Origin of the sequence: Micromonospora sp. KC207 (assembly GCF_004348615.1) — a bacterium.
Classification (GTDB): domain Bacteria; phylum Actinomycetota; class Actinomycetes; order Mycobacteriales; family Micromonosporaceae; genus Micromonospora.
The window spans coordinates 1-41,412 of the sequence record NZ_SMKJ01000017.1 but is presented as its reverse complement, the minus strand read 5'-3'; the positions used below and the strand labels follow the sequence as shown (position 1 = coordinate 41,412).

At 70.6% G+C, this 41,412-nt stretch carries 36 protein-coding genes, 2 tRNA genes and 2 pseudogenes; 23 read left to right on the top strand and 17 right to left on the bottom strand.

From position 1 onward, the window contains the following. A pseudogene (locus E1258_RS35660) lies at positions 1 to 100 on the top strand (DUF3499 domain-containing protein); the annotation flags it as partial. A 17-nt stretch (positions 101 to 117) separates the two neighbouring features. Here E1258_RS35660 and E1258_RS33045 read toward each other — a convergent pair. The 3 genes from E1258_RS33045 to E1258_RS03965 form a co-directional block, all read right to left on the bottom strand. After that, positions 118 to 399 carry a hypothetical protein gene (locus E1258_RS33045; protein WP_165949624.1) on the bottom strand — a complete coding sequence of 94 codons (282 nt, stop codon included), beginning with the start codon at positions 397 to 399 and terminating at the stop codon, positions 118 to 120. Continuing rightward, entirely contained in the window at positions 384 to 1,730 is a 1,347-nt protein-coding gene (locus E1258_RS03970; protein ID WP_132396912.1) for an aspartate aminotransferase family protein, read from the bottom strand. The genes E1258_RS33045 and E1258_RS03970 overlap by 16 nt, the downstream gene beginning before the upstream one ends. A 549-nt stretch (positions 1,731 to 2,279) precedes the next feature. Continuing rightward, positions 2,280 to 2,792, bottom strand: a complete 513-nt coding sequence (locus E1258_RS03965; RefSeq protein WP_036377554.1) for an Lrp/AsnC family transcriptional regulator — start codon at positions 2,790 to 2,792, stop codon at positions 2,280 to 2,282. Positions 2,793 to 3,002: 210 nt separating this feature from the next. On the opposite strand from E1258_RS03965, the gene E1258_RS03960 reads away from it, so the two are divergent. Genes E1258_RS03960 through speB form a run of 7 tightly spaced genes read left to right on the top strand, consistent with a single transcriptional unit; the run spans position 3,003 to position 10,797 of the window. Then, positions 3,003 to 4,187: a spermidine/putrescine ABC transporter substrate-binding protein gene (locus E1258_RS03960; protein ID WP_132396910.1), complete on the top strand. Its 1,185-nt coding sequence runs from the start codon at positions 3,003 to 3,005 to the stop codon at positions 4,185 to 4,187. A gap of 4 nt (positions 4,188 to 4,191) precedes the next feature. Continuing rightward, positions 4,192 to 5,358 carry an ABC transporter ATP-binding protein gene (locus tag E1258_RS03955; protein WP_132396908.1) on the top strand — a complete coding sequence of 389 codons (1,167 nt, stop codon included), beginning with the start codon at positions 4,192 to 4,194 and terminating at the stop codon, positions 5,356 to 5,358. Further along, positions 5,355 to 6,269 (top strand): ABC transporter permease, encoded by a 915-nt coding sequence (locus E1258_RS03950; protein WP_132396906.1) that lies wholly within the window; start codon positions 5,355 to 5,357, stop codon positions 6,267 to 6,269. The genes E1258_RS03955 and E1258_RS03950 overlap by 4 nt, the downstream gene beginning before the upstream one ends. Then, positions 6,266 to 7,108 (top strand): ABC transporter permease, encoded by an 843-nt coding sequence (locus E1258_RS03945; RefSeq protein ID WP_132396904.1) that lies wholly within the window; start codon positions 6,266 to 6,268, stop codon positions 7,106 to 7,108. The genes E1258_RS03950 and E1258_RS03945 overlap by 4 nt, the downstream gene beginning before the upstream one ends. Beyond that, complete coding sequence (locus tag E1258_RS03940; RefSeq protein WP_132396902.1) at positions 7,105 to 8,526, top strand: FAD-binding oxidoreductase; 1,422 nt, start codon at positions 7,105 to 7,107, stop codon at positions 8,524 to 8,526. Before E1258_RS03945 ends, E1258_RS03940 begins: the two co-directional genes overlap by 4 nt. After that, complete coding sequence (locus E1258_RS03935) at positions 8,526 to 9,728, top strand: saccharopine dehydrogenase family protein (protein WP_132396900.1); 1,203 nt, start codon at positions 8,526 to 8,528, stop codon at positions 9,726 to 9,728. Before E1258_RS03940 ends, E1258_RS03935 begins: the two co-directional genes overlap by 1 nt. Before the next feature lie 55 nt (positions 9,729 to 9,783). Further along, positions 9,784 to 10,797, top strand: coding sequence for an agmatinase (gene speB / locus E1258_RS03930; RefSeq protein ID WP_132396898.1), 1,014 nt, complete (start codon positions 9,784 to 9,786; stop codon positions 10,795 to 10,797). A 72-nt stretch (positions 10,798 to 10,869) separates the two neighbouring features. On the opposite strand, the gene gabT is transcribed toward speB, so the two are convergent. Further along, positions 10,870 to 12,201: a 4-aminobutyrate--2-oxoglutarate transaminase gene (gabT, locus tag E1258_RS03925; RefSeq protein ID WP_165949628.1), complete on the bottom strand. Its 1,332-nt coding sequence runs from the start codon at positions 12,199 to 12,201 to the stop codon at positions 10,870 to 10,872. 3 nt (positions 12,202 to 12,204) lie between these two features. After that, entirely contained in the window at positions 12,205 to 13,641 is a 1,437-nt protein-coding gene (locus tag E1258_RS03920) for a gamma-aminobutyraldehyde dehydrogenase (protein WP_132396896.1), read from the bottom strand. Positions 13,642 to 13,784: 143 nt separating this feature from the next. On the opposite strand from E1258_RS03920, the gene E1258_RS03915 reads away from it, so the two are divergent. After that, positions 13,785 to 15,224 (top strand): aldehyde dehydrogenase family protein, encoded by a 1,440-nt coding sequence (locus tag E1258_RS03915; protein WP_132396894.1) that lies wholly within the window; start codon positions 13,785 to 13,787, stop codon positions 15,222 to 15,224. A 16-nt stretch (positions 15,225 to 15,240) separates the two neighbouring features. Here the strand turns inward: E1258_RS03915 and E1258_RS03910 are convergent, their stop codons facing one another. Further along, complete coding sequence (locus E1258_RS03910; RefSeq protein ID WP_132396892.1) at positions 15,241 to 16,470, bottom strand: SUKH-3 domain-containing protein; 1,230 nt, start codon at positions 16,468 to 16,470, stop codon at positions 15,241 to 15,243. 79 nt (positions 16,471 to 16,549) lie between these two features. Here E1258_RS03910 and E1258_RS03905 point away from each other — a divergent pair, with 79 nt between their 5' ends. From E1258_RS03905 to E1258_RS03890, 4 genes are all read left to right on the top strand, one after another. Further along, positions 16,550 to 16,972, top strand: a complete 423-nt coding sequence (locus tag E1258_RS03905; RefSeq protein WP_132396890.1) for a YbaB/EbfC family nucleoid-associated protein — start codon at positions 16,550 to 16,552, stop codon at positions 16,970 to 16,972. Beyond that, the gene (locus tag E1258_RS03900; RefSeq protein ID WP_132396888.1) at positions 16,969 to 17,313 is read left to right on the top strand and encodes a hypothetical protein; all 345 of its coding nucleotides are present in this window, start codon (positions 16,969 to 16,971) and stop codon (positions 17,311 to 17,313) included. Before E1258_RS03905 ends, E1258_RS03900 begins: the two co-directional genes overlap by 4 nt. Positions 17,314 to 17,330: 17 nt before the next feature. Next, positions 17,331 to 20,471 carry a toxin glutamine deamidase domain-containing protein gene (locus tag E1258_RS03895; protein ID WP_132396886.1) on the top strand — a complete coding sequence of 1,047 codons (3,141 nt, stop codon included), beginning with the start codon at positions 17,331 to 17,333 and terminating at the stop codon, positions 20,469 to 20,471. Between the two features lie 577 nt (positions 20,472 to 21,048). Then, positions 21,049 to 21,121, top strand: a tRNA-His gene (locus E1258_RS03890). Between the two features lie 59 nt (positions 21,122 to 21,180). Here the strand turns inward: E1258_RS03890 and E1258_RS03885 are convergent. Together E1258_RS03885 and E1258_RS03880 are read right to left on the bottom strand one after the other, a co-directional pair. Continuing rightward, positions 21,181 to 22,476 (bottom strand): Ig-like domain-containing protein, encoded by a 1,296-nt coding sequence (locus E1258_RS03885; protein WP_132396884.1) that lies wholly within the window; start codon positions 22,474 to 22,476, stop codon positions 21,181 to 21,183. 202 nt (positions 22,477 to 22,678) lie between these two features. Further along, the gene (locus E1258_RS03880; protein ID WP_132396882.1) at positions 22,679 to 23,944 is read right to left on the bottom strand and encodes an Ig-like domain-containing protein; all 1,266 of its coding nucleotides are present in this window, start codon (positions 23,942 to 23,944) and stop codon (positions 22,679 to 22,681) included. 186 nt (positions 23,945 to 24,130) lie between these two features. Here E1258_RS03880 and E1258_RS03875 point away from each other — a divergent pair. From E1258_RS03875 to E1258_RS03865, 3 genes are all read left to right on the top strand, one after another. Further along, positions 24,131 to 24,206 (top strand) — tRNA-Lys (locus tag E1258_RS03875). A 165-nt stretch (positions 24,207 to 24,371) separates the two neighbouring features. Further along, positions 24,372 to 25,052 (top strand): HAD family phosphatase, encoded by a 681-nt coding sequence (locus E1258_RS03870; protein ID WP_132396880.1) that lies wholly within the window; start codon positions 24,372 to 24,374, stop codon positions 25,050 to 25,052. Between the two features lie 34 nt (positions 25,053 to 25,086). Continuing rightward, positions 25,087 to 26,112: a tryptophan--tRNA ligase gene (locus E1258_RS03865; protein WP_243715160.1), complete on the top strand. Its 1,026-nt coding sequence runs from the start codon at positions 25,087 to 25,089 to the stop codon at positions 26,110 to 26,112. Between the two features lie 14 nt (positions 26,113 to 26,126). On the opposite strand, the gene E1258_RS03860 is transcribed toward E1258_RS03865, so the two are convergent. From E1258_RS03860 to amcA, 8 genes are all read right to left on the bottom strand, one after another. Further along, entirely contained in the window at positions 26,127 to 27,146 is a 1,020-nt protein-coding gene (locus E1258_RS03860; RefSeq protein WP_132396878.1) for an FAD-binding oxidoreductase, read from the bottom strand. Next, positions 27,139 to 27,456, bottom strand: a complete 318-nt coding sequence (locus E1258_RS03855; protein WP_132396876.1) for a hypothetical protein — start codon at positions 27,454 to 27,456, stop codon at positions 27,139 to 27,141. Before E1258_RS03855 ends, E1258_RS03860 begins: the two co-directional genes overlap by 8 nt. A 117-nt stretch (positions 27,457 to 27,573) precedes the next feature. Further along, entirely contained in the window at positions 27,574 to 28,668 is a 1,095-nt protein-coding gene (locus E1258_RS03850) for an IS630 family transposase (protein WP_132396874.1), read from the bottom strand. 25 nt (positions 28,669 to 28,693) lie between these two features. Further along, positions 28,694 to 28,960, bottom strand: coding sequence for a hypothetical protein (locus tag E1258_RS33820; RefSeq protein WP_132396872.1), 267 nt, complete (start codon positions 28,958 to 28,960; stop codon positions 28,694 to 28,696). A gap of 227 nt (positions 28,961 to 29,187) precedes the next feature. After that, positions 29,188 to 30,171: a hypothetical protein gene (locus tag E1258_RS03840; RefSeq protein WP_132396870.1), complete on the bottom strand. Its 984-nt coding sequence runs from the start codon at positions 30,169 to 30,171 to the stop codon at positions 29,188 to 29,190. A 23-nt stretch (positions 30,172 to 30,194) separates the two neighbouring features. Then, positions 30,195 to 31,040, bottom strand: a complete 846-nt coding sequence (locus E1258_RS03835; RefSeq protein WP_207919386.1) for a hypothetical protein — start codon at positions 31,038 to 31,040, stop codon at positions 30,195 to 30,197. A 164-nt stretch (positions 31,041 to 31,204) separates the two neighbouring features. After that, a complete protein-coding gene (locus tag E1258_RS35350) occupies positions 31,205 to 31,396 on the bottom strand; it encodes an NAD-dependent epimerase/dehydratase family protein (protein WP_207919384.1) in 192 nt (63 codons plus the stop codon). After that, the gene (gene amcA / locus E1258_RS35655) at positions 31,396 to 31,575 is read right to left on the bottom strand and encodes a multiple cyclophane-containing RiPP AmcA (RefSeq protein WP_371688562.1); all 180 of its coding nucleotides are present in this window, start codon (positions 31,573 to 31,575) and stop codon (positions 31,396 to 31,398) included. Before amcA ends, E1258_RS35350 begins: the two co-directional genes overlap by 1 nt. Positions 31,576 to 32,062: 487 nt before the next feature. On the opposite strand from amcA, the gene E1258_RS03830 reads away from it, so the two are divergent. Next, positions 32,063 to 33,397: a helix-turn-helix transcriptional regulator gene (locus E1258_RS03830; protein ID WP_132396866.1), complete on the top strand. Its 1,335-nt coding sequence runs from the start codon at positions 32,063 to 32,065 to the stop codon at positions 33,395 to 33,397. Here E1258_RS03830 and E1258_RS03825 read toward each other — a convergent pair. Continuing rightward, entirely contained in the window at positions 33,394 to 34,050 is a 657-nt protein-coding gene (locus E1258_RS03825; protein ID WP_132396864.1) for an HAD family hydrolase, read from the bottom strand. The two genes, E1258_RS03830 and E1258_RS03825, sit on opposite strands and share 4 nt — an antisense overlap. A gap of 94 nt (positions 34,051 to 34,144) precedes the next feature. Between E1258_RS03825 and E1258_RS34330 the strand changes: the two are divergent. From E1258_RS34330 to E1258_RS03795, 6 genes and pseudogenes are all read left to right on the top strand, one after another. Beyond that, a pseudogene (locus E1258_RS34330) lies at positions 34,145 to 34,318 on the top strand (gfo/Idh/MocA family oxidoreductase); the annotation flags it as partial. Positions 34,319 to 35,417: 1,099 nt separating this feature from the next. Beyond that, positions 35,418 to 36,302: a replication-relaxation family protein gene (locus E1258_RS03815; protein ID WP_132396862.1), complete on the top strand. Its 885-nt coding sequence runs from the start codon at positions 35,418 to 35,420 to the stop codon at positions 36,300 to 36,302. Positions 36,303 to 36,683: 381 nt separating this feature from the next. Continuing rightward, on the top strand, positions 36,684 to 37,586 hold the full coding sequence (locus tag E1258_RS03810; RefSeq protein WP_132396860.1) for a DUF2637 domain-containing protein: 903 nt from the start codon (positions 36,684 to 36,686) through the stop codon (positions 37,584 to 37,586). Beyond that, complete coding sequence (locus tag E1258_RS03805; protein WP_132396858.1) at positions 37,583 to 37,993, top strand: AlpA family transcriptional regulator; 411 nt, start codon at positions 37,583 to 37,585, stop codon at positions 37,991 to 37,993. Before E1258_RS03810 ends, E1258_RS03805 begins: the two co-directional genes overlap by 4 nt. After that, a complete protein-coding gene (locus E1258_RS03800; RefSeq protein WP_132396856.1) occupies positions 37,990 to 39,462 on the top strand; it encodes a site-specific integrase in 1,473 nt (490 codons plus the stop codon). The genes E1258_RS03805 and E1258_RS03800 overlap by 4 nt, the downstream gene beginning before the upstream one ends. A gap of 559 nt (positions 39,463 to 40,021) precedes the next feature. Further along, on the top strand, positions 40,022 to 41,404 hold the full coding sequence (locus E1258_RS03795) for an IS1380 family transposase (RefSeq protein ID WP_132396854.1): 1,383 nt from the start codon (positions 40,022 to 40,024) through the stop codon (positions 41,402 to 41,404). Positions 41,405 to 41,412 lie beyond the last annotated feature (8 nt).

Here is a 41,412-nt window from a genome sequence, read left to right as displayed (position 1 = left end):
GCCCCGCCCTCCGGGCGACGAGCAGAGCGGCGGCCCGCAGCACCAGAACCCGCAGACTGGCCGCCGTGGCCACCTGCGGGTGATTCCCCCGAACCACTGACCGCCGGGGCCCACCGATCACCGCAGGCGGTCAGTGGCCCAGGAGGCGGTCAAACAGCGCGGCCCGCCGGGCCGGCCGGCCCGTGCGCAGCTCCGCTCCGCCCGGTCGGAGGAGAGCATGACCCGCAGGCCCGCGTTGACGGCCAGCCAGCGCAGCGGCTCCGGCTCCCAGCGCGCGTCCCCGCCCAGGGGCGGGCGGGGCGCCAACGACTCGCCCACCGTGGACAGCCAGTACGACAGCTCCTGGTAGCGCATGCGGCGGCCCGGGTTCGCGTCGGCTCGGCCTACAGCCGCGCCCACGCCTCGGTGAGCACCGCGCGCAGGATCTGCTCCATCTCGTCGAACTGCTGCTGCTCGGCGATCAGCGGCGGGGCGAGCTGCACGACGGGGTCGCCCCGGTCGTCGGCCCGGCAGTACAGCCCGGCGGAGAACAGCGCGGTGGAGAGGAACCCGCGCAGCAGCCGCTCCGACTCGGCCCCGTCGAACGTCGCCCGGGTCGCCTTGTCCTTCACCAGCTCGATGCCGTAGAAGTACCCGTCGCCGCGCACGTCGCCGACGATCGGCAGGTCGTGCAGCTTCTCCAGGGTGGCGCGGAAGGCGTCCTCGTTGGCCCGGACGTGCCCGATCAGGTCCTCCCGGGCGAACACCTCCAGGTTGGCCAGCGCCACGGCGCAGGAGACCGGATGACCGCCGAAGGTCACCCCGTGGGCGAACATGCCGGTCTCGGTGAGGAACGGCTCCATCAGCCGGTCGCTGGCGATCATCGCGCCGAGCGGGGCGTACCCGGAGGTGATGCCCTTCGCGGTGGTGATGATGTCCGGGCGGTAGCCGTACCGGACGGCGCCGAAGTACTCGCCGAGCCGGCCCCACGAGCAGATCACCTCGTCGGAGACGAGCAGCACGTCGTACGCGTCGCAGATCTCGCGGACCCGCTCGATGTACCCGGGCGGCGGCGGGAAGCAGCCGCCGGAATTCTGCACCGGCTCCAGGAAGACCGCCGCGACGGTGTCCGGCCCCTCCCGCTCGATTGCCCGTCGGATCTCCTCGGCCGCCCACCGGCCGAACGCCTCGGGCGAGTCGCCGTGCTCCGGGGCCCGGTAGTAGTTGGTGTTCGGCACCTTCACCGCCCCGGGCACCAGCGGCTCGAAGTCGGTCTTGATGCCGGGCAGCCCGGTGATCGACAGCGCGCCCATCGACGTGCCGTGGTACGCGAGGTGCCGGCTGACGACCTTGTGCTTGTTGGGCTTGCCGGTCCGCTTGAAGTACGCCCGGGCCAGCTTCCACGCCGCCTCGACGGCCTCGGAACCGCCGGTGGTGAAGAAGACCCGGTTCAGGTCGGCGGGGGCCAACGAGGCGATCTTCTCAGCCAGCTCCACGGCCTTCGGGTGGGCGTACGACCACAGCGGGAAGTAAGCCAGCTCGCCGGCCTGCTTCGCGGCGGCCTCGGCCAGCTCGGTGCGCCCGTGGCCCGCGTTGACGACGAAGAGCCCGGCCAGCCCGTCCAGGTAGCGCCGGCCCCGCGAGTCCCACACGTACGCGCCCTCGCCGCGCACGATCGTCGGCACCTCGCCGGCCGAGTAGCTGGCCATCCGGGTGAAGTGCATCCAGAGGTGGTCGGTGGCGTTGGCCATGTCAGCCCCATCGGTTCTCGGGCCGGTCAGGGGTGACACCGGCCGCTCTGCCCACGGTTATCCCACAGCCGAAGGCCGAAAGGCAAGTGGTATCGGTGGCCCTGCGCTCCAGGCGCAACGGAATCAGCGAGGCTGTGGTGGCTCTGGCAACGGAATCCGCATTACGAGAAACGGTCAGGGTTGGCCTCCCGTGGCCCACTCGGGCGAGTCCCGCGCAGGAGGCGAGGTCGAGTGACACCCCTTTGGAGCTGCCCCGTTCGTGCTACCGGGCAGGTGCTCGCGCGGGGCGCGTAGCACCGGCAGGCTCGGCCGTGTCCACCCCGCCCCGCGGTCCTGCTGGCTCGTTGAGGCGGCGGTGCCGTCGGCCCGCTACGGGGTGCGTGCGGTCCTGCCGGCTCGTTGAGGCGGCGGTGGCTGCGCGTCCGTCTGACGGTGGTGCCGCGGGTTCGTTTGGTTGCGGTAGCACAGACGGGGCAGCTCCAAAGGGCGCCCAACGGAGCCTTCCGCCCGGCCCGGTGGCGCGCGTTCGGGCCGGATGCGCGGGCAAACTCAGGCCGTGCCCCAGCTATAGGTCTGCTTGCGCAGCTTGAGGTAGACGAACGCCTCGGTGGCGAGCACCCCGTCGACGGCGCGCAGCCGTTGCAGGATCTCCAGCAGGTGGGCGTCGTTGCGGCACACCACCTCGGCGAGCAGGTCGAACGACCCGGCGGTGATCACCACGTAGTCGACCTCCTCGAACTCGGCGAGCCGGTCGGCCACCGTCTCCAGGTCGCCGTCGGTGCGCAGGCCGATCATGGCCTGCCGGGGGAAGCCGAGCTGGAGCGGGTCGGTGACCGCGACGATCTGCATGACCCCGGCGTCGAGCAGCCGCTGCACCCGCTGGCGCACCGCCGCCTCGGACAGCCCGACCGCCTTGCCGATCGTCGCGTACGGCCGACGGCCGTCCTCCTGGAGCTGCTCGATGATCTGCTTGGCGACGTCGTCCAACAGAACGTGACTGGCTCCTTCGCGCACGGCGACGCGTCGACCCCCGCTGCCGCTCTCCTGCTGCCGGATGGCCATCGTCAGCTCCCCCATGTCCGGTTCTTCTCCGGGATCGTAATGCCCTGGCGCAGTCTGGCGTAATTCGTGGTGCATTGCTATGCCGGCAACGGAATCCCTTGTGAGGCAGGTCAGCGCATGTCAGGATCAGTCGTCCATCGCCTGAAGACCCTCCCGACGTCGGGCCTCCCCCGTCCCGCCCGCCGACGATGACCCTCTAGGAGTCGTCACATGCGAACTCCCCTCCGGCCCCTCACCCGGCGTGGCCTGCTCACCGGCACCCTCGGCTCGGCCGCGATGCTCGCCACGGCAGGCGCGCTCGCCGGCTGCGGCACCAAGGGCGCCGTGCAGACCGAGGCTGGCTGCGTCAGCGAAGACCTCTCCGGCACGGAGAAGAAGCTGGCGTTCTCCAATTGGCCGCAGTACATGGACGTCGACGAGTCCGACGAATCTAAGCGTCCCAGCCTGGATGCGTTCGTCGCCTCCAGCGGCATCCAGGTCACCTACACCGAGGACATCAACGACAACAACGAGTTCTTCGGCAAGGTGCAGAACCAGCTCGCCGCCTGTCAGGGCACCGGGCGGGACATCATCGTGCTCACCGACTGGATGGCCGCCCGGATGATCCGGCTCGGCTGGATCCAGAAGCTCGACCCGGCGAAGATCCCCAACGTGAGGTCGAACCTGCTGCCGTCGCTGCTCAACCGCTCGTTCGACCCGGACAACCGGATCGCCGTCCCGTGGCAGTCCGGGTTGGCCGGCCTCGCCTACAACGGTTCGGTCGCCAAGGAGATCCGCACCGTCGACGAGCTGTTGACCCGGCCCGACCTCAAGGGCAAGGTCACCGCGTTGTCCGAGATGCGCGACACGATGGGCCTGCTGATGCAGTCCAACGGGCACGACCCGGCGAACTTCACCGCCGCCCAGTTCGACGACGCGCTCAACAAGCTCAAGAGGGCCGTCGACTCCGGGCAGATCCGCAAGTTCACCGGCAACGACTACGCCCCCGACCTCGCCAAGGGCGACATCGCGGCGTGCGTCGGCTGGTCCGGCGACGTCATCCAGCTCTCCGGGGAGAACGACAAAATCAAGTTCGTCGCGCCCGACTCCGGCGTGATGCTCTTCAGCGACAACATGATGGTGCCCAACAAGGCCACCCACAAGGCGAACGCCGAAGAGCTGATCAACTACTACTACCAGCCGGCCGTCGCCGCGAAGCTCGCCGCGTACGTCAACTACATCTGCCCCGTCCAGGGCGCGAAGGCCGAGATGGAGAAGATCGACCCGGAGTTGGCCTCCAACCCGCTGATCTTCCCCGACGAGGCCCTGCTGTCGAAGTCCAAGGTGTTCATGGCCCTGGACGAGAAACAGGAGAAGGAGTACGAGGGCAAGTTCCAGCAGGTCATCGGGGCGTGACGGGATGAGCGCGAAGACGACGGGACACGACACCCCGGCCGGCGACCTGCGGCTGGTCAACCTGACCAAGAGGTTCGGCATCTTCACCGCGGTCGACGACCTCGGCCTAACCATTCCGCAGGGCTCCTTCTTCGCCCTGCTCGGCGCGTCCGGCTGCGGCAAGACCACGACCCTGCGCATGATCGCCGGCCTGGAGCAGCCGACGAGCGGGCAGGTGCTCCTCGGCGACCGGGACATCGCCCGGCTGCGCCCGTACAAGCGGCCGGTCAACACCGTGTTCCAGAGCTACGCGCTCTTCCCGCACCTCAACATCTTCGACAACGTCGCGTTCGGGCTGCGGCGGCGCGGCATCCGCTCGGTCGACGACGAGGTCATGCGGATGCTCGCCCTGGTGCAGCTCGACGACTTCGGCCACCGCCGCCCCGCCCAGCTCTCCGGCGGGCAGCAGCAGCGGGTCGCCCTCGCGCGGGCGCTGATCAACCGGCCGCAGGTGTTGCTGCTCGACGAGCCGCTCGGCGCGCTCGACCTGAAGCTGCGCCGGCAGATGCAGATCGAACTCAAGCGCATCCAGACCGAGGTCGGCATCACCTTCGTGCACGTCACCCACGACCAGGAGGAGGCCATGACCATGGCCGACACGGTCGCGGTGATGAACGCCGGGAAGATCGAGCAGCTCGGCGCACCCGGCGACATCTACGAGTACCCGGCCACCGCTTTCGTGGCGAACTTCCTCGGCCAGTCCAACCTGCTCGCCGCCGAGGCCGCCGGACCCGCCGGGTCCGAGGTGCCGGTCACCGCCCATGGCGCGCGCTACTCCGTGCCCGCCGTCCGCGCCCGCGTCGCCACCGGCCCGGTCTACCTCGGGGTACGCCCCGAGAAGCTGCACCTGGTCGACGCCGCCGACCGGGTGCCCGCCGGCCACCAGTACGTGACCGGCACGGTCACCGACGCCTCGTACGTGGGGGTCAGCACCCAGTACCTCGTGCGCACCGGATGGGGCAGCGAACTGTCCGCGTTCGCGGCCAACAGCGGCCTCGGCGGCGGGGTACCCGTCGGCGCATCCGTGGTGGCGCACTGGGACCCCCGGCACGCGTTCCTGCTACCCCGCCAGCCCGGCGCGGACGACAGCACCGCCGGCCTGCTCGACGAGCCGGTGGGTGTGTCCTCGTGACCGCGCTGGCCCACGTGCCCACGCCGACGGGGCAATCGGCGACGCCCCCGCCGCCGCCCCGGGGTGGGCGGCGCCGGCTGCTGCCGTACCTGCTGCTCCTGCCCGGCGCGGCCTGGCTGCTGCTGTTCTTCGCCGTGCCGCTGTTCCAGCTCGCCGCCGCGAGCCTCTACGACCCCAGCGGCTCGCTCTCCAACGGGTACGCGCTGACCTGGGCCTTCGGCAACTACCCCGACGCGTTGCAGGCGTACTGGCCGCAGTTCGGCCGGTCGTTCCTCTACGCCGGGATCGCCCTGGTGCTGGCCCTGCTGATGGGTTACCCGCTGGCGTACGCGATCGCGCAGAAGGCCGGCCGGTGGAAGGGCCTGCTGCTGGTCTGCGTCGTCGCCCCGATGTTCACCAGCTTCCTGGTGCGCACCCTGGCCTGGAAGACGATCCTGTCCGACAACGGCTGGTTGGTCGGGCTGCTGCGCGACGTGCACCTGCTCGGCCCCGACGGCCGGCTGCTCGCCACCCCCGTCGCGGTGGTCCTCGGGCTGACGTACAACTTCCTGCCCTTCCTGGTGCTGCCGCTGTACGCGAGCCTGGAGCGGCTCGACTACCGCCTGCTGGAGGCGGCCGGCGACCTGTACGCGAGCCCGGTGCAGACGTTCCGCCGGGTCACCCTGCCGCTGTCGATGCCCGGCCTGATCGCCGGCACGCTGCTGTTCTTCATCCCGGCCACCGGCGACTACATCAACGCCGAACTGCTCGGCACCCCGAACGAGTACATGGTCGGCAACGTCATCGACTCGGCGTTCCTGGTCCGGCTGGACTACCCGCAGGGGGCGGCCCTGTCGTTCCTGCTGATGGCGGCGATCCTCGCGGTGGTCTTCGTCTACCTGCGCCGGGCCGGCACGGAGGAGGTGCTGTGAGGCTTACCCGCTGGCTCGCCGACCACTGGGTGACGGGCGTCGCCCTGCTCGTCCTCGGCTACCTGTCGCTGCCCATCGCCGTGGTCGCCGCATTGTCGTTCAACCGCCCGTCGAGCCGCCTGTCGTACGACTTCAACGAGTTCACCCTCGACAACTGGCGGCGGCCCTGCGCCACCTCCGACATGTGCGAAGCGGTGGTCCGCAGCGTGCAGATCGGTTTCGTCGCCACCGTCGTCGCCACCGTGCTCGGCACGCTGATGGCGTTCGCGCTGGTCCGGCACCGGTTCACCGGCCGGTCCGGGATCAACCTGCTGATCTTCCTGCCGATGGCCACCCCCGAGCTGGTCATGGGCACCTCGCTGCTGGCCCTGTTCGTCTCCGCCGGGGTGCCGCAGGGCTTCTGGACCGTCGTCATCGCGCACGTCATGTTCTGCGTGTCGTTCGTGGTGGTCACGGTCAAGGCCCGGCTCGCCGGGATGGACCGCCGGCTGGAGGAGGCCGCCGCCGACCTGTACGCCAGCCCGTGGCAGGCGTTCCGCCTGGTCACCCTGCCGCTGGTGCTCCCCGGCATCGTGGCCGCCGCGCTGCTGGCGTTCTCGCTGAGCTTCGACGACTTCATCATCACCAACTTCAACGCCGGCACTACCATCACGTTCCCGATGTACGTCTGGGGCGCCGCCCAGCGGGGCATCCCGCCGCAGGTCAACGTCATCGGCACGGCGATGTTCGCCATCGCGCTGCTGCTCGTCGGCCTCAGCTCGCTGCGCGGCCGGCGGACCCGCCGCGTCGGCCTACCGGCTGCCCCGGCGACCGGCCGACGGGCGAAGAGCCCGTCATGATCCTCCCGCATACCGGCCGGGCGCTCGCCGACGCGGCGCCCGTACCGTACTGGCTCGACCGGCCCGAACGCCCCGACCCGCTGCCCCCGCTGACCGGCGCGCACAGCTCCGACCTGCTGGTCGTCGGCGGCGGGTACGGCGGGCTCTGGGCCGCCCTGCTGGCCAAGCAGGCCGACCCGAGCGCGGACGTGCTGCTCGTCGACGCCGGCACCTGCGGCTGGGCGGCTTCGGGGCGCAACGGCGGGTTCTGCTCCGCCTCGCTCACCCACGGCCTGGCCAACGGCATCGCCCGGTTCCCCGGTGAGGTCGCCGAGCTGGAACGCCTCGGCCGGGAGAACCTGGCCGCCATCGCCGCCACCGTCGACGCGTACGGCATCGACTGCGACTTCGAACGCACCGGCGAGCTGGCCGTGGCCGTGCGCCCGTACCAGCTCGCCGGGCTCGCCGAGGACACGGAGCTGGCTCGCCGGTACGGCCACGACGTGCGGCTGCTCGACCGCGACGAGGTGCGCGCCGAGGTCGACTCGCCGACGTACCTCGGTGGGATGTGGGACCGTGACCGGGTGGCCATGCTCGACCCGGCGAAGCTCGCCTGGGGCCTGCGCCGCGCCTGCCTCGACCTGGGCGTACGCGTCCACGAGCACACCCGGGTCACCGGCCTGCGCGGCGACGCCGCCGCCCTGGCCGCCACCACGGCCGGCGGCGTCGAGCGGGCCCCCGGCGTAGTCCGCGCCCGGCGGGTCGCCCTGGCCACCAACGCGTTCCCGCCGCTGCTGCGCCGGCTGCGCGCCTGGGTCGTGCCCATCTACGACTACGCGCTGATGACCGAGCCGCTGACCGGGGCCCAGCGGGACGCGATCGGCTGGCGCAACCGGCAGGGCCTCGCCGACACCGGCAACCAGTTCCACTACTACCGGATCACCGGCGACGGGCGGATCCTGTTCGGCGGCTACGACGCCGTCTACCACCACGGCAACCGGGTCGCCCCCGAGCTGGAGCAGCGACCGGCAACGTTCACCGCCCTCGCCGAGCACTTCGTCGCCACCTTCCCGCAGCTCGCCGACGTCCGGTTCAGCCACCGCTGGGGTGGCGTCATCGACACCTGCACCCGGTTCTGCCCGTTCTTCGGCACCGCCTACGGCGGCCGGCTCGCCTACGCCGCCGGGTACACCGGCCTCGGCGTCGGGGCCACCCGGTTCGGCGCGCGGGTGATGCTCGACCTGCTGGCCGGCGCAGACACCCCGCTGACCCGGCTCGACCTCGTCCGGGGCCGGCCGCTGCCGTTCCCGCCGGAGCCCGTCCGGGCCGCCGGCATCCACCTCACCCGCTGGTCGCTGGCCCGCGCCGACGCACGCGACGGCCGGCGCGGCCTGTGGCTCCGTACGCTCGATCGTCTTGGTTTGGGGTTCGATTCCTGATGCGTATCCTGCTGGTCGGCGCCGGCGGGGTCGGCTCCGCCGCCGTCGCCATCGCCGCCCGACGAACATTCTTCGACACCATGGTCGTCGCCGACGCCGACGCCGCCCGCGCCGCGCGGGCCGTCGCCGGGCGCGACGACCGGTTCGTCGCCGCGACCGTCGACGCCTCCTGCTCCGACGCCGTCGCCGCGCTGTGCCGCGAGCACCGGATCACCCACGTGCTCAACGCCGTCGACCCGCGCTTCGTCATGCCGATCTTCGACGGCGCGTACGCGGCCGGCAGCGACTACCTCGACATGGCCATGTCCCTGTCCCACCCGCACCCGAAGCGCCCCTACGCCGAGACCGGCGTGAAGCTCGGCGACGAGCAGTTCGCCGTCGCCGAGCGGTGGGCGTCCGCCGGCCGGCTCGCCCTGTGCGGCATCGGCGTCGAACCCGGCCTGTCCGACGTCTTCGCCCGCTACGCCGCCGACGAGCTGTTCGCCGAGATCGACGAGATCGGGGTACGCGACGGCGCGAACCTGACCGTCGAGGGCTACGACTTCGCCCCGTCGTTCTCCATCTGGACCACGATCGAGGAGTGCCTCAACCCGCCCGTGATCTGGGAACGGGACCGGGGCTGGTTCACCACCGAGCCGTTCAGCGAGCCAGAGGTGTTCCACTTCCCGGAGGGCATCGGCCCCATCGAGTGCGTCAACGTCGAGCACGAGGAGGTGCTGCTCATCCCGCGCTGGGTCGACGCGCGGCGGGTCACCTTCAAGTACGGCCTCGGCGAGGAGTTCATCGACGTCCTGCGTACCCTGCACAAGCTCGGCCTGGACTCCACCGAGCCGGTCACCGTGCGGGGCGTGCGGATGTCCCCGCGCGACGTGGTCGCCGCCGCCCTGCCCGACCCGGCCACCCTCGGCGACCGGATGCGGGGCAAGACCTGTGCCGGCACCTGGGTCAAGGGCGTGGCGAAGTCGGGCGGGCCCCGCGAGGTCTACCTGTACCACATCGTCGACAACGCGTGGTCCATGGCCGAGTATGGCCACCAGGCCGTCGTCTGGCAGACCGCCGTCAACCCGATCGTCGCCCTGGAACTGCTCGCCAGCGGAGCGTGGTCCGGTACCGGCGTGATCGGCCCCGAGGCGCTGCCCCCGCGCCCGTTCCTCGACCTGCTCACCGGCTACGGCTCGCCGTGGGGCATGGAGGAACGGTGACCGGCGCCGGCGGACGGGCGCAGCGGGTGGCCGGCCTTCCCCGATCGGCGCGGCGGTGACCCGCTACGGGCCGATGTTCGGCCCCGACGTCACCTTCCTCGGCGTCGACCGCTGCGCGCTGGACGACCCGGCCTCGTACGCCGACGCGGACGTCGTCATCGTCGGCGCCCCGTTCGACGGTGGCACCTCGCACCGGCCGGGCACCCGGTTCGGCCCGTCCGCCATCCGGCAGGCCTGCTACCTGCCGCACGACGGCTCCCGCCCGTCCCTGGCCCTGCGCGTCGACGCGCTGCGCGACCTGCGGGTGTACGACGCGGGCGACGTCGAGATGTTCTCCGGCGACATCGAACGCTCCCTGTCGTCCCTGGAGGCCGCCGTTTTCGCGGTGGCGCGGTCAGGGGCGATCCCGGTCGTCCTCGGCGGCGACCACTCCATCGCCCTGCCCGACGCCACCGGCGTGGCCCGTCACCACGGGCTCGGCCGGGTGTCCCTGGTGCACTTCGACGCCCACGCCGACACCGGGGACGTCGAGTTCGGCTCCCTGCACGGCCACGGCCAGCCGATGCGCCGACTCATCGAGTCCGGGGCGGTACGCGGCGACCGGTTCCTGCAGATCGGCCTGCGCGGCTACTGGCCCGGCCCCGACGTGCTTCAGTGGATGGCCGCGCAGCGGATGCGCTCGTACGAGATGACGGAGCTGGTCGCCCGCGGCCTGGACACCTGCCTGTCCGAGGCGTTCGACATCGCCGTCGACGAGTGCGAGGGCGTATTCCTCTCCGTCGACGTGGACGTCGTCGACCCCGGCATGGCCCCCGGCACCGGCACCCCCGAACCGGGCGGGCTGACCTCCCGGCAACTCCTCGACGCCGTCCGCCGCTGCTGCTACGAGCTGCCCGTCGTCGGCGTGGACGTGGTCGAGGTCGCCCCGCCGTACGACCACGCGGACATCACCGCGTACCTGGGCAGCCGGGTGGTGCTGGAGGCGCTGTCGGCGATCGCCCGCCGCCGCCGCGACGCCGACGGCGGCCCGCCGTGGGACCCCACGCAACCCTTGCTGCACGGCCGCTGACGGGACGGAAGGCCCGCCCCCGTGCATCGACGCACCGGGGCGATCCGACCAACCGTCGCCCGCAGCACCGGCTCAGTCGAAAACGGCGTCGATGATGTCCAGGCCCCGGGCCAGCTCCGCGTCGGAGATGACCAGCGGGGGCAGGAAGCGCAGCACGTTGCCGTACGTGCCGCAGGTCAGGGTGAGCAGGCCGGCGGCGTGGCAGGCCGCCGACACCGCCGCCGCGGCGGCCGGGTCCGGGGCCAGGGAGCCCGGCTGCACCAGCTCCACGGCGAGCATCGCGCCCCGGCCGCGTACCTCGGCGACCCGGGGGTCGCGGGCGGCGATCGCGTGTAGCCGGTCGGTCATCGTCGCGCCGATCCGGCGGGCGGCGGCGGCCAGCTCCAGCTCGTGCATGGTCTCGATCGCGGCGAGCGCCGCCGCGCAGGCGATCGGGTTGCCGCCGTACGTGCCACCGAGGCCGCCCACGTGCACCGCGTCCATCAGCTCGGCCCGGCCCGTCACGGCCGCCAGCGGCAGGCCGCCCGCGATCCCCTTGGCCAGGGTCACCAGGTCCGGCACGACGCCCTCGTGCTCGCAGGCGAACCAGTCCCCGGTGCGGCAGAACCCCGTCTGGATCTCGTCGGCGACGAAGACCGCCCCGGCGGCCGTCGCCCACTCGCGCAGCGCCGGCAGGAACCCCTGCGCCGGTACGACGAAACCGCCCTCGCCCTGGATCGGCTCGATCAGCAGCGCGGCCACGTTGTCCGCACCGACCTGCTTCTCCACCGTCTCGATCGCCCGCGCCGCCGCCTCGGCACCGGACAGGCCCCCATCCCGCAGCGGGTACGACATCGGCACCCGGTACACCTCGCCGGCGAACGGCCCGAACCGGTGCTTGTACGGCATGTTCTTCGCCGTCAGCGCCATCGTGAGGTTGGTCCGCCCGTGGTACGCGTGGTCGAACGCCACCACCGCCGGCCGCCCCGTGGCGTGCCGGGCGATCTTCACGGCGTTCTCCACCGCCTCCGCGCCCGAGTTGAACAGCGCCGAGCGCTTCTCGAAGCCGCCCGGGGTCAGCGCGTTGAGCTGCTCGCACACCGCCACGTACGACTCGTACGGCGCGACCATGAAGCAGGTGTGGGTGAACCGCTCGACCTGCGCCCGCACCGCCTCCACCACACGCGGGGCGGAGTTGCCGACGTTGGTGACCGCGATGCCGGCGGCGAAGTCGATCCACTCCCGCCCGTCGACGTCGGTGATCGTGCCGCCGCCCGCCCGGTCCACGTACGCGCCGATGACGCTGCCGACGCCCCGGGCCACGGCGACGCCCCGCCGCTTGTGCAGCTCCGCCGAACCCGGCACCGCGCCGCTGTTCGTTCGCGGCTGCGGGGCTCGCAGGACCGGCTCACTTTTCGCGCTCACCGGTCAGCCCTCGAAGTTGTGCATGACGTGCTTGATCCGGGTGTAGTCCTCCAGGCTGTAGACCGAGAGGTCCTTGCCGTGCCCGGAGTGCTTGAAGCCGCCGTGCGGCATCTCCGAGACGAACGGGATGTGGGTGTTCACCCAGACGCAGCCGAAGTCCAGCCGGCGGGTCATCCGCATCGCCCGGCCGTGGTCGCGCGTCCAGACCGACGCCGACAGGCCGTAGTCGACGCCGTTGGCCCAGCGCACCGCCTCGTCCTCGTCGGAGAAGCGCTGCACGGTGATGACCGGCCCGAACACCTCCTGCTGGATGACCTCGTCGGCCTGGCGCACACCGCTGACGACCGTGGGGGCGTAGAAGTAGCCTCGCGTCCCCTGTCGGGACCCCCCGGTCAGCACGCTCGCGTGGTCGGGCAGCCGGTCGACGAAGCCGCTGACCCGGGCGAGCTGGTTGGCGTTGTTCAGCGGCCCGTACAGCACGTCGGCGTCGTCCGGCGCGCCGGTCCGGGTGTTGCGGGCCTGCTCGGCCAGCGCCGCCACGAAGTCGTCGTGGATGCCCGGACCCGCCAGCACCCGGGTCGCCGCCGTGCAGTCCTGGCCGGCGTTGAAGTAGCCGCCCATCGCGATCGCCTCGGCCGCCGCCGCCACGTCCGCGTCGTCGAAGATCACCACCGGGGCCTTGCCGCCGAGCTCCAGGTGGGTCCGCTTCAGGTCCGGGGCTGCGGCGGAGGCGACCTCCATGCCCGCCCGGGTCGAGCCCGTGATCGACACGAGCTGCGGGGTCGGGTGCGACACGAGGGCACGACCGGTGTCCCGGTCGCCGCAGACCACGTTGAACACTCCCGGCGGGAAGAACTCGGCGGCGATCTCGGCCAGCAGCAGCGTCGACACCGGTGTGGTGTCCGACGGCTTGAGCACCACCGTGTTGCCCGCGGCGAGTGCGGGGGCGATCTTCCACACCGCCATCATCAGCGGGTAGTTCCACGGGGTGATCTGGGCGCACACGCCGATCGGCTCCCGCCGTACGTACGAGGTGTGGCCCGCCAGGTACTCCCCGGCCGACCGGCCCTCCAGCAGCCGGGCCGCCCCCGCGAAGAAGCGGAACTGGTCCACCGCCGGAGGCAGCTCCTCGGAGGCGGTGAGCTGGCGCGGCTTGCCCGTGTTGCGCACCTCGGCGTCGACCAGCTCGGCCGCCCGCGCCTCCACCGCGTCGGCGAGCTTCAGCAGCGCCCGCTGCCGCTCGCCCGGGGTGGTGTCCCGCCACGTCTCGAACGCGGCGGAGGCCGCCCGCATGGCCGCGTCCACGTCCGCCGGGCCGGAGGCCGGCGCCTGGGCGAAGACCTCACCGGTGCACGGGTCGACCAGGTCGGTGTACCCGCCGTCGGAAGGATCGACGTACTCGCCGTTGACGAAGTTGCGCAACTGCTGCTGGTCGCTCATCAGGTGTCTCCGAGGGATTGCCGGGGGTGCGGACAGCGGAGGTGATCGGAATCTGACTGCCATCTTCGCTACTGAATTCGCGGCAGACAAGGGCTTGAGCGACTGTTTCCGTGCAGGCCGCAGGTCGTCTACGCTGCCGAGGTGTGGAGCCGAGAGCCTTCTTCGTCGCCGGCCGCCCCGCACACGGCGAGGGCGAGCTGACCGTCACCCACCCGTACGACGGTCGGGCGGTGGGGCGTACCACGCTCGCCACGCCCGACCAGGTCGAGGCCGCCGTCGCCGCGGCGGCCCGGGTGGCCGCGCAGGCCGCGGCCCTGCCCGCGCACGCCCGCGCGGCGGCCCTGGACCACGTCTCCCGGCGGCTCGCCGAGCGCGCGGCGGAGGTGGCCGACCTGATCACCGCCGAGAACGGCAAGCCGGTCAAGTGGGCGAAGGCTGAGGTCGGGCGGGCGGTGTCGACGTTCCGCTGGGCGGCCGAGGAGGCCCGGCGCTTCTCCGGCGAGCTGCAACGCCTCGACACCGATCCGGCCGCCACCGGGCGGATCGCGCTGGTCCGCCGGGCGCCGAAGGGGCCCGTGCTGGGGATCGCGCCGTTCAACTTCCCGCTCAACCTGGTCGCGCACAAGGTCGCCCCGGCCGTCGCCGTCGGCGCGCCGATCATCGTGAAGCCGGCCCCCGCCACCCCGCTGTCGGCGCTGCTGCTCGGCGAGATCCTCGCCGAGACCGAGTTGCCCGAAGGCATGTTCTCGGTGCTGCCGCTGCCCAACGAGCGCGCCGCCGAACTGGTCGCCGACGCCAGGCTGCCGGTGGTGTCGTTCACCGGCTCCGGGCCGGTCGGCGCGGCCATCCGCCGGTCCGTGCCCGACAAGCACGTCACCCTGGAACTGGGCGGCAACGCGGCGGCGGTGATCTGCGAGGACTGGAACACCGACGAGGACCTCACCTTCGCCGCGCACCGGATCGCCACCTTCGCCAACTACCAGGCCGGGCAGTCGTGCATCGCCGTGCAGCGGGTGTACGTGCACGAATGGCTCTACGACGCCTTCCTGCCGAGGCTGGTCGCCGCGGTGAAGGCGCTGCGCACCGGCGACCCGGCGGATCCGCTGACCGACGTCGGCCCCCTGGTGTCGGTCGAGGCCGCGCAGCGGGTCGAGGCGTGGGTCGACGAGGCGGTGGTGGCCGGGGCGACGATCGAGGTGGGCGGGCGGCGCGACGGCGCCACCTACCCGCCGACCGTGCTGTCCGGCGTGCCCGCCGATGCCAAGGTGTACGCCGAGGAGGTGTTCGGGCCGGTGCTCGTGGTCGCCCGGGTCGAGAGCGACCCCGCCGCGTTCGCCGCCGTCAACGACTCCGCGTACGGGTTGCAGGCCGGCGTCTTCACCCACCGGCTCGACGTCGCCTTCGCCGCCCACCGGGCCCTCGACGTCGGCGGGGTGATCGTCGGCGACGTGCCGTCGTACCGGGCCGACCAGATGCCGTACGGGGGCGTGAAGGGCAGCGGAGTGGGGCGGGAGGGCCTGCGCAGCGCCATGGACGACTACACCGACCAGAGGGTCCTGGTCCTCACCGGCGTGCGGCTGTAGCGAGTCGAGGGCGGCGTCACCAGGTGCCGTCGTCGCGGACGCGGGAGGGGGCCCGGCCGAGCAGCAGGGTGGTCAGCGCGGCGTCGACGTCGTCGCCGAGGAACCACTCGCCGGCCTGGTCCAGCGCGAAGACCCGACCTCGCTCGTCCACGGCGAGGATGCTCTCCTGGTTCTCCGTCCCGATCGGGAACAGCCGTACGCCGAGCACGGCGGCGAAGTCCGCGAGCGTGTCGGCGTTGTGGGCCACCAGGTGCGGGGTGATGTCGAACCGCGAGATCCACACCTGCTCGCCCGGGCCGCACCGGGCTCCGATCAGGCCGGGGAACCGGGTGATCGCCTCCACCGCCGCGGGGAACGCCACGTGGGAGTGACTGGCCCCGACGACGGCCGTGACGTCCCGGACGGCGGCGGCTGCCATTATCTCGTCCCCGATGTGTGGTGCCCAGCCGGCGGCGACGAGGGCGTGCGCCACCTCGTCGGGGAAGCGGCCCGGTTCGGGTGCCGGAACCGCCTCCGGCACCCAGGGCTGCCGGAAGCCCAGGTCGGACCAGGGGAGCACGTTCATGTGCACCAGGAACCTGATGCACGAGTCACACGGCCGGTCGGCCGGCCCGCCCGCCGGGTCGCCCGGCTCGCGTACCCAGTACAGCTCGAACAGGCTGCCCGCGAACCAGGCCCGCGCCTCGTCGAGGGTCGCCGGGGCCCGCCCCTCGGCGGCGCGCTGGTGGTCGTGTTCGTGCAGGACGTCCGACACCACGATCAGCTCGGCGTGCCGGTCCACCCCCCGGACCAGGTGACCGGGCGGCTGGGTGTCCAGGTATTCCCGGACGAGCCGGTGGTGCCGCAGCACCGCCTCCCCCTTGGCGCCCCACGCGCGGTGCATCCTGCCGGCCACGGTCAGGTGCGCGGCCGTGCCGGGGGTCGGCAGGCGGCGGATCTCGCGGAGCAGTTGGCTCGCCGGGTCGGCGGTGCGCGGCGCGGGCTGGGCCGGCCGGCTGCGCCGGTACATCTCCTGCACGGCCGGGAACGGCAGGCGCGGCCAGGTCGACACCTCGCCGGTCTCCTTGTCCACCACCGTGGTCGGCAGGTCGCCCGGGGGAACCGTGGCCGCCGGGGTCACCGTCGAGGTGATCAGGTAGCCCAGGTCGAACTCCTCGACCAGCGGGGCGCACTCGTGCCCGAGGCGCTGGGAGTCCCGGTGGGCCCAGACGGTGGCGAGCTGTTCGGCCTGCTGACGGTCGATCACCCACCCGAAGTTACCTGACCCCACGAAATCCGTCGCGCCCGGTATGGTCTGCCGTACCGAGGGTGACGGGGAGGTCGCGTTGGCCGAGAGCGTGGACCGGGAGGCCAACCGGGCGCTGCGAGCCCGGTTCGACGAGGTGTACGGGCAGTACCGCCAGCTCCGCTCCGGGTTGGACGAGCTGCGGTCCCGCCTCGCGGAGCTGCGGGTCACCGAACGCTCCGACGACGGCCAGGTGACCGTGGTGGCCGGTGCCCGGGGCGACATCGTCTCGGTGGACCTGACCCCCTCCGCCCTTCACGGCCGCGACGCCAGGGCCCTGAGCCACAAGATCACCTTGACGGTGCACCGGGCCGCCGCCGCCTCGGTCGCCGCCACCCAGGAGCTGGTCGCGGGATACCTCCCGGCCGGGTCGGGGTCGATGGAGTTCCTCCGCACCGGTGACTTCGACACCCTGCTGGGCCGGGCCGACGCCGCCATGCGGGGCGGGGAGGGATCGGCATGACCGACCACCAGCTCTGGTTGGACCCGGGGCGGGCACGGCGCGGTGGTGCCGACCTGGCCTCGGCCGGCGAGGCCGTCACCGCTCGGCGGACCGAGGTGGGCGGCCAGCTCGCGGCGGCCAGCGCTGCCCGGCCCTGGGGGCGCGACGACATCGGCGCGGCGTTCGAGAAGCAGTACCGAGGGTTCGAGGAGACGCTGCTGCGGGCCTGGACGGGCCTCGGCCGAGCTCTCGAAGACCTGGGCGAGGACGTCGTGCGGTCGGTGGACAACACCGTACGGACGGACGCGCAGGGCGCCGGACGACTCGACCGGATCTCCGACCAGCGGCCCGCCGGGCGCTGACGACTCCGAGGATCGCCGTGACCCTGCTGCCGAGCCCGATCCCGCATCCGCTGGACTACTCGCCCTGGGAGCTGCCCGGCTGGGTCTACGAGGCGCTCGACTGGGTGATCGGGGTGGAGTGGCCGGAAGGCGACGAGCGGGCCGTCTGGGACCTCGCCGACCAGTGGTACGGCGTGGCCGAGGCCCTGGCCGGCCCCCGCGCGGACGCGATCGCCGCCGCCGGGGAGGTCCGCAGCGGGTACGGCGGGATCGGGGCGGTCGCGGAGGCGTTCGACGCGGCCTGGCGGCGGGTGGCAGAGGGCGACGAGGCCCCGCTGCCGGTGCTGTTGGCGGTGAGCGGTGACCTCGGCCGGCTCGTCGAGGAGTGCGGCTGCGACATCGAGGGCGCCAAGCTGGAGGTCTGGATCGAGCTGGGCATCCTCGTCGTCGAGCTGCTCTCCCTCGCCGTGGCGGCGGTGCTCACCGCAGGTGCCGCCTCGCCCGCCGCCGGTGCCGCGATCGCCGCCAGCCGGTTCGTCGTGCAGCAGATCTTCAAGAGGCTGATGGCCCAGCTCGCCCGCAAGGCCCTCAAGCAGGGCCTGAAGGAGGCCAGCGAGCGCGCGGCCAAGCGGGTGGCCGAGGGCGGCATGCGCGGCCTCGCCCGGAAGGCGGCGCGCGGCGGGATGGAGGAGGCGGCCGAGGAGTCCGGGATCACGCTCGCCACGCAGGCGTACCAGAACTCGACCGGCCGCCGCGACGGCCTGGACCTGACCGACGCGGGAATGTCCGCGCTCGGTGGCCTGGCGGGTGGGGCGGTGGCGCCGCTGGCCGGCCTCGGGAGGCACGCGACCGGGCGGGCGGCGCGGATCGGCGAGCACTTCGGCCGGGAGATGACCGGCGAGGTCATCGCCGACCAGGCGGCCAACCTCGCCACCGGGCAGGGCCCCGTGTCGCTGGAGGACGCGGCGCGGGCCGCCGCGTCGGGTGCCACCGGGTCGGCCACCGGGCAGACGGACGTCGCGTTGCAGCATCGCCTCGACGGCCGGATGGCCGCCCTCGCGGGGGCGTCCTTCGCCCCGACGGACCTCGGTGCGCTCGCGCCGGGCCCGACCGACGCCGCCCTCGGCCCCGGCGGGGATCATCCCATCGTTCCGGTCCCCCGAGAGGGGGCGGGCCCCACCGCCGTTGCTGCGGCGCTCGGGGCGGGCGGGTCGGAGCCGGGCCCGTCCGCCTCGGCCAGGGTCGAGCTGGGCGGCGACGCGCCGGGGCCGCAGAACCCGCTGCCCTCGGCAGCGCCACGCGAGGCAGCGTTCGTCGTCGCCGTCGATGCCCACGTCGACCAGGTGCCGACCGCGCTGGCCGAGGCGTCCACGCAGCCCGCGCCGCAGGCACCGGCCACGTCCGGCGCGGCCGACGGGTCGGCGCCCGCGCGCGCGGCGGTCAGCCCGACGCTGTCGTCGGTCGCTGCGGCCGAGTTCGCGCAGCCCGACACGCGGGTAGCCGGGCCGGCGCCGCCGTCCGTGGGCGCTGCCGCCGTCGCCGATGGCGTCGCGCCCCACGCGGTGGGCGCGTCGGGAGCCCCGGCGGCACCCCACCCGCCGGCCTCGGCGAGCGGCGTCCTCGCGCCGTCCCCGGTGGTCCCGCCGGCCGCCGGCACGGGCACCGTGGCCACGGGCATGGGCACGGTGGGTACGGCCACGCCGGCGGGTCCGGGCCACGACGGCCCGCTCGCGCCCCCTCCGCCCCGTTCTCCCCGCATGGGGTCGCTGGACCCACGGTGGCACCGCGCACAGCCCGCGGAGCATCCCGTCGTGCCACCGCCGAGGTCGCCCGAGTGGCAGGCCAGGCAGCGGGCCGAGCGCGAGGCGTACGACCGGCGCCGCTATCAGGATCGCTTCCAGCAACAACGCGCGCTGCACGAGGACAACCGGCGATTCCTGCAAGCTCGGAAGCTACGTGGCCGGTATGAGTTCTTCCAACGGCGGGCCAGCGAGTACGCCGCCTACGCGCTGAGTCTGCAACACCAGGGCCAGGGCTACCTCGCGACCTCGTGGCACAGGATGGCGATGGCGGACGAGCAGGCGGCCTACGAGTCGCGGGAACTGGCCGAGGCGGTGCTCGCCGGCACGGTCGCGCCGCAGTTCGTCGAGGTCAGCGATCCCCTCGACTTCTACTCGATCAACACCGACGATCCGTCGCTCGTCGTCGGGGCGGTGCAGACCGACGGCCCCTCGGCGCTGACCGGGGACGACCACCCACCGCCGATCGACCGGTCCCGCCGATACGGGCAGTGGGGCGGCCTCCGGCCCCCGCTGGCGCTGCACCAGTCGGACCTCGAACGGGCGATGCCCCGCAGCCCCGGTGGGCGGGTCCTGCGCACCGCCGACCCCCGCCGGGGCAACTGGTTCAGGCTCGCCAACGACGGCGGGCCGGCCGCCGACCCGACCCGGGGCATCAACTGCCTGGACTGCACCCTCTCGCTGTACGAGACGTGGATGCACGGCCGTCCCCGGGTCTCCGCGCCGCGCACGTTCGACGCGTACGCCGCCGGTGACATCAGCCGGCCGCTCGGCGGCGAGATGGGCGGCCCGGGGCGGGTCGAGGACGCCACCGGCGGACGCTTCCAGCAACTCGTCGACCCCGACGATCGCACTCCCGCCGACGAGAGGTGGCGTGTGGTCAACCGGGGGTTCGGCAACCTTGAGCGGCAGTTGCGAGCCGGCGGTCACGGAAGTTACGCGTTCCTCATCACCACGTACGAGGGCGGAGGGTCGCACGCCTGGGTGGCACTGAACCAGAACGGCAGCGTGCTCTACCTGGACCCGCAGAGCGGGATCGTGTCCGACATGCCGATCTACACGCACAGCGGGTTGCCGGCCCCGCACAACGTGACCGGCATCGACGCCCTGGTCCTCGGTGCGAATGGTGACCCCATGCCGATGGCGGGTCGCGGGCCGGGGAAGTTCAGCCAGCGGGCCGGGGTGGTGGATGAGCAGCAGGCGGAGGATCGGTCGCGGGAGTGGCAGCCCGGCCCCGACGACCCCACGGACGACGAGCTGTACGTCAACCGGATGCACCTGCTCGCAGGCCCAGAACGGACTTCGCGGGGCGACGGAGGCACTCAGCCTCCGGAAGCTGACAGACCTTCGAGATCGCGAGTTTCGCATCAGGAGCTTTGAATCCCTTGAGCGAAAGTCTCTGGGCGAGGCGGCGGCCGACCCTGGGCTGACTGCGGACGATTTTCCTGTCTCCGAGCTTTTGCGTAACCGTCTGGAGCAGCAAGATGTTGACATGCTGCGCGATCTGCAAGGATGAAACTAAGGGTGATCTGGTAGGGAATGTTCATCATGGATCCGGGCGGTGGTCGTGCGCTGATCTGGAACCATCGCATCAAGGCCTGGTCTTATGATCCCGGGTTGACTTTCGATTTCTTGAAGATCATCGGGATGTCGATCGTTACCGAGAGATCGACGAGCCTGAGGCTCGGCAGGTGGCACTCGCGGTGACGGGTGGTGACTTGCCGGGGGAGGTCAGGTGGTGGCGCAGTTCCGAGGGCGTGAACCAGTCGAGTGACCCGGGCCTGTGCGATCACCCGGGCGGCGGCAGGCGCCCCAGAGCATCGCTGCTCCGTAGGGCCAGGGCCACGCGCACTGGGCGGCCCGGTGCTCGTCGCGGGGAACCCGGTGGACGTGGGTGGCGGGGGTATGGCTATTATTAGTCCGCACGCCGCCCGGCCCCGCCGGGGCGGAGCGCATGGTGGCTGTAGCTCAGTTGGCAGAGCACCGGGTTGTGGTCCCGGTTGTCGTGGGTTCAATTCCCATCAGTCACCCGTGCACGAAGGCCCCCTCCGCTCGGAGGGGGCCTTCGGCGTTCCTGATGGGTTCGGGGTCAGGCGGTCGGCTCGGCGCTGGGGGACTCGGCCCCGTCGGCGGGAGTGGCCTCGGCGGCCGGGGAGGCGGCGGCGTCCGGGTCGTACGGGAGGGCGCTGCCCTTGACGTACTCGTCCCAGCTCATGTTCCAGTCGGTCCAGCCGTTGCCGTTGGCGAGCTTACGTTCGGTGCCCTTGACGGTGATCGGGTCGCCGACGCGGGTGTTGTCGAACAGCCAGGCGCCGTTCTTCATCGAGACGTTGACGCAGCCGTGCGAGACATTGACGCTGCCCTGCTGCCCCTCGGACCAGGGAGCGGCGTGGATGAACTCGCCGCCCCAGGTGAGGCGCTGCGCGTAGTCGATCTTCGTGCGGTAGCCCTCCTCGGGGCCCAGCTCCTCGAAGGTGTCGAAGACGGTCTTGCGCAGCTTCTCGATGACCACCATGGTTCCGCTGGACGACGGCGTGCTCTTCTTGCCGAGGCTGACGGGGATGGTCTTGATCACCTTGCCGTCCTTGGTGACGGTCATCAGCTTCGTCCTGTTGTCGACCGTCATGATCACCGCTGGGCCGGTCTTGATGTCGACCGTCAGGTCCGCGCGGCCATACCAGCCGTCGCCGAGTGGGAGGCCCCCGGCCTGCACCCGGTACGAGATGGCGCTGCCGGCCCTCCAGAACTCCTTCGGCCGGTACCGGATCTCGGTGGGGCTGACCCAGTGCCAGATGCCCTCCTGCGCCGGCGTGGAGGTCACCGTCATCCGCCGCTGGACGTCGTCGCGGTAGTCCTCGGGGACGGCCCGGCTGAACTTCACGATGAGCGGCATGCCGACGCCGACGACCTGGTCGTCGCCGAGGAAGCTGCTGATCCGCACCTGCTTGCCGGGCTTGGCCATGGTGGTGAAGGTGCTGGTCGCCTGCGTCGGCTTGCCGTCGTCCCCGGTCGCCGTCACGGTGGCCGTGTAGGTCTCCCCGTACTTCAGGGCGGCCTTGGGCAGCCAGCTTGCGCCATCGGCGGCGAGCGTGCCCTCGACGGGCGCGCCGGCCGAGTCCTTCAGCTCGATCGCGGTGTCCTTCGCGTCCCTGGTGGTGAAGGTGATGCCGGTGGACGCCGGCACGTCCTTGGCGTCGGCCGCAGGCTCGGTGATGGTGGCCGAGGCCTTGGGTGCGCTCTCGCCGCCACCCTGCCAGGCCGACGACTTGCCCCCCTCGCCGTCGGTGCAGGCGGTGGTGAGCGCCAGTACGGCGGCGAGCAGCCCCGCCGCGAACACGCGGCGTCGACCACCGCGCCGGGTCAGCTGGTCCTGGGTTGCGCGCATGAATTCCCTCACTGTCGTGGTACCCCGGTTGTCCATCGTCTCTCAGTGACGCACGGAAACACGTACCCGTTGCGGGGGGTGAAGAGAAACACCCGACCATGATGTCCGAATTCTGCCGAAAATCCGAACTTGGTGAGTGATGTTCGCAAATGACGAGGGCGGGCGCCGGGATTCCGACGCCCGCCCTCGTGCTGGTCGTCTGTCAGGGCAGTGCCGACGCGGAGCCGCCCTCCGGCACCGGCAGTGCGCTGCCCTTGACGAACTCGGACCAGCTCAGGCTCCAGGCCGTCCAGCCGTTGCCGGGGGCAAGCTTGCGCTCGGTCCCCTTGATGGTGACCGGATCGCCGACCCGGGTCTGGGAGTAGAGCCACTTCGCGTGCGCCATCGAGACGTTGACGCAGCCGTGTGAGACGTTCTGCCGCCCCTGCACGTGCTCGGACCAGGGCGCGGCGTGGATGTACTCGCCGCCCCAGGTGAGCCGCTGGGCGAAGTCGATCTCGGTGACGTACCGGTTGGCCGGGTTCGGGTCGTCGCGGGTGTCGAAGACCGTGGACTCCTTCTTCTCCATCACCACCATGGTGCCGCTGGAGGAAGGGGTGCTCTTCTTGCCCAGGCTCACCGGGATCGTGCGGACGAGCTGGCCGTCCTGGTAGACGCTCATCTTCTTGGTGGCATTGTCGACCTTCATCTCGAACGCCCGGCCGATCTTGGCGGTGGCGCTCCGGTCGACGTTGCCGTACTTGCCGTTGCTGAGCGGAACGCCCGCCAGCGCGATCCGTACGCTGATCGTGGTCCCGGGCTTCCAGTATTCCGGCGCCCGGTAGTAGGCCTGCGTGCCGTTGGAGACCCAGTGCCACGCACCGGGCTGCGGCGGGTCGGTGCGGACGAACATCCGCTTCTGCACCGCGGCCCGGTCCTTCTCCGGAATGCCCGGGTGGAACTCGGTGACGACCGGCATGCCGACCCCGTACGTCTTGTCGCTGAACAGGTAGAGCCCGGAGGCGATCAACGACTTCGGCTTGGCCATCGTCGTGAACGTGCTGGTGCCCTGCCGGGTCTCCCCGCCCGCGCCGGCGGCGCTGACGGTGGCCGTGTAGCGCATGCCGTACTTCAGGGGGCTGTTCGGCACCCAGGACGAGCCGTCGGTGCGCCAGCGGCCCTCGACCTTGGTGCCGTCCGCGGCGGTGAGGGTGAGGTCGGTCACCTTGCCGCCTTCGGAGATCTTCGCGGAGATTTCGGTGCTGACCGGCCTGTTCTTCGCCCCGTCGGCCGGGCTGACCTTGAGCGGGTCGGTGCTCACGGCCGGATCGGTCGGCGCCGTTCCTGTAGCGGCGACGCTGCTGCCGACGTCGGGGGCACCGTCGACGAACTCCGCCTTCTTCTGGTCGTCACCGCACCCGGTCAGCGCCAGTGACGCCATCAGGCTCAGGGCGCCTACCAGCGCCCCGGCCCGCGCGAACCTGCCCATTCCCACCCCTGTTCTCGCGTACCTGGCGGACATCGTGCCGCATGACGGCCGTCCGCTACGGCCCGAGCCGGCGATCATGGAAGATTTAGTGGCTTTCGACCGTTAAGGGTGTCCGAAGGGTGGAGCCGAGTATCGGATTGGAACCCCGCTCAGGGGGCGTGCTAGTGTTCTCTCCGTTGCCAACGAGCGCCGCTAGCTCAACTGGCAGAGCAGCGGACTCTTAATCCGCGGGTTCGGGGTTCGAGTCCCTGGCGGCGCACCAACGAGCAAGGCCCTGACCTGGTACTTCTGTGCCGGTCGGGGCCTTTTTCGTGTTCGCTGGCGGTGGCTGGTGGCTCGGTGGGTGCTCGGGAGCCGTTGGACCCTGCCGGCGATGCTGGGACCGGCGGTTACTGGTGCGACGCGGCCTTGAAGGAGGCGATCACCGATGGGCGATCATGGTCGGGTCGATCTCGTCATCTTCGACTGTGACGGGGTGTTGGTGGATAGCGAGCCGATCGTCGGCCGGGTACTCGCCGACCGGATGCGGCAGCTGGGAATCCAGATCACCGACCAGGAGTGCGCCAGTGCGTTCGCCGGGCTCGACCAAGCGGCGGCGGCCCGGCTGATCGCCGATCGCCTTGGCAGCGCTGTGCCTCCCGGTTGGTTCGACGCACTGACGGTCGCGGTTGATGCCGCGCTGCGTGCCGAGGTGGCGCCGGTGCCCGGCATCGTGCCGGTGTTGCAGCAGCTTCGGGTCCCCTTCTGCGTGGCGTCGAACGGGCGGCCCGAGAAGGTCGCTCTGACCCTGGGCGCCTGTGGCCTGGCGGCGTACTTCGAGGGTCGGATCTTCACGGCCGCCGAGGTCGCCCGCGGCAAACCGGCTCCTGACCTGTTTCTGCTGGCCGCGTCCAGGATGGGCGTGCCGCCTGCCCGCTGCGTCGTTGTCGAGGACAGCGAGTCCGGGGTGGCGGCCGCACGTAGCGCAGGAATGCGCGTGCTGCGGTACGCGCCCGATGGCTCCACGCCCGGTCCGGTTCGAGCCTTCAGGAGCATGGCGGAGTTGCCGTCGCTGCTGAGCCTTGGCGACGGCAACAGGAGCATCTCGGTATGCGCCGACAGCCAATGAGGACGGAAGATCGATGGCAGCTCACGGTAATGTCATGCCCATGGGTTCGACGGCGCGAAAGGTATCGCTGACCGGCATCAAGCCGACCGGTGAGCCGCACTTGGGCAACTACATCGGCGCGATCCTGCCGGCGCTGCGGTTGGCCGACAGCTACGAGTCGCTGTATTTCATCGCGGACTATCACGCGCTGACGACGATCCGCGACCGTGAGCTGTTGCAGCACTACACCCGCTCCGTGGCGGCCACCTGGTTGGCGGCCGGACTCGACCCGGATCGCACCACGTTCTACCGCCAGTCGGATGTCCCGGAGATCTTCGAGCTGAACTGGATTCTGGCGTGCATGGCCAGCAAGGGCCTGATGAACCGGGCGCACGCCTACAAGGCGTCGCGTGACCGCAACCGGGAAGCTGGCAAGGAGGATCTTGACGCCGGCGTGAACATGGGCTTGTTCAACTACCCGGTGCTGATGGCGGTCGACATCCTCATCATGGATGCCGATGTGGTGCCCGTCGGTCGCGACCAGGTACAGCATGTCGAGTACGCCGCGGACATCGCTGGCTCTTTCAACGCCGTGTACGGGGACCGGTTCAAGTTCAAGATCCCCGCTGCTGTCATTCCGGATGAGGGGTCGGCGCACACCTTGCCCGGCACCGACGGTCGCAAGATGAGCAAGTCGTACGGCAACACGATCCCTCTGTTCGCGCCAGAGCCCAGCCTGCGGAAACTGATCCGGCGTATCCCGACTGACAGCGTGCCGGTGGAGGAACCGAAGGACCCCGACTCGGCTGCGGTGTTCAAGCTGCTTGAGCGGTTCGGTGCGGTGGACGTGGTCTCCGAGACACGGGCGCGGCTGTCGGCCGGTGGGATGGGCTGGGGAGAGGTGAAGGCACAGCTTGCCGACGCGCTTGTCGCTGAGTTCGCGCCGCTTCGGGAGCGCTACGAGTCGCTGATGGCGCAGGGTAGTGAGCTGGACGATCTGCTTGCCCACGGCGCGGACAAGGCCCGGAAGCAGACCAGGCCGTTGCTGGAGCGGGTGAGAGACGCCATCGGCATCGGATAGCTCGGCCCCGTCCGTCAGATGAGTGCGTCGACCACCCGGTCGGCGCAGTGCCAGGCGGTGGTCCATTTGCCGGGCAGCGCGACAAGCAGGTTCCCAGTGGGTGTCCACCCGTCCGGAGGCTGTCGGAGGTCCACGACAAGGCTGGATGGATCAGCGTGCGCACTGGTCGGCTCGCACACGGTCCCCCAGATCAGGCTGAAGTCCGGGCGGGACTGGTGGAGACGGTGTCGATCGAGCGCTTCCAGTAGTCGGGCACGTTCTTCCGCTGTTGTGCCGTATCCACCCTTCACGCCGGGTAAGCCCACGCGGATGCCCCCACGATCCGGACTGATGGCGAGAAGATCGCCGTCCAGCCAGTAGGTCACGCCCTCTACCGCAAGCCCGGGCTGTCGGCCCCAGGCTATTCGGCGGTTGTGCAGGGTGTGCCGAATTCCGGCGTTGGACAGCAAGGTCGGTGTGCCGGCGCCGGCTGCCAGCACCACCATCCGCGACCGTGGCGCTGGAGACGCGATCGAGACGAGGGTGCTCTTCGGATCGCGACGCAGGACGGCGGTATTCCCCTGCACATCGGGTACGCCGCTGGCCCGGGCCAGATCGACGAGGCCGGCGTTGAGGATCGACATGTTGACGCTGTAGTCCGGGATGCGAAAGGCGGCTGCCGGCGGCGGGAACTTTCCCGCGCCTCGCGGGTCCACCTCCGAGGCGTCGATGCCGATCTGCTTCCAGGCGTCCAGGTAGCGCTGCACGGCATCTGCGGAGTGAAACAGCGCCAGTCCGGTAGCCTCCCCGAACTGTGCGGGCCTGGCCAGGTGGTGCCAGCGGTCCCGATGCTCCCAACAGGCTGTGCTGAGTGCGGGGAGCACCGGGGCGTAGACGGCGCCGGAGTGCAACTGGCCGAAGTTGGCCAGCGAGGCCCCGGGGCGTCCGTCGCCGAGGCAGCGAACGCGCAGCCCGTGCCGCGCGAGGGTGACGGCGATGGTGAGGCCACACAGTCCCGACCCGATGACAAGGACATCGATGCTGTCGTCAATCATGACTGCCCCAAAGGAATAGGGCCGCAGCGGTCCGTTCATCGACGACGGCAAGGTGGTATCGCTTGGCGAATCGGCGTACCAGTTCCGCCGGTGCGTGGTGATGATCGAAGCGGAGCCGCAGTCGCTCGGGAGTCCAGCCCAGCCGGCCCCGGGCTGCTGCTCGATGGGCGAGCATGGAGTCGCGGTCGAGAACAAGACTGTGGAGATGGGCCAGGAGTGTGCTGTCGTTGATAGCCACGTGGCTGCTCCTGACGCCGGTGGCGAAGGCGGGCACGCGCACGGCGAAGCCTTTGAGCGGTGCGGCCGACACGGCGCTGACCAATGCTTGAGCGGCCCGCTCGTAGGACCAAGTCGGTTGAGGTTTCGATGCGGTGCCCGTTCCCGGGCCGAGTTGGGGGAGCAGTAGTGTCGCGTGATCCTGATCGGTTTACTTAGTGTTGTTCGCGACGAGTTTCTTGACGTTGGTCTGGACGAGTTGGACCTTGGCGAGGATCTCGTTGGCGGTGGCGGTCCAGGTGAAGGGTCGGGGGTTGGCGTTCCAGCCGGTGATGTAGTCGCGGATGGAACGGATGAGGACCTGGACCGAGGCGAAGGTGCCGCGGCGGATGGCCTGGCGGGTGATGATCCCGAACCAGATCTCGATCTGGTTCATCCAGCTGGATCCGGTCGGGGTGAAGTGGAAGCGCACGTTCGGGTTGGCCGCCAGCCAGGCGAGCACGTCGGGGGTGGTGTGGGTGGACAGGTTGTCCAGCACCACGTGGACTTGTCGTCCCCGGTGTGGAGCCACGGCCTTTTTCAGGAAGGCCAGAAACGCCGCCCCGTTGCGGGACGGGCGGCACTGGCCGAGCACCTCGCCGGTGGCCACGTTGAGCGCGGCGAACAGGTTCGTGGTCCCGTGGCGGACATAGTCGTGGGTGCGTTGCTCGGTGGCGTCGAACTCGATGGGCAGCAGCGGCTGGGTCCGGTCGAGGGCCTGGATCTGGGTCTTCTCGTCGATGCTGAGGACCACCGCGCCGCCGGGCGGATCCAGGTAGAGACCGACGATGTCAGCGACCTTGTCCGCGAACCGGGGATCCTTGCTGAGTTTGAACGTGCCGGACCGGTGTGGCTTGAGCCCGTGCTCACGCCACAGGTTGGCCACCCAGTGGTGGGAGACCGCCACGCCCTCGGTGCGGGTGATGTAGGCGGCCATCTCCCGGCTGGACCAGTGCGACAGGCCGGTCTCAGCAGGCGGGCTTATCCGGGTCAGGGCCAGGACCCGCGACCGGATCCGGACCGGCACCTGTTCACGCGGGCCGCCAGGCCGCTGGTTGAACAGACCGGCCGCGCCCTCGTCGGCATAGCGGCCCAGCCACAGGTCCACCGTCGGCCGCGACACCGCGGCCAGCACCGCGATGTCCTTCTTCCTCCGGCCTTCGGCGTGCCACAACACGATCCGCGCCCGCGTACCGACCGCCGCCGACACCTCCGTCCCGTTGATCAACGCCCGAAGCTCTACCCGTTCGTCCGACGTCAACTCCACAAGGCACAGCCAACCACAACCGACTTCAGGCCAAGACAACAGGATCACGAGACAGTAGCGCCGCGCCCGCGACGCCGGAGCGGGCATAGGTGACGACCTGTCTGCGCTTCGCGAGCCCGTACGGCGTCTGATACAGCCCGGGAGCGAGCACCGCGGTCGTACTCGCGGCGATGAGCGTCGTTTCCCGGCCAGCGGCGCGAAACTCGGTTCGTAGCTGCAGCACGCCCTCGGTCGCGCCTCGGACGCTGCGGTGCATGGCGTCTACCCCGCTTCGGTCGAGAACGACGTCCACGACGTAGATAGGACCGGATGAGGCGATCCGGTTTGTAACGGCGGCGGCAACTCGGGCGCGGTCCCGGACGACCGTCAAGTCTGCGCCAACCCACTGAATGCTGCCCGATATCGGGGGAGCCGGCGGCTTCCGTGCGACCGCAACGACGTGGAATCCGGCGGCGACGGCCAGCGGCTGGACTGCACGGCCGAGGCGCCCCGACGCACCGAGGAGGACGAGGACTGGGTTCAGCGAGCGCATCGCTGCCATATCCCGGCGAATTGGGCGAATGAACGGCAGAACTCTCGGCGAGCCTGGCGCCAACTTTCCGGACGTAGGACGCGGTCTGCGAATGCCTCGCGGGCGCGGGCGACATCCACGGCGTCCCAGCCGCTGCTGAGCTCGATCGCCGACAGCAACGCGGCCTGGGAAGACTCCGCCTCGTCCATCACCCGGTCGACGATTTCGGCCTGGGTCATGTTGAGGTGGATGCTCGACGCGGGGATGCTCTTGGACATCTTGGGGTAGCCGGCAAGCCCTTCGAGGACCCGGAAGTACAGGCCGCCGATTCGGCCGCTCCAGCCGAGGCCCAGCTCACCGGCGTTCGCTTGTCGTTGTAGCACCAGGCGGGCCAGGTCCGTGAAGTACGCCTCCTCCATACCCGACACCATGAGGACGTTGCTGGCGCCGTTGTCGAAGGGGCCGAGCACGTCAGCGACCGTGTACAGCGAGTCGACCACCACGCCGGTCTCGCTGCCGAGCAAGCCGTGCTCGGCGTAAAGCCCCAAGAGGCTCTCACGGTGCTCCTGGAAGTCAGCCCGGGACAGATAGCGGGCGATCCGGCCGGCACGCACGAGGTTGTCGTGCTCAAGGTGGGACCGTAGCTCGGCTTTGTGTGGACCCAGGCCGAGTTCGACAAGGAACGCGAGCATCTGGTCGCGAACCCGCACCAGAGCCGACCATGAAACGTTGCGGGAGTTCCATGCCCCGAGGTCGGAGATGACGACCGTCATCGACACACCGAGATGTCGCTGCAACTCGACCGCGCCGAGCATGACCGACAAGGTGCCGGCGGTCGGTGCATTGGTCGGGCCGAAGCCCGTCACGATCGCCAACGACTCGCGTCGGTCGGGGTGCAAGACCCACAGTGCGTCGTCGGTGTGGGTGAACCGGACAGCGGTCGGTCCAAGCCGTTCGGTCAGGATTGCTGCTGATTCGGCGTCGATAGACATGGCGGGCATGGCGGCTCCTTCGATCAGGTGAGCGTGCTCAGCAGGCGGATGGCGTGCCCAGCCCGGCGGGCGCGGCGGACCAGGTCGACCGCCTCGTCGATGTCTGTCCCGCTCGCTGCGACGACGAGGGCGGCGTTCAGCTCGACCAGTGCGGTGACGGGCGTGTCGTCTCCGGGCTTGAGCGCGGAGGCCACGAGTGCGGCGTTACCGCGGTGAGTGGGCCGGTGGGCAACCGCGTGACGCCAGGATTGGGCCGGCTCTTGTCCCTGGCGGATCCCGCAGGTGATGAGTCCGTCGGCGAGACGCGCCAGCCTTCTGGTACCGACGTCGCCGTGCTCGTCGATCATCTCGCCGGGGGACAGCTCCGTGGACGCGACGACGCCCGTGGTGAGATCCGGCCTGATCCTCCGGAGGGCTGCTGCGGCGAGGGTGACGTCTCGATGCGCCAGGCCCAGCACGTATCCCCTGGCGCGCACACAGATGGTTGCGACCGGCATGAAGAAGCTCGCCGGATTCAAGGCGCCGAAGACGCCGTCGTAACGAGCCGCGTAGCGCGGGCAGAACAGGGGATACGAGACGAAGGCGATCCCGAATCGATCCAGCATCTCGGGAAGGGCTTCCGGCCGGTCGACGGCACGGATGTCCAGCACATCCAGGATGTCGGCGGCTCCGGAGACCGCTGACACCGATCGCGAGATCCCTTTGACCACAGGCGTGCCGCTGGCGGCGGCGAGGATCGCGGCGGCGGTGCTGACGTTGAAGGTCTTGAACTGCTCCTTGCCGCTGCCCGCCACGACAACGGAGCCTTCGGGCACGTCCAGCGGCTGCTCGGCGTAGCCACCCAGCACTCCGTCGAACTCGGTGATCACCTTCCACCACTCGGACAGCTCCGCCGGACCCAGGCGATCCTTGAGGAGCAGATCAGCGCACCAGCGTCGCCATCGCTCATCCGCCGACGGTGAGGTGTCCCGTAGCAGCGTGTGCAGAACGTCCGGGGACCACGGGCCGGTCGGGGCGGTGACCTGTCGGGCTCTCACGCCGACCACCACGAGGCCGACATGCTGTTCCGGGAACTTGCGGCCGTACCAGCCATCTCGTCCGTCGATGCCTGCTCGTTCAGTCGGCGACGATCCAGGCCGACGACTGCGGTGCCGCTGCCCAGCAGCGCGTCGATCAGGTGCAAGCCGATGAATCCGGCGGCACCGGTGACAGGGGCCCGAGACATCATCGTTGCTCGTCCTTTCGCATGGTCTCGAAAAGTCGCTGCCAGACGTGGTTGAACAGGGGCGGGTCGTTGCGAGTGAGATCGACTCGCTTGGCCGTGAGCACGAGCTCAGGGCGGACCGGTCTGGTGGAGTTGTTGGCAGTCGCTGCGGTGGCATGGCGGGAGATGTAGAGAGTCATCGCCGCCGCGCCCGCACGTGCGCGGTCGGACCGTGCTCTTGCTGGTGTGGCCGGCTGTCGGGCGTGCGGCATCGGCGGTCGGTGTGGCGGACCCGCCGGGAGCCTGGCGGGTCCGCAACCGGGAGGCAGCGAGTGGGGGAATCTCGCCGGTCACTCGCCTGCGCAGCCTCGTTGGCAGTACGCGGGCGCGGAGTCAACCTCACGGCACCGAAGCCGACCGTCGTCGTGGCAATCGGGTCCGGTCGGGGCGACGCGTTGTCGGGTCGGTGTGACATGTCCACCATGAACCTCATGCCGTTGACGGGAATGGTCGGCGACCACCGAGGCCAGCCCGGAGCAGGCGGCTTCGATGTTCGGCAATAGCGAACCGTCCACGGCAGCGGACCGGTACCGTCCACTACCCGTCCAATCGCAACCAGGTGGTGACGACCCGTAGCCAGACTGGCTAGCGTGATCGATGTCGACAAGCGATGCCCGGAGGTGCGCGATGGCGGGACGGCGCTACCCCTCGAACCGGCGGCTAGCGTGGGAGAGACTCCAACGCGGTTGGTCCTACGAGGAGGTCGCCGAACGCATCCGTACCGAGATGAGCCGCGCCGGCGAGACCGACACCGGGCTCAACGCCAACACCGTCCGGCGGTGGGAGATCGGCGAGCGGCGGCCGGACCCCCGGTACCGCAAGCATCTGGTCGCGATCTTCGGGAAGCCGGCCAGCCACCTCGGCCTGCTCACCCCCGACGAGCTGGCCGTACGCCCGGACGCGGAAACACTGCACGAGTTCAGGAGGTTGTGGGACATGCTCACCGGAGAGAACAACGGCAACGGTTGGGACCGCGCATCCGTCCTACGCGCACTGGTCGGCGCCAGCATGCTGCCCCTGGTCGCGCCCCTGCTATCCCTCGACCCGGAAGCCGCACACGCCGACGGCAAGACCGTCGACCCCGACTCGTACCGGCAAATCGTGAGCTGCCAACGCGAGCTGTACTGGACCAGCCCGGCCCGGCCGCTCTACGAGGCCGCCTACGCCCACACCCAGCTCGGCATCGGGCTCCTTCGCGCCGCCACCGGTAGCAGCCGGACCAGTCTTGCCTCCGCTCTCGCGGAGTCCGCGCTGCTCACCGCCCGGCTCGCCTTCTTCGACCTCAGCCAACCCGCTATCGCTGAACGTTGCTACGACGTCGCCCTCGCCGCCACCCGCGAGGCCGGCGACCACGCCTTGGCCGCCGCTGTCCTCGGCCACATGGCGTTCGTTCCTGCCTTCGGCCACCAGCCGGCCAACGCTCGGCCGCTGATCGACGCTGCTCTCCAGCACACCTGGCACGGCGTCAGCCCCATGGTCCGGTCATGGCTGCACTGCGTCGGCTCGGAGGTTGAGGCGCGTGCCGGAGCCGCAGCCGCCAGCTGTCGCCACATCGACCTCGCCGCAGGTGCGGTCGATGGTGATGGCACACCGCCCGAATGGCTCGACTTCTACGACAACGGCCGCCTGCACTCGTTCGCTGGTTACGCGGCCCTCGCCAGCGGCGACCACAGCGAAGCCGCCGGCCAGCTCAACCAGGCACTCGCCGCGCTCACCACCACCGGCGCCAAGCAGCGCAGCGTCGTACTCGCCGACCTCGCCACCGCTCATGGTGGCGACGGCGACCGGGCCGCCGACTACCTCAATCAGGCTGTCGACGCCCTGCAGAACGACTGGTACGGCGTCGGTCTCGACCGGGTCCGAGCCGTCCGTCCCATGCTCGGCGACAGCCGACACGGCACTCTGCTGGACGAACGCGTCGCCGCACTCACCGCCGGCCGTGCCGCGCTGCCGGGTAGTTAGCGCGCCGACTCGTTGTGCTTGCGTACGAGGTCAGGCAGCTCGGCCAGCGTGTCGAGCTGGAAAAGGCACCGGTCGCTGACCGCCTTGTCGCCAAGGATGTAACCCCACGGGCCGCGACGGACCAGGGCGGTCGCGATGCCCGCCTCCTGCGCCGGGCGGATGTCGTTGTCCAGCCGGTCCCCGACGTAGAGCACCTGGTCAGCCGAGCAACCTGCCTCGGCGATCACCCGGTCGAAGAACGCGGCAGACGGCTTCTCCACACCCCAACCGTCCGAGGTGCCGATCACGTCGACTGGTAGGTCCAGGGCACGCAGGATGGTCTCCGCCCGTGCCGTCTGGTTGCCGGCCAGGCCGACCTGTAGCCCCGACTCGCGTAGCGCGGCCAGGCACGGCCGAGCATCCGGATAAAGGTCCTCCTCGGTGAAGGACTCCGGCTGTCCTGCTGCGGTCCGGCGCTCCCGCTCCTCGGCCAGGTCGAATCCCGGCCGGAAGGCCTGGAACGTCTCCCGGTAGTCGAGTCCGCGAGCGATGATCGCCCCGAAGACAGCCGAGAACGTGTGGCGCGGCACCCCGAGCCAGTCCGCCCAGGTGCCGTACTCCCGGGACTCGTCGACGATGGTCTCGCCTACATCGAAAAACACGCTCGCGATCACCCGGCGATTGTGCCTGGTGCTCCCATCGGGATCAACGCGTACCGCGAGCCGAGCCGAGCCGCCCGGCGGGCCAGTGCCGAACCGGCGGCCACACCGAGTACAACCCGCGTTGGAAGCCATGCGGGTCCGACTCGCCGATGGGGCCCTCGGCGACCTCTACCAGATCACCACCCGGCGCCGAGGGCCCTACCCATCCCGGATCCGCGACGTCGGCGTCGTGCTCGACCTCGCCACCCACGACCTGGACATCACCACCTGGGTCACCGGCATCGGCCGAGAGACACCGATCGTGACCCTGTGGCAGGCTGCCGCGACCATTGCCAGCGAAGAAAGAACGGCCACGACGGGTCCGCCGGCGGTCCGCCCTTGCTGTCGCTGGCGAGCCCGGCCGTGCGACTCCGGTGACCCTGACCGCCTCGGTCAGCGGGAGCGCTGTCCTACATTATGAGACAGTTGAATAGGTGGGCCAAGATTTTTCTGCCGGGAATCCGTCCGGCTGGAGACCAGCACGTCTTGGCGGGTGCCAGTGCGTCCGGCTGGGTCCGGAAACGTCATGATCGACTGCCGGTGATGCTGGTTGACAGGGTGCTGCCGGCGGAGGCGTACTGGTACGAACGCGACCGCGTGGCGGTCTGCCCGCCGGGTCCGATCGGCCGGTTTGGTGGCGCTCCTTCGGGGGCGTCGCCGGTCGTTCGAGGCTCGGGAGTGGGCGGGCCGTCGATGGTTTCGAGTGACAGGGGGTTCGCGATGAAGGATCTTTCTCCGGCGGGTTGAGTCGACGCCCCACCGGGCCGTCGTGATGTCGACGGCTCCCGGAGCACCTGTCCCAGGCTGAGACGAGCCCGCTGCCGGCGCGGCACTGTGCCGCCCTGTCCTCCGCAACTGCTACCGCTGTGCCCCGCTGCGACCGCCGTTCTGGTGGTCGTGTCGGTCGTTGCTGCCCTGATCCGCCTTCGGGTCGGCCGGTGCGCCGGTCGGCGTGTTCATTGACAACTCCACAGTGCGCCTTGCCGCAGTCTCCCGCGCCCGCTGGTGGCTGCGGCGCACACCTACGGCGTCGCGACCGTCGACGCCCCCATTTTTCGATCAAGGAGCTTTTGTGTTCTCTGTACATCCCATCTCACCGCGTTCCGGTTTTCTGCCGGTGGCGGTGACAGATCCCGTGTTGACCCCCGTTCCGGGGTCCGGGTTGACGTCCCCGTTGGGGTCAGTCTTCAGCCGGACGCCCGAACGGACCCCCTTTTCCCGCTCACACCGCAGGTCAGCCCGTCTGTCAGTACTGGCTGGTTGTTCTGCGACAGACCCGTCCTGGTCTCGGGTCTCTCCCCCTGGGGAGGCCATACGCATCGGAGAGGAGGTGATGGCGGATGGATGATCCGGTTCTGCGGGTCCAGTCGCAGCTGACCGACCGAGACCGGGTCCTGCTGGGCTGGCTGTACGACCACGGCGTGCTGACGTCGTTCCAGATCGCCCAGGCACTGTTCCCGTCGCTGGACTTCTGCCAGCGGCGGCTGCGGACCCTGTATCGGTTGCGGTTGGTGGCCCGGTTCCGGCCCCAGCGTGCTGACGGCGGCTCGTATCCGTACCACTACGTCATCGACCAGCTCGGTGCCGAGATCGTCGCGGCCAGCCGGGACGAGCGGCCACCTCGGCGTGACCACGCACGCGTGGAGCGGCGACGCTGGACCTCGAGCCGGAGCCTGGCGCATCGGCTCGGGGTGAACGGCTTCTTCACCGACCTTGCCGGCTACGCCCGCACGCACCCGGCCGCCGAGCTGGCGCAGTGGCTGCCGGAGGTGGCTTGCCAGCGTGTTGGCACGTTCACCCGTCGAGAGGATCCGGTCCTGGTGCGCGCCTACCAGCCGCGGGTGCGCCCGGACGGCTACGGCCTGTGGGCCGAGAACACCGTCACGGTCCCGTTCTTCGTCGAGTACGACACGGGGTCCGAGCCACTGTCGGTTCTGGTGGAAAAACTCACCGGGTACGGGGACTTGTTCGCCACGCTCGACCGGGTGTGGCCGGTGCTGTTCTGGCTGCACTCCGCCGCCCGCGAGGCCAATCTGCGCCGCCTGCTCGCCGACACGCCGCTGCGGGCGCTGGCCGCGACCGGAGCCCGCGACCATGCCGCCACGGCGGGTCTGTGTCCCGCTGAGGCGGTCTGGTCCGTCCCGGGCGGGGCAGGGCAGCGGCATCGGCTGGCCGACCTCGCCTCGTACGTCGTCGACGCTGGACGGGCGGGTGAGGCGGCGTGATGCCTGGCAACGGCACGACGGCCGCGGACAGTACCTCGCGCCTGCGGAAGACAGCAAGACCTGGTCACTCTCACTGGTCTGTCAGCACCCGCTCCGCTGGGCCTGACAGACCGGTGACAGCGCCGACCCCTTCCGACAGCCACAGGCCAGAGGTATCGTCGCGCGCTCACCACGGACAGTCCGGCGGCTCCCCGTCCGCGATCACGGTCCCGGACGACGACGCCCGGACCGTCCGCGCACGTGTCCAGCTCTACCCGGCTGGCGGACGAGCCTCCGCCGCAGCCCGGTCCGGGGAGGTGGTCCGCCACGAACACACCGACGTCTGACCCGGACGGTGGTCCACGCAGCAGCCGCGTCGAGGGCGCCGTCCAGATCGTGATCATGTTGGCGATCGGTGGGGCGGCGGGTGCGGCCAGCTTCACCCACGTTCACAACGTCGCCGCCGCTCATGGCCAGCCGGGCTGGCTGGCCTGGGCCGACGCGATCGTCCTGGAGCTGATGTCCATCGCCTCCGGCCTGGAGCTACGCCGCCGCAAACGCGCCCACACCTCGACGGTGTTTCCCGCGAGTGTGCTGGCCTGCGCGGTAACGCTGTCCCTCGCCGCACAGGTCGTGGAGGCCGAACCGTCACCGATCGGCTGGATCGCCGCGGCCGTGCCCGCGCTCGGCTTCCTCGTCATGGTCAAGGTCGCCCTCGGCTACGCCGGCACCACGACCCCAACCAACGCCGCCCGGACCGCAGACCACCTGCCGGACCAGCCCACGCACACCACGCCCCAGACCGGACCGGCCGAGACGACGCGGTCCGGCGGGACGGCAGGGCGGCGGTCCGCCACGCGGACAACTGGCCTGGCAGAGGTCGCTCATCAACCTCACGGACGGGACCGCCGTCGCCGCAACGCCGGCAGGGGACGGTCCGCGCAGCAGTCCGGCGACGTGGCCAAGCTGCTGCCGGCGGCGCGACGCGTCCGCGACCACCTCGCCGCGGACGGGCAGGCCCTGACCCGGGCGGCGCTCGCCGAAGCCCTCCGTGGAACGGGCCACACCGTGTCCAACACCCGGGTATCCGAACTCCTCAAGACCCTCAAATCTGAGGCGGCCTCGCCGCCCGCGCCGCAGGACTCAACTCCATCGGCGAGTTCGGCTCCACGACTGCCATCAAGTCGGCAGCAAGCGACTCACGCAACCGCGTTCGGCGGCTCGCGGCTGCCCCTACCAGCAAGTCATCTCGAACCCATGCATCCCAGACATCCACTGAACGGGCAGGAGAACCGCGAATCATGAGCACCGACGTGAACTCCACTGCGCACGGCACCACGACAGACATCACGCCCACCGCAGCCGCGCCCGCCAGCGAAGTATGGACCGTCGACCGCGTCCGCGCCCTCGGCGTGACCACCACCCTGGCCACCGCCGCATCGGTCCTCGGGATCAGCCGATCCCAGGCCTACCGGCTCGCCGCCACCGATACCTTCCCCGCACCTCTGATCCGCGCGGGCAGCCGCATCATCGTCCCGGTCACCGGCCTCCTCCACCTCCTCCTACTCCACGACGACCCCGCCCCGGCCGACGGCGGCCGGCGACTTGAACCCGACGCGAAGGTGAGCGTGGATGCGACGACCCCGCCACCAGCGGATTCCACCCGGCATCGCTGGCGGCATCATACGAAGCATCCAGGAGACGACGAGTGAAGGGATCCACCTTCAAACGCTGCGGCTGCCGCGACAGCGTCACGGGCCGGCGACTGGGACGCTCCTGTCCCCAGCTTCGCCGGCCCGGCGGCGGCTGGTCCCGCAACCACGGCCACTGGCACTGGCAGATCGAAATCCCCGCCCGCGCCGACGGCACCCGCCGCCCACTACGCCACGGCCCGTACGCCACCCAGGCCGACGCGGACGCGGTCTTGGACCGCATCCGGGCCGCGCTCGCCGTCCCCGACCCCACCGACCCGCACACCACCGTCAAGACCGGCGACCTCATCGAAACCGCCGTCAAGACCGGCGCGCCCATCCCCACCCCGGACCAGGTCCGGCGGGCGCTGCACCTGGACATCACCCCGACCGAGCTGCCCACGATGGAGGCATATCTGACGGACTGGCTCGGTGGGCGCAAGAACATCAAGACCGGCACCCTGCGCTCCTACGAAGGGCACATCCGGCTGTACCTGATCCCGCACCTCGGCCACCTGCGCATCGACCGGCTCCGCCCCGGCCACATCGACGCCATGTACGACGCCATCGCCGAACGCAACACCACCATCACAACCCTGCGCGCCAGCCGCGACCAAGCCAAACGCGACCAAGTCAAGAATCAGCGGATCGTCGGCCCCAGAACCCTGCACCTGATCCACGCCACCCTGCGCAAAGCCCTCAACGACGCGATGCGCCGCCACCGCTACATCGACACCAACCCCGCCGTCATGGTCGAACTACCCACAGCCCGACCACCCAAGCCCACCGTCTGGACCGACCAACGCGTCAAAACCTGGCGCGACACCGGCAAGACCCCCAGCCCCGTCATGATCTGGACCCCCGAACACACCGGCCGATTTCTCGACCACACCCACGACGCGAACGACCGGCTCTACGCCCTCTACCACCTCATCACCTTCACCGGCCTCCGACGAGGCGAAGCATGCGGCCTGCACTGGGACGACCTCGACCTCAACGCCCACACCCTCACCGTCCGCTGGCAACTCGTCCAACACGGCTGGGCCACCGCCATCGACACCCCCAAAACCACCGACAGCGAGGCTGCGGTCGCTCTCGACACCGAGACCGTGGCGGTGCTGCGCGCCCACCGCACCCGGCAACACCGCGAACGCCTCGCCGCTGGTCCTGCCTGGACCACCACCGGACTCGTGTTCACCACCCCCACCGGTGGGCGGCTCCACCCCGCCGACGTCACCGACCACTTCCACCACCTCGCCACCCAAGCCGGCTTACCACCCATCCGGCTCCACGACCTCCGCCACGGTGCCGCCACCATGGGCCTCGCGGCCGGCGTCCAAATGAAAGTCATATCCAACCGACTCCGCCACTCCAGCCCACACTTCACCGCCAAGTTCTACGGCGACGTCCTCCCCGAACTCTCCCACGCCGCCGCCGAAGCAACCGCAGCCGTCGTCCCAAGACGCGGTGGCACCGCAAGACCGGCATAAGACGCAGGCTCACGTCTATCAGATGGCCAGGGCCAGATTGCCACCGAGCCGTCATCGGCAAGTCCGAAGCGTCTCAGGTAGTCGGCGTCGTCGGTGTCGCCTGCCTGCATGCGGAGCTCGGCCAGTTTCCGCAGCGCTGTGGTGTCGCCGCGGTCGGCGGCCTGCTGGTGCAGCGCCTCGGCACCGGCAGTATTACCAGCCTGCTCCCGCCGGTCCGCCAGGTAGGTCTCCGGTAGATGGTTCTGCTTGGTCGCTGAACCATCTACCGGAGACCTCGCTGCGTCTCGACCTCCGACACGCAGAGATCATCAAACAAGCAGCTCAAGCCCGGGCAACGACTTCGACACAGGGCCTAGGCCTACGAGACTGCCGGATCGGTGAGGTGTCGCCCGTCGTCGGCAAGGCGCCGCGAACACCCGGTCCTATCCTCGGTCTTTCACGAGGGGCGTGGTCTTGAGGGCTGAGGCTGTCGGGTAGAGACAGCGAAGTGCCTGCCACGTAAGGAAAACTGACCGGTGTCGAGTCGTTCAGAGTTCCACGCGCGGAAGGCACTTCGTAGGTGCAGAGTACCGATTGGTCCAGGGGATTGTCCGTCGAGGTCGGCGGTCGTGGTGTGGTGTCGCACGCGGGGTTGGTGTTGCTACGTGCCCTTGCCGACAGGACCGGCCTGACCGGGGCGTTGTCGCAGGCGGTAGCGCGTCGGGGGTTCACGCCGCGCAGGGAGCGGGGTCGTGTCCTGGCCGATCTCGCGGTGATGATCGCTGACGGTGGTGAGGCAATCGCCGACATCGACGTGGTCCGGCATCAGGGCGAGGTGTTCGGGCCGGTCGCCTCGCCGGCGACGTGCTGGCGGGCCCTGGCCGAGGTCGACGAGGTGCGGGTGCGGCGGATCGCGCGGGCACGGGCGAAGGTGCGGGCACGGGTGTGGTCGTTGCTCGACCGGTTGCCGGCCGCTCAAGCTGCGGGTCGGGAGGTCGGGGCCGGGGTGGTGGTCTTGGACGTCGATGCGACCCTGCTGGCGGCGCACAGTGAGAAGGACGGCGCGGACAGAACCTACAAGCGGACCTTCGGGTTCCATCCCCTCCTCGTCACCTGCGACAACACTGGCGAGATGCTGGCTGTCCAGCTCCGGGCGGGCAACGCGGGGGCGAACACCGCCGCCGACCACCTGCACGTGCTGGGCGAGGCGTTCACGCAGGTCCCCGCCAGCTATCGGCGGCATCTGCTGGTGCGGGCCGACTCAGCCGGCGCCACCCACGCCGTGCTCGACTGGCTCACCGCGCAGAACACGAAGCGGGGCCGCACGGTCGAGTACTCGATCGGCTGGTCCATCGGTGAGCCGGAACGCCGGGCGATCACCAAGGTTCCCGCCTCGGCCTGGACACCGGCGATCAACGCCGACGGTGGTGTCCGTGACGGCGCGCACGTCGCGGAACTGACCGGCCTGCTCACCCTGACCGGCTGGCCGACCGGGATGCGGGTCATCGTCCGCCGGGAACGGCCGCACCCCGGCGCTCAGCTGACCCTGTTCGAACACCGGGACGGCTGGCGTTACACCGCGTTCGTCACCAACACCCCAACCGGCGCGTTGCAGTGGCTTGAGGCCCGCCACCGCGCCCACGCCCGAGTCGAGGACCGGATCCGCTGCGCCAAGGACACCGGCCTACGCCGACTGCCCTCCCGCGAGTTCCCGATCAACCAGGCCTGGTGCGTCCTCGCCGCGATCGCCGCCGACCTGATCGCCTGGCTGCAGATCCTCGCCCTCGACGGTGACCTGGCCCGCTGCGAACCGAAGACGCTGCGCCACCGCCTGCTGCACACCGCCGCGCGCCTGGTCCACGGGCAACGCCGCCGACGGCTACGCATCCCCACGACCTGGCCCTGGGCCTCCCAGATCGCCGCCGCGTTCACCCGGATCGCGGCCATCCCCGACCCCGGCTGACCCCGACC

What these genes read in the sequence shown, in the direction of transcription:
- E1258_RS03900 (WP_132396888.1), top strand. Translation starts at nt 16,969, where the DNA reads ATGACCGACCACCAGCTCTGGTTGGACCCGGGGCGGGCACGGCGCGGT.
- E1258_RS03815 (WP_132396862.1), top strand. Translation starts at nt 35,418, where the DNA reads ATGGATGATCCGGTTCTGCGGGTCCAGTCGCAGCTGACCGACCGAGAC.
- E1258_RS03940 (WP_132396902.1), top strand. Translation starts at nt 7,105, where the DNA reads ATGATCCTCCCGCATACCGGCCGGGCGCTCGCCGACGCGGCGCCCGTA.
- E1258_RS35350 (WP_207919384.1), bottom strand. Translation starts at nt 31,396, where the DNA reads ATGTCTCGGGCCCCTGTCACCGGTGCCGCCGGATTCATCGGCTTGCAC.
- E1258_RS03920 (WP_132396896.1), bottom strand. Translation starts at nt 13,641, where the DNA reads ATGAGCGACCAGCAGCAGTTGCGCAACTTCGTCAACGGCGAGTACGTC.
- E1258_RS03960 (WP_132396910.1), top strand. Translation starts at nt 3,003, where the DNA reads ATGCGAACTCCCCTCCGGCCCCTCACCCGGCGTGGCCTGCTCACCGGC.
- E1258_RS03840 (WP_132396870.1), bottom strand. Translation starts at nt 30,171, where the DNA reads ATGTCTATCGACGCCGAATCAGCAGCAATCCTGACCGAACGGCTTGGA.
- E1258_RS03865 (WP_243715160.1), top strand. Translation starts at nt 25,087, where the DNA reads ATGCCCATGGGTTCGACGGCGCGAAAGGTATCGCTGACCGGCATCAAG.
- E1258_RS03885 (WP_132396884.1), bottom strand. Translation starts at nt 22,476, where the DNA reads ATGCGCGCAACCCAGGACCAGCTGACCCGGCGCGGTGGTCGACGCCGC.
- E1258_RS03805 (WP_132396858.1), top strand. Translation starts at nt 37,583, where the DNA reads ATGAGCACCGACGTGAACTCCACTGCGCACGGCACCACGACAGACATC.
- E1258_RS03955 (WP_132396908.1), top strand. Translation starts at nt 4,192, where the DNA reads ATGAGCGCGAAGACGACGGGACACGACACCCCGGCCGGCGACCTGCGG.
- E1258_RS03870 (WP_132396880.1), top strand. Translation starts at nt 24,372, where the DNA reads ATGGGCGATCATGGTCGGGTCGATCTCGTCATCTTCGACTGTGACGGG.
- E1258_RS03880 (WP_132396882.1), bottom strand. Translation starts at nt 23,944, where the DNA reads ATGGGCAGGTTCGCGCGGGCCGGGGCGCTGGTAGGCGCCCTGAGCCTG.
- E1258_RS03810 (WP_132396860.1), top strand. Translation starts at nt 36,684, where the DNA reads ATGTTGGCGATCGGTGGGGCGGCGGGTGCGGCCAGCTTCACCCACGTT.
- amcA (WP_371688562.1), bottom strand. Translation starts at nt 31,575, where the DNA reads ATGACTCTCTACATCTCCCGCCATGCCACCGCAGCGACTGCCAACAAC.
- E1258_RS03830 (WP_132396866.1), top strand. Translation starts at nt 32,063, where the DNA reads ATGGCGGGACGGCGCTACCCCTCGAACCGGCGGCTAGCGTGGGAGAGA.
- E1258_RS03860 (WP_132396878.1), bottom strand. Translation starts at nt 27,146, where the DNA reads ATGATTGACGACAGCATCGATGTCCTTGTCATCGGGTCGGGACTGTGT.
- E1258_RS03935 (WP_132396900.1), top strand. Translation starts at nt 8,526, where the DNA reads ATGCGTATCCTGCTGGTCGGCGCCGGCGGGGTCGGCTCCGCCGCCGTC.
- E1258_RS03965 (WP_036377554.1), bottom strand. Translation starts at nt 2,792, where the DNA reads ATGGCCATCCGGCAGCAGGAGAGCGGCAGCGGGGGTCGACGCGTCGCC.
- E1258_RS03970 (WP_132396912.1), bottom strand. Translation starts at nt 1,730, where the DNA reads ATGGCCAACGCCACCGACCACCTCTGGATGCACTTCACCCGGATGGCC.